The organism is Rhizorhapis sp. SPR117 (genome assembly GCF_021742065.1).
The window spans coordinates 1-57671 of the sequence record NZ_JAKKIE010000020.1; the positions used below are offsets into that span (position 1 = coordinate 1).

Here is a 57671-nt window from a genome sequence, read left to right on the forward strand (position 1 = left end):
CTCGACCGCCATACCCACAGCACAGGCTTCAGCCACAACCCATGAACCTACCGGCATCAGCCGGTCTGTCATTCAGTTTGCCGAACGTTAAAAGTGATTTTTTTCGTGGTCCGGGCGGTTTGATGTCGATGGGCATTGCCGGGGCGCGGTTGCACGGTTAATAGCCATCGCTTCTTATCTCGCGCACCGGCGAAGGATCGGGGCGAAGAACCAGGAAGCGACATGACGCAGGGCAAGCCGCTGGTCGGTATCATAATGGGCAGCCGTTCCGACTGGGAAACGATGTCGAATGCCGCCGACATATTGACGGCACTGGACGTGCCGCACGAATGCAAGGTCGTATCCGCGCATCGAACGCCCGAAAGGCTCTATGACTATGCCCGCAGTGCTGCGGCGCGTGGGCTGAAGGTCATTATCGCCGGGGCGGGTGGTGCTGCCCATTTGCCGGGCATGACAGCGTCGATGACGCGTATTCCAGTATTAGGTGTGCCGATCGAATCCAAGGCGCTGAAGGGCATGGACAGCCTGCTTTCCATCGTCCAGATGCCCGGCGGGATTCCGGTGGGTACGCTTGCGATCGGCAAGCCAGGGGCAATCAATGCTGGCCTGCTTGCCGCCGCCATTCTGGCCAATCATGATGCAGACCTTGCTGAGCGGCTGGAAGTCTGGCGGGAAAAACAGACGACGGACGTGGCGGCGGAACCTGAATGACGGCGCTTCCTCCCGGTTCCACTATCGGCATATTGGGCGGCGGACAGCTTGGGCGGATGCTGGCTATGGCGGCGGCGCAGCTTGGCTATCGCGTGCATATCTATGCGCCCGAGGAAACCAGCATTGCGGCTGAAGTGGCGGCGGAATGGACCAGGGGCGATTATGACGATGTCGCCGCCTTACGCGCCTTTGCCGCAAAGGTTGATGTCGTTACCTATGAGTTTGAAAATATCCACCATGCGCCGCTGGTTGCGCTGAGCGAAGTTGCTACCGTGCGGCCATCGGTTCAGGCGCTGGAAATTGCGCAGGACCGGGAGGCGGAAAAAACCTTCATTGACGACCTGGGCGGCCGGACCGCACCCTGGGCCAGCGTTGGCGACCGGGCGGAGCTGGATGCGGCACTTGCCAAAATCGGTACGCCTGCAATCCTCAAGACCCGTCGGCTGGGCTATGATGGCAAGGGACAGGCGCGGATCATGACCAGAGCCGATGCCGATGCCGCATGGGCGACTATAGCCGGACAACCTGCGATACTGGAAGGCTTCGTATCATTCGAGCGCGAGTTTTCAGTGTTGCTGGCCCGCTCTGCCGATGGCGTAATGCAGTTCTGGGACTGCCCGGACAACGTGCATGACCACGGGATTTTGGCGTTGTCCACCGTGCCCGCTGGCCCCATCGTTGCCAAACAGGCCGAAGAGGCAAAGGCGCTTGCGCGCAAGGTGGCCGATTCGCTTGATTATGTGGGTGTGCTGACGCTCGAATTCTTTGCAGGCAAGGATGGTCCCGTCTTTAATGAAATGGCGCCGCGCGTGCATAATAGTGGCCACTGGACCATTGAAGGCGCCATCACGAGCCAGTTTGAAAATCACATTCGTGCCATCTGTGGCCTGCCGCTTGGTGATACCCGGCTTGCCGCCGGCAAGGTCGAAATGCGCAACCTGATCGGCGATGGTGCAGAAAATGTGGAAAATATTCTCGCCGACCCTTCAAATCATCTTCATCTTTATGGCAAGGAAGAAGGCAGGCCCGGACGAAAGATGGGCCATGTGACCCGATTATTCCTGTAATCGCTAACGACCCAAGGAAAGGACGCAAGGAGCTGCAATGCCGATGAACCGCCCCGAAATCGTCCTCATTCTCGCCAGAGCCGACAATGGCGTTATTGGAAATGCCGGTAAAATCCCGTGGCACCTGCCTGCGGATCTGCGCCGGTTCAAGACCCTGACTCAAGGAAAACCGATGATCATGGGTCGCAAGACGTTCGACAGCCTGCCCGGCTTGCTGGATGGTCGTCGGCATATCGTGCTGACCCGCGATCCCGATTGGGATGAGGAAGGGGCGGAGGTTGTTCGGAGCGTCGATGAAGCCATATCCCACGCAAATGCGCCACATATATCGGTGATTGGCGGCGCGGAAATATACAAGCTGTTCCTGCCGCGTGCCGACAGGATCGAACTGACCCAGGTTCATGGGCAGCCCGTAGGGGATGCCGTTGTGGGAAGCTTCGATCCTGCCATCTGGCGGGAAGCGGAGCGAGAAAATCACTCCGCCGAAAATGGAAGGCCCGCCTTCAGCTTCATCACCCTTCGCCGTATGGATTGAACGACCATGCGGAACTTCCTATAGCGGCGCTTATGGAGCGGCTGGACAGCGGCTCGACAGTGCCGCCGCACCTGCGCGGCGCGATTGTCGCGCTTGGCAATTTCGATGGGTTTCACCTTGGTCACCAGGCGGTGTCCGGGCGCGCGATCGAATGGGCGCGCGCCGAGGGTCGGCCCGCGATCATTGCGACCTTTGACCCGCATCCGGCGCGACATTTTTCCCCCGACCTACCGGCCTTTCGCCTGACGACGCTGGATCAGCGTGAACGTCTGTTCGCAGAGGCGGGCGCGGACGCGATGTTCGTGTTTCATTTCGATGATGTGCTGGCCGGGATGACGGCTGAGGATTTCGTTGCGGAAGAGCTGGTGAAGGAAGTCGGTGCGGCGGGCGTCGTCACGGGCGACGATTTTACCTTTGGCAAGGGGCGGCAAGGTAATGTGGAGCGTCTGGCGCAATTGGGCGCGCTTCACAACCTGCGCACACAATCCATAGTGCCTGTCATGGGCAACGGGGAGGCGGTGTCGTCCAGCCGTATCCGCAAGGCGTTGCAGGCAGGCGATTGCAGCGAAGCAGCACGCCTGCTCACCCGCCCCTTCGCGATAGAGGGTATCGTCCAGCATGGTGACAAGGTGGGCAGCGAAATCGGTTATCCCACCGCCAATATCGACATGAGCAAATATCTGCGGCCGGCCTATGGCGTTTATGCCGTGCGCGGACGGCTGCCTGATGGCCGTGTACTGGATGGTGTGGCGAACCTTGGCATCCGCCCGATGTTTCAGCCGCCCAAAGAATTGCTGGAGCCATATTTTTTCGATTTTTCCGAAAACCTCTATGGGCAGATGGTCGAAATCCAGTTCATCGCCTTTCTGCGTCCCGAAGCAAAATTCGACACGATGAATGAGTTGACTGACCAGATTGCCCGTGATTGCGACGATGCGCGGCGAATCCTTGCAGCAACGCCGCACCTGCCCTAAGGCCGTGCGCTGATACGCCACGAACCCTCCCGTTTGTTTCGAGCGCAGGTTCGAGCGAAGCCGAGAACCGAAGTCGAGAAGCGTTCTCGACGGTCGCATCTCGACAGGCTCGATGCTGCTCGAACCGAACGGCTTTAGAATAAACAGGCCCAATGACCGACGCACCAAGCCAAAAAGACATGGATTACAAAGACACCGTCTTCCTGCCCAAAACCGATTTTCCAATGAAGGCAGGTCTTGCCGCGAAGGAACCGGCGATTGCGGAACGCTGGGCGAAGATCGGCATCTATGACCGGCTGCGCGAACAGCGCGCGGGGCGGGAGCGCTTCATTCTGCACGACGGCCCGCCCTATGCCAACGGCGACATCCATATGGGCCATGCGATGAACAAGGTGCTGAAAGACATCATCGTCCGCAGCCAGTCCCTGCTCGGCAAGGATGCGCCCTATGTTCCCGGCTGGGATTGCCATGGCCTTCCCATCGAATGGAAGATCGAGGAAGAATATCGCAAGAAAAAGCTGAACAAGGACGAGGTGCCAGCGCAGGAATTCCGCGCCCAGTGCCGCGCCTATGCCGACAAATGGGTCGGCGTGCAGATGGCGCAGTTTCAGCGGCTGGGCATCATGGGCGATTGGGCCGATCCGTACCTGACCATGAAGTATGAGGCCGAGGCGTCGATTGTCGCTGAACTGCTGAAATTCGCGGAGAGCGGGCAATTATATCGTGGCGCGAAGCCGGTGATGTGGTCGCCGGTGGAAAAGACCGCGCTGGCTGAGGCCGAGGTTGAATATGAGGACGTGACGTCGACGCAGATCGATGTGGCGTTCCTCATTGAGAAGGTCCCCAATGCACCTGAACTGGAGGGTGCATATGCGATGATCTGGACGACGACTCCGTGGACGATCCCTGTCAATCAGGGCATCGCTTATGGGGAGGAGATTGATTATCTTCTGGTCGAGTTTGATACTTTTGTATTCACCTCTGCGCGGCACGTGAGCGAACCTTATCCCGCTCACCCACAGCACATCGCAAATGCACTAGGAGGTAAGAAATGGCTCGTTGCTGCTGATCTCCTAGAGTCATTCAAGGATCGGCTCGATGATAGCCTGAGCGTTGGAACGGGAGGAAGCGTAGGACTCATTCTCAAGCAAACTTGGTCCGGCAAAGGCTCCCAACTCGCCGGAGCCATCGCCCGCCATCCCATGCACCATCTCGGCGGCTTCTTCGCCAAACCACGCCCCTTCATCGCTGCCGATCATGTCACCACTGAGGCCGGTACGGGCCTTGTTCATATGGCCCCGGACCATGGCGAGGAGGACTTCATCGCCTGCAAGGCCATTGGTATCAATCCGGTGTTCGCGGTTGAGGGTGATGGGAAATATCAGGCCGAATGGCTGTGGCTGGGCGGACAGGGATCGGTTATCAATCCCAAATTCAACGCGCCCGACGGCCCGATCTGCTCGGACTTGCGCGAGGCTGGTGCGCTGTTGGCCGCATCGGCGGATTTTCAGCACAGTTATCCCCATAGCTGGCGATCGAAGGCGCGGATCATTTACCGCTGCACGCCGCAATGGTTCATCCCCATGGATCGTCCAATCACCGATAGCGCCATTCCCCGCTGCGCCGAGGAAGAGAAGATCATGGCGGCGCAGGGCAATGGCGCGACGCTGCGCGAACTGGCCGTCGACGCCATCGAACATACGCGCTGGGTGCCCGAACGCTCGAAGAATCGGATACGCTCCATGGTGGAGGGCCGTCCCGACTGGGTGATCAGCCGCCAGCGCGCCTGGGGCGTGCCGATTGCGCTCTATGTGCATAAGCAGTCAGGCGAGTATCTGAATGACCCCGCCGTCAATGCGCGGATCGTCGAAGCGTTCAAACTGGGCGGCGCGGACGCGTGGTTCGGGGCGGATCATCAGGCGCTGCTGGGGCCGGGTTACGCGTTGGACGATTATGAGGTCGTGAACGACATTCTGGACGTCTGGTTCGATTCAGGCTCCACCCATAGCTTCGTGGTCGAGGCGCGCTATGGCGTGGGAACCCGCGCCAGCCTGTATCTGGAAGGGTCGGACCAGCATCGCGGCTGGTTCCAGTCCTCTCTGCTCGAAAGCTGCGGCACGCGGGGCCGTGCGCCCTATGACGCAGTGTTGACCCATGGCTTTGCATTGGACCAGCAGGGCAGGAAAATGTCCAAGAGCCTTGGCAATGTCGTCGATCCGCTGAAGATCATCGGCGAAAGCGGCGCGGACATTCTCCGCATGTGGGTCGCAAGCACCGATTATTTCGACGATGTGCGGATCGGCAAGGAAGTGCTGGCGGGATCGTCGGATGCCTACCGAAAGCTGCGTAACAGCTTTCGGTATATGCTAGGCGCGCTGAGCGATTTCGACGAAAGCGAAAAGGTGCCGGTGGCGGAGTTGCCGGAGCTGGAGCGCTATATCCTGCACCGGCTGGCCGAATTGGACGCGGAATTGCGCGCGGCGACCGATGGTTTCGCCTTCAACCGTTATATCCGTGCGTTGACGGGCTTTGCGCAGGACGACTTGTCGGCCTTCTTCTTCGACATACGCAAGGATTGCCTCTATTGCGATGCGCCGTCAGACCCCAAGCGGCGGGCGTACCGCACCGTGCTGGACACGCTGTTTCACGCACTGGCCCGTTACGCCGCACCAATTCTGTGCTTCACGGCGGAAGAGGTGTGGCAGAGCCGGTTTCCCAGCGAGGATGGATCGGTGCATTTTCTGGAATGGCCGGTGGTGGATGCCGGGTGGAAGGATGATGAGCTTTCGAGAAAATGGAGCCACCTACGTGAACTCAAAGATCATGTGAACGAGGCCATTGAACCCCTGCGGCGTGAAAAAATAATCCGTTCAAGCCTTGAGGCGGCGGTAGTGGTCCGAGTTAAAGATGCCCTGCTAGCAGAGCGGGCAGATTCTACAGATTTTGCCGAAATATGTATTACGGCATCGGTAGCTATTTCGGGCTTTGCTGACGACAACGTAGAGGATTCGAGGCAGATTTCTGTGACACCATCCACCAATCACAAATGCGGTCGTTGCTGGCGCCTCCTTCCCGAAGTGACCGAAGACGGCGCGCTGTGCGGGCGCTGTGAGGGTGTGTTGAAGGAATGATGACAACATCCTCGTCATTCCCGCCTTCGCGGGAATGACGAAAAACGGGTACGAGTTCAGGATGACGAAAGGCGGAGGGGGTAGAGAGCAAACATGACCATCGCGAAAAACCACCGGAAGCTGGGCATCATTGCCGCTGCGACGATTTTCATTCTCGACCAGATCACCAAATATGCCGTGATCTACCCGCTCGCTCTCCAGTCGCGGCAGACGATAGAGATATTGCCCTTTTTCAACCTGACTTTCGTGCGCAATTATGGGGTGTCCATGGGATTTCTCCGTGCGGATACTGAAATGATGCGCTGGGCGCTGGTGGGTCTGACGCTGGCGATCGCAGTTTTCGTGGCGGTCTGGATGTGGCGGGAAAAGGCGCGTGACGATGTCCTCGGGCTTGGCATGGTGCTGGGCGGGGCATTGGGCAATATCGTCGATCGGGTGCGTTTTGGTTATGTTATTGATTTCGCGGACTTGCATATCGGTAATTGGCGGCCCTTTTTGGTCTTCAATATTGCAGATGCGGCCATTACCATAGGTGTGTTGATCCTGCTTGCGCGTGCGCTCCTGCTGCGCGACAAGGGGGAGAAAGTGGAGAAAAGAAATGCGTAGATTTGTTGTGGGCTTCGGCCTTTGCGCCATGGCCCTGGGCCTTTCCGCCTGTGGTTCGGGCGGCGGTATTTTCAACCGCGACCGGCCCGATGAATTTGCTGTTTCGCGGGCGGCTCCACTGGTGATTCCGCCCGATTTCGCGCTAGTCCCGCCTCAGGCCGGCGCTGCCGGGAATGTGGCATCCAGAGACGCCGGTCGTCAGGCGCTTGAAGCCATGTTTGGTGGGGAGGCCGCTCGCAGCGCTGCTGAAAAAGGCATGCTGAAGGCTGCCGATACGAGCAATGACGATCCTGGTATCCGTTCCGATGTGGGCGATCCCGATACCCTGACCGTGGAAAAGGGCATAGCCACGCGCGATATTATCGCAGCGCCGGAAGGCGACGGACAATATGGGCGGGCAGTCACGCCGTAATAAGCCGCCAGCTATACATCACCGCAATTCCGCAGCGCCTTTGACCGGTAGGGCAGGCGCTGGCATAGGCGGGCCATCATGTTTTATCCGCTCCTCCGCCCGCTGTTGTTCCGTCTGGATGGTGAAACCGCGCATCGATTGACTGTCAAGGCCCTGGCACTGATGCCCGCCGGAAAGCCGTCTGCGGATGATCCGGTACTTGCCAGCACGGTAGCGGGCTTGCGTTTTCCCAATCCGGTCGGGCTTGCAGCCGGGTTCGACAAGGATGGCGAGGTTGCGCACAAGATGCACCGCCTGGGCTTTGGCTTTACCGAGCTAGGTACGCTGACCCCACTGCCGCAGTCTGGCAATCCCCGCCCCCGGCTTTTCCGTCTGGTGGAGGACCGGGCGGTCATTAATCGCATGGGGTTTAACAATGGCGGCCAGGTAGAGGCCAGTGCCCGCATCAGACGCCATGGCGGGCAGAGCGGGTTAACAGGCATTAATATTGGCGCGAACAAGGATGCTGCCGACCGTATCGCCGATTATGTGACGGGGGTGCGCAATATGGCGCCGCTCGCCGACTATCTGACCGTCAATATCAGTTCGCCCAATACGCCGGGCCTGCGCGCCTTGCAGGATAGAGGCGCGCTTGATGAACTTTTGAGTGCCGTCATGGCGGCGCGGGGAAAATCGGGACCGCCGATTTTCCTGAAGGTCGCGCCCGACCTGGAATCCGCCGATATTGACGACATTGCGCAACTTGCCGCTACGCATCGGGTCGATGCCTTGATCGTGTCCAACACGACGATCACACGACCGTCCCTTGCCTCTGCGCATGCCGGGGAAACAGGCGGCCTGTCGGGTGCGCCGTTGCATGATCTGGGGCTGCAAAGACTGCGGGATTTTCGCAAGGCCACCGGCGGGGCGATTCCGCTCATCGGTGTTGGGGGCATCGCCAGTGCGGAACAGGCCTATGCCCGAATCCGTGCGGGCGCATCACTGATTCAGCTATACAGCGCACTGATCTTTGAAGGCCCCGGTCTGCCACGGCGGATCAATTCGGGGCTAAAGGCACTGCTTTTCCGCGACGGATTTGCCCACATAGCCGATGCCGTAGGGACGGAGACCGACATATGAAAAAGCTTTTGCTATCCTTTTTGCTGTTCATTGCATTGCCGATCTCCTCTGCCTTTGCGGAAGGCGGCGTGGTTTCGTCGGCTGATCCGCGTGCCAGTGAGGCAGGGCAGGAAATTTTGCGCAAGGGCGGCAGCGCAACGGATGCGGCTATGGCGATGATGCTGGCGCTGACCATGGTCGAACCGCAATCGAGTGGCATTGGCGGGGGCGGCTTTCTGGTACACCATGACGCAAAAACCGGTCTGATCGACACGGTTGATGGCCGTGAAACCGCGCCTTCGGGGGCGCAGTCGGATCGTTTCCTGGGTCCTGATGGCAAACCCATGCCATTCATGCAGGCCGTGCCGGGGGGGCTTTCGGTTGGGGTGCCGGGCAATATGCGTCTGATGGCGATGGCGCACGACAAATGGGGAAGGCTACCGTGGGCCGACCTGTTTGGTCCTGCAATCCGCCTGGCCGAGAAAGGTTATACGGTCAATGAGGTCCTGAATGATCGATTGGAACGGGTTGCCTCAATCTGGAAGGACTTTCCTGAAGCGCGCGCGCTCTACTGGCGGGATGGCCAGCCAGCACCCATCGGCACAGTTATCAGGAATCCGGCGCTTGCGGCATTTTTGAAAACGCTTGCGAATGAAGGCCCGGAGGCTTTTTATACCGGCGCAAATGCGGACAAAGTCACCGCGACGCTTGCTGGTGCGCCCCGCAATGCAGCGGTGCTGACTGCACAAGATCTTGCCGCATATCAGGCGAAGGAGCGTCCTGCCATTTGCGGACGTTACCGCGTCTATACCGTTTGCGGTATGGGGCCACCCTCGTCCGGCGCGGTGACCGTCATCCAGATATTGACGATGCTGGAGCCTTTTGATCTGGCGAAGCTTGGCAAGGATAACCCCGAAAGCTGGCACCTGATTGCAGAGGCGATGCAGCTTGCCTATGCCGACCGGGAAAAATATCTTGCCGATCGCGACTTTGTCGATGTGCCGGTCGCGGGCATGATCGACCCCGCCTACCTTGCCAAAAGATCGAAACTGATTTCATCGACCAAGGCATTGAAGCACCACGACGCGGGTGTCCCGCCCGGTGCGCCCCGGCGTACCGCCGCTATCTCATCCGAAGTTCACGGCACTACCCATTTCATCGCAGTTGATGGCGATGGCAATATTGCGTCCATGACGTCAACGGTCGAAGGTCCGTTTGGCAGCCAGCTTATCGCCAATGGCTATGTTCTTAATAATGAACTGACCGATTTTACCTTCGCCCCGGAAAAAGACGGCGCGCCGGTTGCCAATCGGGTTGAAGGCGGCAAGCGGCCACTCTCGTCCATGTCTCCGACCATTGTTTATGATGCGTCGGGCAAGCCGATCTTCACAATCGGCGCCGCTGGGGGCAAGACCATCATCATGCAGGTGGCAAAGGCGCTGATCGCCCATCTCGATTGGGATCAGCCAGCGCGGGATGCGATTGGTATGCCGCTTATCTATTTCAACAAGGACGGTCTTGTTCTTGAAGAAGGTCCGTGGGTCAACATGATGAAACCGGCCCTGGAGCATATGGGGCATGTGGTGACCGTCCGTAAACTCGGGCTGAAGGCGAACGCCGCCGAATGGGTTGGCGACCATTGGGAAGGGGCCGCTGATCCGCGCAGCCCGGGGGTGGCGCTGGCGGAATAGCATCGGCATTTCTATTCCGGCTTGACTCCCCAACCCGCACACAGAACATGCCCGGACGCTACGGAATGCAAGCTACGGGGTGAAGAGGATACTATGCGCGAGTTCGAACATTTTCCGAATCTGGTGACCATGTTCTTTACTCGCGCCGCCGAAAAGGGCGAAGCGCCGTTCCTGTGGCACAAGAGCGGCGGCGCGTGGCGGGCGCGTAGCTGGATGGAAACGGCGCAGGAGGTGGCGGCGCTCGCGGCTGCCCTGCGCGCCAACGGCATTCGTCGGGGCGATACGGTCATGCTGGTGTCGGAAAACCGACCGGAATTCTGCATCGCCGACCTGGCCATCATGGCTGCGGGCGGCGTGACGGTGCCCACCTACACCACCAATACGACCCGTGACCATCAGCATATATTGGATGACAGCGCGGCAAAGGCAGTCATCGTCTCGACGGCCAAGCTGGCCCGCACGCTGATGCCCGCCGTGCTGCGGTCGCAGGCCAGTCTTGTCATATCCATGGAGCCGCTGCGCACGATGCAGGACAGCCATGTGCATGTCGCGGAGTGGGACGGGCTGATCGCCAGTCACCCCCGTGACGTTGCCGCCTGTGCGGCGCAGGCACAGCAGCTTCACCGCGACGATCTCGCTTGCCTGATCTATACCAGCGGTACAGGCGGCGCGCCGCGTGGCGTGATGCAGCATCATGGATCGATCTTGCATAATGTGGATGGATGCATCGCGATCATCGCCGAGGATTTTGGCTGGGATGATGAGGTGTTCCTGTCCTTTCTCCCACTGAGCCATGCCTATGAGCATTCTGGCGGCCAGTTCTTTCCCATCGGCCTTGGCGCGGAAATCTATTATGCCGAGGGCTTGGAAAAGCTGGCTTCCAATATTGAGGAAGTACGTCCGACGATCATGGTCGTCGTACCCCGCTTGTTCGAAGTATTGCGCACGCGGATGCTGAAAACTGTCGAAAAACAGGGAAAATTTCCGGCCTTTCTGTTGCGGCAAGCATTGCGGATCGGATGCAAGAGCTATTCCGAAACACTGTCTGTATGGGACAAGCCGATGCAGTTGCTGGTCAACCGGACCATTCGTCCAAAGATTCAGCAACGCTTCGGGGGACGGATAAAGGCGCTGGTGTCTGGTGGAGCGCCGCTCAATCCTGATGTCGGCATTTTCTTTCACTCATTGGGCCTGACCTTGTTGCAAGGTTACGGCCAGACCGAGGCGGGGCCGGTGATCAGCTGTAATCGCCCAAAAGCCGGCCTGAAAATGGACATGGTCGGTCCGCCGCTCAAGAATACGGAAGTTCGCATCGCGGACGATGGCGAAATATTGGTGCGCGGCGAATTGGTGATGAAGGGCTATTGGCGCAATGAACGGGAAACGGACCGGGTGCTTTGCGACGACTGGCTGCACACTGGCGACATTGGCATCATTGATGAAAAGGGTCGGATCAGGATTACCGACCGCAAGAAGGATCTGATCATCAATGACAAGGGCGACAATGTCGCGCCGCAAAAGGTCGAGGGCATGCTGACGCTTCAGCCGGAGATCGGACAGGCCATGGTGTCTGGCGACAAGCGCCCCTATCTGGTCGGTCTGATCGTGCCTGATCCGGAATGGGCGCGCGAATGGGCACTGGCCCATGATTGTGCACAGGACAATGCCGCATTAAAGGCTAATCCGCAATTCCAGGCCGCAATTCGCGCGGTCGTGGATGAAGTGAACAAGGATCTTTCTGTCACGGAAAAGGTCCGCCGTTTCATCTTTGCCGACGAACCCTTTTCCATCGAAAATGAAGAAATGACACCTTCGATGAAAATCCGTCGCCACGTCATTCGCGCACGTTATGGCGACCGGATGGACGCGCTCTATAAGGCTTGATCCGCTATTTGGCGGGCGGTGTATAGGGTACGAAGTCCCCTAATGCGCAGCTTCCGGTAATCATGCCGGCTTGCAGGTCCGCGACCCGCGCAATATCGCCGCGGCACAGTTGCGAACCCCAGACATTGGTGACCAGCGTCCCTCCGAAGGACAGCCCGCTGCAACTTCCGTTGACGCGATTGAGATAGACCGTCCGGCCTGCTTTATAGAGCAACAGATCGTCGCTGATGACCTGAAGATCGGCGCGTTGAGTGAGGCTGATGCAGCTTTGGGGTTTTCCGGCTACCTTGCCTTCCAGTGCCTTGTCGAGCGCACCCTGTTGTTTTGCGGTAAGGGCCGGGGGCTTCTCTTCCGCCATGCTGCCGGTGGCGCAGGCTGCAAGTAAAATAGGCAGGGCGATTAATACGGGTCGCATGATCGACTTCCTTATCCTGTTTTCCCGCGGATATGGGATAATAGCAGTATAATCTTTAAAACGCATCCTTCGCCGCGCGACGTGCGCCAAGGTCGGCGGCATCCTTGGCGCGCATGAAGGGGTTGGTTTCCAGTTCCAGCGCAATACTGGTCGGAACTGTCGCCTCGCCATTGGAACGGGCGACGTCGACTTCGATCATGCGATGCTTGATCGCTTCATTGTCCGGTTCGGCTACCAGAGCGAAGCGACCGTTGCTCTGCGTATATTCATGCGCGCAATAGACTCGTGTTTCAGGATCAAGGTGGGCAAGGCGCTGCATGTTGGTGAACATCTGTTCCGCCGTTCCTTCGAACAGGCGACCACAGCCCATGGCGAACAATGTATCGCCGATGAAGATCAGCGGTTCATCCGGCATGTGATAGGCGATGTGTCCCGCCGTATGCGCTGGCACTTCCAGCACATAGGCGGTGTGTTCGCCGATCATTACCGTGTCGCCTTCGCTCACCTTTCGGTCCAGCGTTTCTATCTTTGCTGCCTCGGCGGCGGGGCCGGTGATGAAGCAGCCGGTCGCCGCCTTGATCTGCGCATTGCCGCCGATGTGGTCGGGATGCCAGTGGGTGTTCCATATCTGCGTGATATTCCATCCCCGCTCCTGCGCCGCATCCAGCACCGGTTGCGCGACGGCGGGATCGATAACCACCGTCTCCCCGCTGCCGGCATCATGCATCAGCCAGATATAATTGTCATGAAGGACGGGTAAGCGCAGAATTTCAAGGCTCATCACCACTCTCCTGTGTTGGGCATGGATGCCCACGGCTCGGCGGGTTCCAGACGACCGTCCTGCAGCAGTTCGATCGAAATATTATCAGGCGTGCGGACAAAGGCCATATGTCCATCGCGCGGCGGCCGGTTGATGGTAACGCCTGCATCCATCAAAGTCTGGCACGTCTTATATATATTTTCGACCCTGTAGGCCAGATGGCCGAAATTGCGTCCCCCGGAATATTCCTGCGGGTCCCAATTATAGGTCAGTTCGACCTGAGCATCTTCATCCCCGGGGGCGGCAAGAAAGACCAGAGTGAATCGCCCCTGTTCGCTATTCATGCGTTTCTGTTCATCAAGCCCCAACAGCTTGAAAAATCGAACGGTTTCATCGATGTCGGTCACACGGATCATGGTATGCAGATATTTGGGCATGCTGGAAAACTCCGTTCGTCGTAAGTCAGGAACGGTTCATCTTGACCGTGGCAATCAGCGCCACAGTGAAAATAGGAACGCTTGCCGGAAAGGGAAAGTGCCATGAACGAGAAATGGGCGAACGGACAAGGCTGGACCATCTTGATGGCGAGCGGAATTATGGGCATCGCCGTCATCATCGGCGGCTATCTGCTCGGCGACGGCTTGCTTCGCGCACGGCAGGCCGATCGGTCGGTCACTGTCCGGGGTCTTGCGGAAAAAGATGTGACGGCCGACCTTGCGACCTGGACCCTGTCCTTTTCCAAGCAGGGATTTGACCTCAATGAGGTTCAGACAGCGGCGGATCGTGATGCCAATGAAATCCGGGCTTTCTTCAAATCCATGGGGTTCCCCGATGATGCGTTGAGCACGGCGGGCGTCAACGTAAACCAATGGTATGACAGCAATCGCGGGGTCAACAATGTGACGGTCCGGCAAAAGATTCAGCTTCGCACCAACGACATCGCCCGCGCGCGCAAGGCCTTCACGGCCCAGTTCGACCTCGTCCGGCGGGGCATCGCGCTGGAGGAAGGATCGGGCATGGTCTACAGCTTCACCAAGCTGAACGACATCAAGCCCGCCATGGTCGCCGATGCGACCAAGGACGCGCGCAACGCCGCCGAACAATTCGCCAAGGATAGCGGCACGGATGTGGGCGGCATCAAAAGCGCAACCCAGGGCTATTTCTCCATCGGCGCCCGCGACGGCGACGACATGGGCAGCGGTGCGGAGTCACCCTATAAGAAAGTGCGGGTGGTCACGACGGTGGATTTCTATCTGGAGTGACGGGTTAGTGCGCCAATGTAGCCGTTAACGATCGTGTGCGCCTATCGTGAAACCTGCCGTTTACCGAACTACTCGTGACCGGGTAGGAATCCGTGCAAAAATGGGTCAACCAAAAGTTGAATTTTAAGATTTCGACGCTATATGGAGGTTGTCTCATCTGCCCATGGCCGAAGGAGCTCGGTAGCCGTCCATCTTCGTGGTGGGCGGTTTCTGCGTTAAAAGGAGGCACCTTTCGCGCGTCGCCGTTCAAGATCTGTACTGCCCCAACTCTGAACATAATAGGCTGTGACGAGCGAGGTGACGTTTCTGCCCTCCTCTAAAATGAGCACGTATCGCTCCGGCTCCAGCCAATAATACTGGCGAATAGCCCCAGAACCCTCTTGATACCGCCATCGCGAGATTCCCGGCGCGGATCCATCCAACATGGCCGGGATCCATGGCATGCATCTCGCCCGATCATAATCCGGCAATCGGTCTCCCTGTGTCCCTTTGGAGATGATATGCCAGAAGCCCTCTTCTTTATCATCGTCAAGGCAGCGACCATCGCATGTCAGCAGTCGACCATCGACCAGAAGTCTTGGGTCCGCGTAGAAAATGCTGCGGAAACAAGCATAGAGGAGGTCTAAAACGCTATCTCATTCACCATTCGTGTCGATCTGATCTGGCAATGACATTAAGTGCGCGCCTGCCAGACAAAAACGTTGAACTTTTGATTCGACAGCGGAGATGAGACAGTTAGCTCACGCCCCCTGTGTTCCTTGATCTTCTCCGATACCAAGTGCTTGGCTGAGTTTCCAGAAAGCCCTCTGTTTTCGTAGACAACTGCTCCGAGAAGGAAGTCGCAAAGCTGCATTAGTTCGATCTCGTGTGACCGAACATGCTGAATTTTCGAAACCATCTGGCCGGTGAAGTCATATATATTATTGCACAGAACATTTTTGAGATGTGCAACCTTGAATTTGCTTCTCGTGTCCTTGATGTCGAGATAAATATCGTGACCATTGTCGGGTGATAATATTTTATTCAACATGGAAAAATACATTTTATAATAGAAGTCGTCGTGATTGCCTTGGTTGTATTTCTGGTGATCAAGCTGACTTTTGTTAGGAATGATGATGCACCTGAAGTTCAATCCATCTTGACGCCAGAACCAATCGACCAGCTCTGCATAGAATGCGGACCGTGAAGCCGACACCTTGGTCCATTTCAGTTCCCCGGCCGCCTTGTGCCGCCGCTTAATGTCGCGCAATTCAAGGGAAAGCTGTCGAACAGCTGACTTAGATACCCAGATTGCCCCCAAGCCCATAGTTGGACTTTCATCGTGCTCAAGGTGGCAGGATTCGTCACAGAAAATGCTGATGTCCACGATGGCCCTATACTAACCGTTCAGAGATTCACCCCTTAACGGGTGCCTGCGTCTTGAGGAAGGCGCGCGATCAGGATTTTTTCTGATACCCGACCGAAGTTTAGTCGGCGGCGCGGGCAGCTTTCCTCAGTCACGTGCCGCTTAGCCGCTTGTCCGCACCCGGCAACAAAGCCGCCGCGCCTATTTCGAAGTCGGAGCGGACGCCGCCGCTTGCGCGGTCAACTGTTCGAGATTAGCCGTCGCCGCCTTGCCCGCAGGCCTGTCGGGCGCCAGTTTTACTGCCCGTTCCCATGCCGCTTTGGCCGCATCATCCCTGCCGGTCAGTACGGCAATATTGCCTTCCTCCAGCGCGACGGAGGCGTCGTCGCTGGCCAGTTCCACCGCCTTGGCGATATGTGTCTGCGCCAGAGCGAGGTTGTCCATGCGCCGGGCAAGCGTTGCAGAGAGCAGCCATGCGAGCGGGTCCTTGGGCACTTGCGCCAGCGCCAGATCAATATCCTGCCGTGCGTCCGCAAGCCGGTCCTGCGCCACCAGTGCGCGGGCGCGGTCCAGATGGGCCTCTCCCTTTTCCAGACCGTCGGCAAGACCGTGGGCCAGTGCCGCATCGAAATATTTTTGCGCGTTGACGGGATTGCCGCCCGCCAGAGCGGCGTTACCTGCCTGCGCCCATAGCTGCGCACTGGCCGGATCGCCGGCGACGTCGGCTTCATCCGCGGCCTGTTGAAAGGCGGTCATCGCGGGCAACCACCGTTCCTGCTGCGCATAGGCAAAGCCAAGACATTGGCGGGCCAGATAGCCGCCGCTCGCCATGCGCCATTCCTCGGCACGCTGCGCACCGACAACGGGGTCATCCAGGGCAGCGTCGAGGCATGCGTCGAATTTCTGTTGCATCCCGCTGGGTCGCACGAAGTCGGACTTCAGCACTTTGCTGTCGATCGAAAGTTTTGGCGCCGGTGCAGATTTCGCCGCTTCCCGCCGTTTATGGTCCATCACCATTTCGGCTTCGGGATTGGCCTGGGCGGCGAGCGCAAGCGCGAGGGCAAGGATCATATCGACTCCGGCAGAGTGGCGACCGCATCGATCAATCGCGCAATATCCTGATCGCGTGACAAGCGGTGATCGCCGTCCTTTATCAATAATGTCTGCACGTCGGCTGAACGGAGCTGCTGCGCCAGCGTCAGCGCATTGTGCCACGGCACGACGGCATCGCGCTGACCATGGAGCAGACGCACGGGACAATCGACCGCGATGCTTGCGTGCAGCAGTCGGTTTGCTTCGCCCGACTGCCAGAACGCCTTTGTCGTCACATAGGGCTGATCGTCATAATCCGAAGGTGCCTCGATCCGCCCTTCGCGCAGGAGTTGCAGTTTTTGCTCCTGAGTAAAGCCCCAGTCGGTGAAATCGGGCGCAGCCGCGATGCCGACAAGTCCCGCCAGTCTACCCGGCCGTGCCAATGCGACAAGCAACGCCAGCCAACCCCCCATCGATGAGCCGACCAGAATGAATGGGCCTTCGATCAGGCTGTCGATCAGGAACAGCACATCGTCGCGCCAGATAGCCAGCGTTCCATCCTCGAACCGGCCATCGCTGACGCCGCAACCTGAATAGTCGAGTCGCAGCATCGCGCGATTGGCCGTCGCTGCCCACGCGTCCAGCGCAACCGCCTTGCCGCCTTGCATATCCGACATGTAGCCGGGCAAAAAGACGATGGTGGGACCGCGTCCCGTTCGATAGTGATAGGCGAGGCGAAGGCCATCGGAGCGAGGGAGATAGGAAGCATCGGTCATGGCCGGGCTTATGACAATAGATTGCCCCTGCGTCCAATGACACGTCAACGCCTTGACTTGGGCGCAATCGCCCGACAAGGCAGGCTGTTCTCAACACGCACAGCCGAAAGCCCAGTTAGATCACCATGACGCAGATGCTGAAAATCCGCCTTCCCGATGGTAGCGTGCGCGAAGTTGCGCCCGGCACTACCCCGGCGGACATCGCCGCGGCCATTGGTCCGGGCCTTGCCAAGGCGGCGCTTGCGGCAAAAGTGGATGGCGAATTGCGCGACCTTGATCGCCCGCTGGAGAGCGATGCCGACCTGGCGCTGGTGACGGCGCGGGATGAGGCCGATGCGCTGGAACTGGCGCGGCATGATTTCGCCCATGTGCTGGCAGAAGCGGTGCAGTCGCTGTTTCCCGGCACGCAAATCACCTTCGGTCCGGCGACAGAGGATGGTTTCTACTATGACTTCGCGCGCAGGGAACACCCCTTCACCGAGGAAGACCTGCCCGCCATCGAGGCGGAGATGCGGCGCATCATTCAGGCGAACAAGCCGCTACGCCGCGAAGTGTGGTCGCGCGAAGATCTGATCAAGCGTTGGCAGACGGAAGGCGAGACGTTCAAGGCGGAATGGGCCGCCGAATTGCCACAAGGCGACGAAATTACCGTCTATCGGTCGGGCGAGGACTGGCTGGATATGTGTCGGGGGCCGCATCTGCCCTCGACTGGAAAACTCGACCCGCAGGCGTTCAAGCTGACGCGCGTTTCGGGTGCCTATTGGCGTGGCGATCAGAAGAATGCGATGCTGTCCCGTATCTATGGCACGGGCTGGCTCAACAAGAAGCAGCTTGAGGCGCATCTTGTCCGGCTGGAAGAGGCTGCCAAGCGCGACCATCGCAAGCTTGGGCAGGAAATGGACCTGTTCCACCTGCAGGCGGAGGCGCATGGCAGCGTGTTCTGGCATCCCAAGGGCTATATCATCTGGCGCGAGCTGGAGGCTTATATGCGCCGCGCGATCGATGGTGCGGGCTACCGCGAGGTCAAAACGCCGCAGGTCATAGATGCGCGTCAGTGGGAACAGTCGGGGCACTGGGGCAAGTACCGCGAGAATATGTTCGTCATCCCCGATGAGGTGCCGAATGTCGATGATGAAGGCCCGGTGATTTCCGGCGAGGCCGACTGGATGGCGCTGAAGCCGATGAACTGTCCGGCGCATGTCCTCATTTTCCGGCAGGGCATCAAATCCTATCGCGACCTGCCCCTGCGGATTTATGAAAATGGCTGCTGCCATCGCAATGAGCCACATGGCGCGCTGCATGGCTTGATGCGCGTGCGCCAGTTTACGCAGGACGACGCGCATATCTTTTGCCGCGAGGACCAGATTGTTAACGAGGTCAGTAATTTCTGCGCGCTTGCCGACCGTATTTACAAGCAGTTGGGCTTCGAGGGCTATGCGATCAAGCTGGCGCTACGCCCCGAAAACCGGTTCGGTACGGACGAGATGTGGGACCAAGCTGAAAATGAACTTGGTGCTGCGGTCATGAAAGCCATGGCCCAAGGACATGCTCCGAGTTCTTTTGAAGAACTGCCCGGTGAAGGCGCTTTCTATGCGCCCAAGCTCGAATGGCACCTGACAGACGCGATCGGTCGGACCTGGCAGGTCGGCACGATTCAGTCGGACCGCGTGCTGCCCGAACGGCTCGATGCAACCTATGTGGCCGAGGATGGGCAGAAACATCGCCCGATCATGCTTCACCGCGCGATCTTTGGCTCTTATGAACGCTTCATCGGCATATTGATCGAACATTATGCCGGCAAGCTGCCGCTGTGGCTCGCGCCGGTGCAGGCGGTGGTGGCGACCATCGTATCGGATGCCGACGCCTATGCGTTGGATGTGGTTGAAAAGCTGAAAGCCGCGGGCATCCGCGTCGAGGCGGATCTGCGTAATGAAAAAATCAATTACAAGGTGCGCGAACATAGTCTTGCCAAGGTCCCCAACCTGCTTGTCGTGGGCAAGCGCGAGGCCGAAGAGGGCAAGGTGGCATTACGCACGCTGGGCGCAGAAGGCGGGCAATCAGTACTGACCCTCGAAGAAGTGGTCGCGCATCTTGCGCAAGAGGCTCTGCCGCCCGATATAAGGGGCAATGCAATGTGAAGAGTTGCCCAACGGCAACGGGTGCGGCATTTCCGTCATGGCGGAGATCCGGCCTCTTCCGTGCTAGCTAAAAACACTGTAATCGACCAGAATCAATAAAATCATCGCTGAAATTATCACAGGAGATACTGCTATACGTCCCCCAATGACCCGCCGCCCTCTGGCGCCGCCTCCCAAAAATGGCCCGCGTTTCAATGAATTCATTGCTTCGCCCAAGGTCCGCGTGATTGACGAGAATGGCGAAAATCTGGGCGTGATGTTGACGCAGGAAGCGATGGAGCAGGCTGCCGGAGTAGGGCTGGACCTGGTCGAAGTGTCCCCCAACGCCGATCCGCCCGTTGCGAAGTTTCTGGACGTCGGCAAATATAAGTACGAAGCCCAGAAAAAGGCGAATGCCGCGCGCAAGAGCCAGAGGACGCAGGAGATCAAAGAGATCAAGATGCGTCCGAACATTGACGACCATGATTATCAGACCAAGATGAAGAAGGTTCATGCCTTCATCGAGGAAGGCGACAAGGTGAAGATCACCCTGCGCTTTCGCGGTCGGGAATTGTCGCACCAGCAGCTTGGCATGGCCTTGCTGCAACGTGTCGCCGATGACACGCACGACGATGCCAAGGTCGAAGCCTATCCCCGCATGGAAGGTCGCCAGATGCTGATGGTGCTTTCGCCGAAATAAGGGTTTTGGGTGAGTGCCGAGGCAGTTCTGACATAAGAGTTCGTCATTCCCGCGCAGGCGGGAATCCACCTCTCAATGTCATATCAGGCAGATAGGGCTGGAGATGGATCCCCGCCTGCGCGGGGATGACGAGTAAAAGAGCGCCCGCTCATCACCCTGCACCACGCGGCTCAGCCCACCGCTTTCGTCCGGTACTGCCTTGGAAACAACTGCTTGAGCGCTTCCAGCTTGGGCCTGTCCCAGCGCAGGATATAGGGATAGCGGGGGTTCTTTTCCATGAAGTCCTGATGATAGCCCTCGGCCTGGTGAAAACCGCGATAGGGTTCGACCTTGGTGACGATCCTGTTCTTCCACAGCCCGGACTTCTCCAACTGCGTCAGATAGGCGCGCGCAGCCTTTGCCTGTGCAGGGTTCATCGGAAAAAGCGCACTGCGATATTGGGTACCGTGGTCAGGCCCTTGATAATTGAGTGTGGTGGGATCCGCGACGACCGAGAAGAATATCCGCATGAGGTCGCCATAGCTGACCACCTTCGGATCATAAGTAACGCGCACCGCCTCTGCAAAGCCGGTGCGGCCAGTGCTGACGCGGTCATAACCGCCGGGTTTTCCAGTCGCGCCGCTATAGCCGGACACGGCGCTATGCACGCCCTTTACATGTGAAAAGACGCCCTCCACACCCCAGAAGCAGCCACCGGCGAATATCGCGGTTTCCAGTTTTTGTGTGGATGGTGCATCAACACGCGGCTTTGGTGTCAGCACAGTTTCTTCGGCAGCAAAAGCCGATGGAATAGCCCACTCACTGTCCCGCCCAATCCACAGTCCGCCTGTGAGCAAAGCCCCTGCCGCGACGGAAAAAGTGAGTGCCCGCCAGTTCATGACATCCACGTCTGCGCTGCTTCGAGGGAAGGCGCCTCATTTTGCCGGGCAGCCGCATCGTCGTTGCCGCCAATCGTGAAGACAAGGACAGCGCCGAACAGAAAGCCGCCAAGAAAATTGCGGACAAAGCTGGATTTGAACAAAGTGGCCATTGCGGCGCCTTTCAGTCTGTTATTCAGTCTCTCATTCGTGGAGAACCCCATATGGGTTACAACGAGGCTTAAACAATAACGCCTGAAGCGCCGCTGAACGGTGATGCGGGGTCACATTCTCATAAATCAAGGACGGCCCAGCCGCTCCAGCAAGGCCTGCGCGGCGGCGGGAGCGCGGATCTTCGCGCCGTTGATCATGAAAACGAAGACATCCCGTGCGCGATCTTTCGCGGGTTCATCGGTCACATATTCCAGACCCTTTGGGCTTTTGCCCTGTGCCCATTGGTGGGCCATGCTGGTCCAGCGATCCAATGCTTCCGCGCCGTAGCCCATCGGCTCGTCCTCCCGCGCGTCCTGCAACCGGGCGTACACAAAATCGCCCGTGACGTCGGCAATCTGAGGATATTTTGTGGTATCGGCGAAAACGACGGCCACTCCAGCTTTTCGTGCCGAGTCGATGAAGGCCGGAGTAAGGAAACTTTCATGGCGCACTTCGACTGCGTGCCGAAGTGAAAGGCCGTTCAATTTTTCGGGTAGCAGGTTCAGGAACGCATCGAAATCGTCTGGGTTATAGGCTTTGGTCGGCATGAACTGCCAGAGAATCGGCCCCAGCTTCTCACCAAGTTCAGCGATGCCTTGCCCAAGAAACTTCGCCACTGCCTCTCCCGCTTCGGCAAGCACCCGACGGTTGGTGCAAACTCTCGACGCCTTGACTGCGAAGACGAAGCCGTCGGGCGCCGTTTTGGCCCATGCGGCGAAGCTTTCAGGTTTTTGCAGCCGGTAATAGGTGCCGTTGATCTCGATTGCGCTCAGATGCGTAGCGGCATATTCAAGCTCTCGCGCATGCGGAAGCCCCGGCGGATAGAATGTTCCGCGCCATGGCTCAAAGGTCCAGCCTCCAATCCCGGCGTAGATTTTGCCTGTATTTGCCATGATCAGAAACTTCGGCCATCGACTTCCCGAATGTTAAGCGCAGAGAGGTCCACCTCCTCGGCGCAGCGGAGATTGATGGCGGTTGTTGCCGAGCCATCCGGCATCTTTCCCTCTGCATAGACCTGCACGCCGCAGGTGGGGCAGAATCGGTGCTGGATGACGTGCTTATTGAAGGTGTAGGTCGAGACCTTGTCGGTACCCGCTTCGATCGTCACCTGATCAGCCGGGAAAAAAGCGAGCAAAAAGCCTTTTTTCGAGCAGTGCGAACAATTGCAGGACATTGCCTCGTCCGGCATGGCCGGAAAGGACAGGCGGACATTGCCGCAGTGGCAAGATGCTGTAACCGTCATGATGTCTTCTCCAGATCCGCTGCGCCTCCCGCTCGAAACGAAACTATCGTCGCTCGTATCCCTGGTGAGATCACTTCAGGGCGGAGCAGGCCTCCTGAATGCGGGTGCATGCCTTCTTTAGCACCTCTTCCGACGTTGCATAGCTGACACGGAAGGCGGGGCTGAGACCAAAGGCCGCACCGTGGACGGCCGCGACCTGTGCATCGTCGAGGAAATAATTGATCAAATCCTCGTCCGTGGCGATCTTGACACCCTTGGGCGTTGTCTTGCCGATCACGCCGCTGCAATCGGGATAGACGTAGAAAGCACCTTCAGGCACCGGGCAGACAAGACCGGGTGCATCGTTCAGCATGGCGACAACGATGTCGCGGCGGCGCTTGAAAGCGGCGTTGCGCTCTTCCAGAAAGTCCTGATTGCCGTTCAGTGCGGCAACCGCTGCTGCCTGACTGATCGAGCAGGGGTTGGAGGTCGATTGCGACTGCAGCTTGCTCATCGCCTTGATGATCCATTGCGGTCCGCCCGCGAAACCGATGCGCCAGCCGGTCATGGCAAAGGCTTTTGAACAACCGTTGACCGTCAGCGTGCGGTCGTAAAGGTCCGGGCAGACCTGCGCTATGGTGGAAAAGGGCGTGTCGGCATACCAGACATGCTCATACATATCGTCAGTCATCACCAAAACATGCGGATGGCGGAGCAAGACATCGCCAAGACCCTTCAACTCAGCGGCGCTGTAGGCTGCGCCGGAGGGGTTGGACGGGGAGTTCAGCATGACCCACTTGGTCTTTGGCGTGATCGCGGCGTCCAGTTGCTGCGGCGTGATCTTGTAATTCTGGTCGGCGCCCGCCTCGATAAAGACCGGCGTACCGCCTGCGAAATTGACGATATCAGGATAGCTTACCCAGTAAGGAGCGGGAATGATGACTTCATCGCCGACATCGACGGTTGCGACGAGGGCATTGAATAGCGTGTGCTTGCCACCGCTGTTCACGCTGATCTGGCTGCGTTCGTAGACAAGACCGTTATCGCGTTTGAACTTCGCGGCGATGGCTTGCTTCAATTCATCCGTGCCATCGACGGTGGTATATTTGGTCTGGCCCGCACGGATGGCGGCAATTGCGGCATCCTTGACGAAATCGGGCGTGTCGAAATCGGGTTCGCCTGCCGAAAGGCCAATAACGTCAACGCCTGCGCGCTTCAGCTCATTGACCCGGCCGGTCATGGCGAGGGTGGCGCTGGGCTGGATACGGCCAAGAGCGGCGGACGTTTGTGACATGGAAGCTTTCCCCATCTGGACTGGTCATCCGCGAGTCTGCGGACGGCTGGCTCCATAAACGGGTCAGGCGATACGTTCAACCAAAGTTGCAGCGACCAGACCGCGCGTGGCGTTGCCGATGAAGAAACCCTTCTCCAGATCGGCGCGCCGCACATCGGCTTCTATCGCCTCACCCATGTCTATCAGGCTTTGGCGCAGCACGCCGGGAAGCAGGCCGCGTGAAAGGGGCGGTGTGATCAGCTTGTCGCCGCGTTCCACAAAGAGTGAAGAAAAACAGCCTTCGGTCAGGAAACCGTCCGGGTCCATCAACAGCACTTCATAGGTGCCGCCCTGCCGCAGCGCGTCGCCGTAAAAGCGCCGGTCAGTGGTCTTGTGGCGTAAACGAAAATCGTCGGCGGGAACCGGACGACGCACCGCCGCCACGCGCATCACGGCTTCAGGCCAGGGCCGATGTCGGCGCATTTCAATCGCCATCGATCCGCGGTGCGATAGCAGCAGGCGTAGTCGGCTTTGGGAACGTAAACGGAAGGTTGCGGCCTGCAATTCGTTGCGCACTGCATGACGATCAAAAGAGAAACCGAGCTCCCGTGCGCTGTTCGTCATCCGCGACAGGTGATGTTCAAGCAGCCGTACACCCTCGACCGGATCGAAGGCCATTGTTTCAATCAGATCGAACCGCCCTTCCGCAGACGCCACACACCCTCCATGCCGTAAAATCATCCGTTGGGAACATTCCCGAGAAATTTACCTTTTTCAAGGCATTCGTCCCATTCCGCCTGCATCACGGAATCGGCGACTATGCCCGACCCAAGGCCGATACGCCCGGCGCCATGCTCTTCATTTACACAAATCGTCCGAATCGCAACATTGAAGACCGCATCGCCATCAGGAGAAATATGACCGATGGAGCCGGTATAAACTCCGCGCGGTCCGGCTTCGACTGCATGGATGATTTCCATGGCGCGCAGCTTGGGTGCGCCGGTAATCGATCCACAGGGGAATATGGTGCGCAGCACATCGACCGGTCCCAGGTCAGGCTGAAGGCGCGCGGTAACGGTGGAAGTCATCTGGTGGACAGTGGGGTAGGTCTCGATATGGAAAAGCGCCGGCACTTCCACGCTGCCCGCTTCCGATACCCGCGAAAGATCGTTGCGGAGCAGGTCGACGATCATAAGGTTTTCAGCGCGCTGTTTGGGGTCGTCCCGCAGACCGGCAATGGCCGCCATATCCGACAATGCGCCATCGCCGCGTGCCGTCGTGCCTTTCATTGGCCGTGCGGTCAGTGTTCCGTTTTCTATAATGAAGAAGAGTTCGGGTGAAAAAGAAAGCAACCATTGTGTGCCGGTATAGACGATGCCGCCATAGCCTGCCCCGGCACGATCACGGATCGCCGCATAAAGGCTGAGAGGGTTTTGGGGAAGCTCCACTGAGCAGGGAAATGTGAAGTTTACCTGATAGACGTCGCCAGCCTCGATCCAGGACTGGATGCATTCGAACGCCGCAGCATAGTCTTTCTGATCAATCAACGGCCGTGCAAGCGGCGGATTTGGGGACGGGGCTGGCAGAAAGCTGGGAATGGCGGTGACTGGGACATGTTGAACGCAGTCAAACAAGCCAAACCAGAGCAGGGGTTCGCCAGTAGCTTGGGCTAGCGAAGCCAGGCGCGGTTCCAACGCATATCCCGCCTCATAAGCCAGATAGCCCGCCGCGTGCAGGCCTTGCTTGCCAGCAGCAGCGACCTGGTCGAGGGCGGGCTGGACCTCTTCGGGCCGATGCGCGACTATCAGTTCCCGTGGATCGGCATAGAGGCGCGCCCCGGCTCCGCCCTGTGGACGGGCATCGTCGAACAGCAGGAACGGGACTGAAGTGGCAGGAAGCATTACGCCCCATACAGCTTGCTTATCACCTGCGTCCAGCCACATGCCGGGCGCTTGACAGTTGGGACGACTCACCCTAAAGGCGGCCCATCCCGACACGTTAAGTCGCGCGGCAGTGCGTTTTTTGCGCTGGCCGTCCTTTTTGCGTCCAGGGGTAGTTTACATCGCCAGAACAGAACTCGGTCTTCCGATTCACTTTTGGCCAGCGAAGCTTTGAGATGGGACGCCTGCCAGGCGACCTGTGGAGCAGGAGAATTTTTATATGGCACGTATTGCGGGCGTAAACATCCCGACCAACAAGCGCGTTATCATTGCGCTTACCTATATCCACGGTATCGGCCGCACCAAGGCTGTGAACATCGCCGACAAGCTGGGCATCGACCACAGCCGCCGTGTTCAGGACCTGTCCGACGCAGAAGTTCTGCAGATCCGTGAAACCATCGACGCCGATCTTACGGTTGAGGGCGATCTGCGTCGTCAGACCGCGATGAACATCAAGCGCCTGATGGATCTCGCCTGCTATCGCGGCCTGCGTCATCGCAAGGGCCTTCCTGTTCGCGGCCAGCGCACGCACACCAATGCGCGCACCCGCAAGGGCAAGGCAAAGGCGATTGCAGGCAAGAAGAAGTAAGCGCCGCTCCGGGCAATGCCCCGGTTCTGGCAGCTCTTTTCAATCTATAGGTAGGAATACAGGATAATGGCACGGGAACCCCAGCGCATCAAAAGGCGCGAGCGCAAGAACATCTCATCGGGTGTCGCGCATGTGAACGCGAGCTTCAATAACACGATGATTACCATCACCGATGCGCAGGGCAATGCGATCAGCTGGTCGTCTGCCGGTACGATGGGTTTCAAGGGATCGCGCAAATCGACACCTTATGCCGCGCAGGTTTGTGCGGAAGACGCCGGTCGCAAGGCTGCCGAACATGGTGTTCGTACCCTTGAAGTCGAAGTCAAGGGTCCCGGCTCGGGCCGCGAATCGGCGCTGCGCGCTCTGCAGGCCGTAGGCTTCACCATTACGTCAATTCGCGACGTCACGCCGATCCCGCACAATGGTGTTCGCCCGTCCAAGCGCCGCCGCGTTTAAACTTCGGCTTTATCGGGGGCGGCAGACGTGCCGTCTCATCATCTGCACTGGCCGGGGTTATCGTCCCACACGATGGACCCCCGCCCAAATCCCAGGGGAAATACATGACTGTCAACATGAAGAACTGGCAGGAATTGAAGAAGCCGAGCAGCCTGGAAATCAAGTCTGGCGGCGATGCCAAGCGTAAGGCGACCTTTGTTGCCGAACCGCTTGAGCGCGGCTTTGGCCTGACGCTTGGCAATGCGCTGCGTCGGGTTCTGCTGTCCTCGCTGCAAGGTGCGGCTGTGACCTCGATCAAGATCGAGAACGTGCTGCACGAATTTTCCTCGCTCGCCGGTGTGCGCGAGGATATCACGGACATCGTTCTGAACGTCAAGCAGATCGCGCTGCATATGGAAGGCGAAGGCCCCAAGCGGCTGCAGCTTTCCGCGACCGGCCCGGCCGAAGTGAAGGCGGGCGACATTGCCGTCTCAGGTGACATCGAAGTGATGAACCCTGGCCTTGTCATCTGCCATCTGGACGAAGGCGCGACGCTCAACATGGAACTGACCGCCGACATCGGCAAAGGCTATGTTCCCGCTGTCGCCAACCGCCCGGCGGATGCCCCCATCGGCCTTATCCCGATCGATTCACTGTTTTCGCCGATCAAGCAGGTCGCTTACAAGGTTGAAAATACGCGCGTCGGTCAGGAACTGGACTACGACAAGCTGGCGCTGACCATCGAAACCGATGGCACTGTGACGCCGGAGGATGCGATCGCCTATGCCGCGCGCATCCTGCAGGATCAATTGCAGCTTTTCGTCCATTTCGAGGAAGCGCTGGCTGCCGCTACGCCATCGGTCGGCGTTGCCGCCAGTGCGCAGGGCGAAGCCGAAAGCGATGCCAACCAGATCAACCGCTATCTTCTCAAGAAGGTGGACGAACTGGAGCTGTCGGTTCGCAGCGCAAACTGTCTCAAGAACGACAATATCATCTATATTGGCGATCTGGTGCAGAAGACCGAAGCGGAGATGTTGCGTACCCCGAATTTCGGTCGCAAGTCGCTGAACGAAATCAAGGAAGTATTGTCGTCCATGGGCCTGCGTCTTGGCATGGACATCCCCGGCTGGCCGCCTGAAAACATTGAGGAAATGGCCAAGAAGCTGGAGCAGGAACTGCTCGGTTAATCGGCTTTGGCCCGTCGTCCCAGGTGTTTCGATTTTGCTCGACACGAATGAGGGCGCAGTTGCTTTGAAAAGGTTTTGGGCGGTGGCCTTTTTCTACACCGCCTGGTCCTGGGTACCTCATACGGCCCTTGAACAAACGGAGTAAAAACATGCGTCATAGAGTCGGCGGCCGCAAGCTGCAGCGTACATCATCCCATCGCGCGGCATTGTTCCGTAACATGGCGGCATCGCTCATCAAGCATGAGCAAATCATGACCACCACGCCCAAGGCAAAGGAGCTTCGCCCCTATGTCGAAAAGCTGATCACGCTGGCGAAGAAGGGCGGCCTTGCCAATCGTCGTCTGGCCCATTCGCGACTGCTGGACGACACGCAGCTCAAGAAGCTGTTTGAGGTGCTCGCCGAACGTTACAAGGACCGCAATGGCGGCTATACCCGCATCATCAAGGCCGGTATCCGCGCATCGGACGCAGCGCCGATGGCAGTGATCGAACTGGTCGACCGCGACGTCACGGCCAAGGGTCAGGACTCCGGTCCGGTCCAGGGCGCCGACGAAGAGGAAATGGAAGCGGCCTGAGCCGTTTTTCGGAAAGGCTGAGTGTTTCAGCCTTCTAAGCTCATGCTTCACAAACAGGCCGCGGCTTTCTAAGCTGGCGGCCTGTTTCACTATGTTCTGGATATTCCGCTTCATGAAAAAATCGACCTTTGCGCTGCCGCTGGCGGCGCTGGCGCTTGTGCCGGGGGCAAGCGTCGCCAATTCCAATGAGGCGGACCCGCTAAATTATCCGCAGGCCAGACGGCTTGATCTGGTTGAGGAGCAGTTCGGGGTGGCGGTCGCCGACCCCTATCGCTGGCTGGAAAATGATGTTCGTCAGGACAAAGAGGTGCATGAGTGGGTCAATGCTGAAAATGCGGTGACGCAATCCTATCTGGCCACTTTGCCGGGACGCGAGATATTGCAGAAACGCATGGCCGCTCTGTTCGACCACGACCGCTACGGCACACCCCGCAAAGCCGGGACACGCTATTTCTATACCTATAATAGCGGTCTGCAGAACCAGTCACCGCTTTTTGTGCGGGAAGGATTGAGCGGCGAGCAGCAGCTGTTGCTCGATCCCAATGGGTTTTCGGCCGACGGTGCAACGGCGCTGGCGGAATGGGAGCCTTCGCGCGATGGCAGCCTTCTGCTTTATGCGGTGCAGGATGGTGGCACGGACTGGCGCACCTTGCATGTCGTTGATGTCGAAAAGGGACAAGTTCTCCCTGACGCAATTCGCTGGGTCAAATTTTCCGGGCTGGCTTGGGATGGCGAGGGGAAGGGATTTTTCTATTCGCGGTTCGATGCTCCTGCGGATGGCAAGACTACCTCAATCAAAAAGTCTATTATCATCGCCTGGGCACATCGCAGGACAGCGACAGGTTGGTTTATGCAACGCCCGGACACCCACAAATGGGACATAATGCGCAAGTCAGCGATGACGGCAAATGGTTGTTAATCACATCCTCGCAAGGGACCGACGAACGCTATGAGCTGACCATCGCTGACCTTTCCGATCCCGCACGCAAGCCATGGAAGCTGGTCAGGGGTCTGAATCATGAGTGGCGGCTGATCGGCAACGTTGGCGCACGGCTCTATTTTGTGACGGACAAGGACGCATCGCGCCTGCGGGTTGTCACGCTGGATGCCGAGAATCCTCGTGCCCCGCCCGTGGAGGTCTTACCGGAACGGGCCGAAACACTTGTCGGCGGATCGATGGTGGGAGACAAGATCATCCTGGCCTATCTGCATGACGCAAAAACCGTTGCGGAGATGATCCATCTCGATGGCACTCCTGCGGGCGATGTGCCGATCCCCGGCATCGGCACTGCTGCAGGTTTTGGCGGCAAAGGCGGCGACCCTGAAACTTTCTTTGCCTTTTCCGGCTTCACCACGCCTACGACCATTTACCGGTTTGACACCGCCACGGGCGAAACGAGCGTCTTTGCGCAGCCCCAGGTTGACTTCGATCCCGCCGAGTATGTGACGCAGCAGATATTCTATCCCTCAAAGGACGGAACACAGGTGCCGATGTTCCTGATCCGCCGTGCCGATGTGGTACAGAGCGGCAAACCCGCGCCAACCCTGCTCTATGCCTATGGCGGATTCAACATATCGCTGACGCCGGGATTCTCCGCGACACGACTGGCGTGGCTGGAACAGGGTGGCGCGGTCGCCATCGCCAATCTGCGCGGGGGCGGCGAATATGGGAAGGCATGGCATGATGCCGGTCGGCTATTGAACAAACAGAACGTGTTCGATGATTTCATTGCGGCGGGCGAATATCTGAAGGCGCAGGGCATTACTGGTGAACATCAGCTGGCGATTGAGGGGCGCTCCAACGGTGGATTGCTGGTCGGCGCGGTCGTTAATCAGAGGCCGGATCTGTTCGCCGCTGCCCTACCCGCAGTGGGGGTGATGGATATGCTGCGTTTCGACCGTTTTACGGCTGGCCGTTATTGGGTCGATGATTATGGCTATCCATCGAAAGAGGCCGATTTCCGTAATCTGTTGGGCTATTCACCCTACCATAATGTCCGTGATGGCGTGGACTATCCCGCAATCATGGTGGTCACGGCGGACACCGACGATCGCGTGGTGCCGGGACATAGTTTCAAATATGCCGCTGCCCTGCAACATGCGGATATCGGGAGCAAACCGCATATCATTCGCATCGAAACGCGGGCGGGCCATGGATCAGGCAAGCCGACAGACAAAGTCATTGAAGAATATGCCGACATGTACGCATTTATCGCCAAATGGACCGGCCTGAAGATTAAAAATATCTCCAGATAGTCGCACCAAGCCGACCTGTAACGATGAAGGGAGGGGGGGTCAGTTCCGGGCGGCGCGGGCCTTGGCTATGGCGGCTTTCAGGGCATCATAGCCAACTGCGCCCGACAATACCTGATCGCCTACTACCCACGTTGGCGTGCCGGTCGCCTGCAATGATTGTGCAAGGCGCAGGTTGTTTGCGATTTCAGCGCTAATATCGCCTGCCGACATGCCGCTCGCCAGTGCGGCGGGGTCAAGGCCGACTTTCTTTGCGGCGGCCGCGATGCTTTCCTTTGATGGACGACCGGCGGCATAAAGTGCCCGGTGGAAGCGGCCATATTGGCCTTGCTTGGCGGCGTACAGGCTGGCCTTGGCTGCTTCGCCGCTTTCATCGCTGAGGATCGGCAACTCGCGGTAAACGACTTTCAGACCTTTATCCTGCGCGAGCAGCCGGTCAATGTCGGGCAGGCTGGCCCGGCAATAGCCGCAGGCATAGTCGAAAAATTCGACGAGGACGACATCACCATCCTTTGCTCCATCAAATCCGCCCGCGAACGGCTTTTCCAATTCGGCCCGGTTGCGATCTACGATTGAGGACATGCGCTTTGCCTGCAGTCGGTCAATGGCCTCCGGAATGATTTCGGGATGTTCAAGAATATAGTTGCGAACGATCATCTCCACCTGCGCGCGGTCCATCGCGCCAGTAGGCGTAGGCGATTGGGCAGCGGATAGATCGCTTGCTCCGCCTTGCAGCATCAGGGCGGCTACACCAGCGGCAGCAAGGAAGATGGTTGCGCCAAATGTCATCTGAAATGTCCTGTTCTGGTAAAACGGCAGGCTGCCGGTCGAAGAAAATAATGCCGAGCCGAGCAATTTGAACGCCGCCCATCGGGGTGCCGTGCGCGATTGTACGGTGGCGGCATCGGCTGCCCGAACAGATTCCTGCAGAGGACTGGATTCCGATATGGGCGGTATCTCTGCCTTCGCTGCCAACATACTGATGGGCCGCTCGACAGGTTGCTCGGGTTCATCAGCAAACAGGGGCAATGCGCCCTGCGCGCCGACCCAGCTGGAGCGAACGGGAGCGGGCAGCGCTTCACGTACATCCATGCCGTCAACCGCGACGCCTTCTTCCTTCAAGAGACGCATGAGTTCGGAAGGAACGGGCGGCGCTGGACTGTCTGCGCTTGCAGGCGTCGCGCGCGATGCCTTGGCTGCGGCTTTTTTCGTCGCTGCCTGCATGTGGCGGTCGGTAATCTGCGCACGTGCCCGGGCAAGCGCAGCTCGGATACTCTCCGCACGGTGGGCGATAGCCCGCCCGGCCCGTTGAGCTACAGCAGCGCCTTTCCTGCCAATCGTTGTGGCTATCGGCCCCGATCGCGCCTGAGCGGCATTGGCCGCACGGCGCGTAGCCGCAATGGTGGCACGGCCCGCGCGGACCGATCCAGCGCGGAGCTTTTCTGCCTTCTGCGGATAATTCTGCGCCTCCACCCATTTTCGTGTCAGGGCGATTCGAGCTGGCATATCGATCCGTTCGCCAAGGTCATGGGCGCGTCCCGGCAGGGTTTTGGCAAATGCGCCCCCTTTGACAAGCAACGGCCAGACCAGTTTGACAAAAGTTGCTGCTGCGGCTTTTCCGGTCTTTGTTGCGCGCTGCAATGTGCCGGATGCGTCGTCCCGGCCTTTCGGCGTGTGAAATTGTCCTCGGTTGTCCCCCATTGCGGCGCCTATCGTTTCTTTTTGCTGTCAACGGCAAAGCGCGTGACCATCGCTATATCCTGCGCCCGCAGCCAGTCGGGCGTGCCTTGCTTTATTCCGGCCATAGCGGCTTCGGCGCTGAGCAGGGCCAATGCAGGCTTTCCGGTCATCTGATAACGTTCCGCCGTGGCCAGTGCCGCTCGCGCCGTATCGCCCTGCCGCTCATAAACAACACCAAGCTGATACCAGGCGAAAGGGTTGTCCTTGTCCTTGTTAACGGCTGATTTGAGAACTTTTGCGGCTTCCGGCAGATAGCTGTTGTCGTCGGTCGCGACCAGCGCGTGACCGAGCAAGGCGGCAATTAATGGCTGGCTGCCCGTTTCTGCGACGGCACGGCGGAGCGGTGGAATGGCCTCTGCCGGATGTCCCGATTCCAGTAATATCTGCCCTTCCAGTTCCAGGAAATAAGGGTCGTCCGGCGCCATGGCGAGAAGGCCATTCACCTCGGCTGCCGCTTTGTCGGGATAGGCGGATTTGTGCCAGGCATAAGCGCGCGCATAGCGCGCGGGAATGCTCTTGTCCGTTTCCGGGTAAAGGCGAAGCGTTTGGGTGGGATCCGAAACAAAGCCCACCAGCTTTGCCTTTACCCGTTCAAAGCGCGCCTCCAATTTCGGGTCTATGGGTTTGTCCCACGCCGGGTCCTTGCGATATACTTCACCCAGCACGGCCATACGCTCGCCGGATAGCGGGTGGGTACGGGCATAGCTGTCGGTCTGGGGAATGGCGAGGCGGAATTCCTGATTCTGCAGCTTCTTGAAAAAGGCAAGGCTGCCCCGTCCGGTAACCCCTGCCCTGGACAAATAGCGCGCACCGGCAAGATCGGCGGAACTTTCCTGATTGCGTGAAAAAGACAGATATTTGCCCATCGCGGCCTGTTGACCAGCGGCCATGATACCCATGCCCGCTTCGGCACCACCCGCAGCCATGGCCGCCGCGCCGAGCAGGAGGCTGAGCAGGGTGATGCCTGTTGCGGCCTTTATGCCTTCACTTGACCGTATGATATGGCCGCCCTCGATATGGCCCAGTTCATGTGCAATGACGCCCTGCAACTGGTTCACATCATCGGCTTTTGCGACAAGGCCGCTGTGTATCCAGACGATCTGACCGCCAGCGACGAAGGCGTTGATCTCCGGGTCATTAATCAACAGTACCTGAACATTATGAGGATCAAGCCCGGCCGCCTTAACAAGAGGTGCGGAAATCTCATTGAACAGCGCCTCTGTTTCCGCATCCCGCAGAATTTGCTGTGCCACAGCAGGCTGCACAATCAGCAGCATGGACAGGAGCAGAAGGGCAAGGCCGCGAAGCATGTGCCTCCTATCGGCTATAAACCGCAGCCGATCAACGGAAAGGGACGGTATCATCGACGCTTCATGGCGCAACGGGGCTGAACCGGGGATGAAATGCATGACCCTCCGCCCCGAGCAAGGGGAAGCAGGGCCATGCCAGAAGGTCCGTCAGTTACCGAAGGTGCGTTGCCACCAGCCACGGCGAAGTGCGCCATCCTCGTCGGTTTCACCGTCATCACTATTATTATTGGAGTCATTGGCTGGCGTCTGCGCCGTAGTTGGCGATGATTCCGGTTGCGCAGTGCTGTCGGCAGCGACCTCTTCCGCCACAGTATCGATAGCAGGTTCAGCCTTTTTCCCTCGCGTACGCTTGGGCTTCTCAGTTACCGGCTCAACGGCAGGTGCGGCGTCGACCTGTGTGGTTTCCGGTTCGGTCTTTGGCGCAGCTTTGCGGCGGGTGCGCTTGGGCTTTTCCGCAACCGGCGCTTCGACGGCTTCAGCTTCGACCGGAGTTTCAGCAGTCGGCATTTCAGGAGCGGCGGTCGTTTCGGCCACTGCAGCTTCCTGCGCATCGTCTTTGCGCGCGCGTGGGCGACGGCGTGTCTTCTTGGGCGCGGCCTCTTCCGCTACTTCAGAGGACGATTCAGGAGTTGCCTCTGCGGGGACATGGGCAGCAGCGGATGGTTCGACCTCCGTTTCCACTCCTGCGCCTTCCGTGCCCGCTTCGCTGACAGCATCGACAGCTTCTCCTCCACGGCGGCGGCGGCCGCCGCGGCGGCCACGGCGACTGCGACGAGGATTGGCTTCTTCGTCTTCGGACGCATCAATTCCGATGGCGCCATCTTCCTGGGTCTGTGCTGTGCCGGCATCCTCTGCCATTTCCGCGCTGACAGCATGGGCCTGACCTTCGGTGGTTTCGCCATCGGTTTGTTCGGGCCGTTCATCGCGGCGGCCACGGCGGCCACGACGACGACGACGGCGACGGCTGCCACCTTCGCCTTCCTCACGCTCTTTACGCTCGGCAGTCGTTTCGTTGGCTATCTCCGCCTCGATCTCTTCGTCCACTTCCTCGTCGAGGATGTCCTCTTCCTCTTCCTCAACGATGGGAGCAAAAGTAACGATGTTCGCAGGGCGCGGACCGCTGGCCTCAACAGACATGCGGGCGCCTTCGGTTTCGCCATCAGGCAGGATGACGATCTTGACGCCATAGCGCGTTTCGATCTCATCGATTTCGGCGCGCTTATTGTTCAGAACGTAAAAAGCGGCTTCCTGGCTGGCGCGCAGGGTCACGATGATGCCGCGACCGCGTGCGGCCTCTTCCTCCAGCAAACGAAGTGCGGAAAGGCCCGCCGAGGAGGCGGTACGGACAAGGCCCGTGCCCTCGCAATGCGGACATTCGCGCGTCGATGCCTCCAGTACGCCGGTGCGCAGGCGCTGGCGGCTCATTTCCATCAGGCCGAAGCCAGAAATGCGACCTACCTGAATACGCGCGCGGTCGTCCCTCAACGCATCCTTCATTGCCTTTTCGACTTTGCGGATGTTGGAGTTGTGCTCCATGTCGATAAAGTCGATAACGACCAGACCCGCCATGTCGCGCAATTTCAATTGGCGCGCAATTTCGCGGGCGGCTTCCAGATTGGTCGCAACAGCGGTCTGTTCGATGCCATGTTCGCGCGTCGACCGCCCAGAGTTGATGTCGATCGAAACCAGGGCTTCGGTGGGGTTGATGACCAGATAGCCACCCGATTTCAATTGCACCACTGGATGATACATGGCGGCAAGCTGATCCTCGACGCCATGCCGCTGGAACAGCGAAACCGCATCGGCATATTGCTGCACCCGGCGCGCATGGCTGGGCATCAACAGCTTCATGAAATCCTTGGCGGCGCGGTAGCCGTCCTCGCCCTCGATCAGCACCTCCTCAATGTCGCGATTATATATGTCGCGAATGGCGCGCTTGATGAGATCGCTGTCATTGTGGATGAGTTCGGGCGCCGATGCCTTCAGCGTCTTTTCGCGAATCTCGTCCCACAGGCGCGCGAGATAATCGAAGTCGCGCTTGATTTCCGGCTTCGTGCGCTGCAACCCGGCGGTGCGGACGATACAGCCCATTGTGCTGGGCAGCTTCATTTCCGCAATAATGGACTTCAACCGCTTGCGGTCGGCCACATTGCTGATCTTGCGCGAAATGCCGCCGCCATGGCTGGTGTTGGGCATCAGTACGCAATAGCGACCGGCCAGGCTCAGATATGTTGTGAGCGCCGCACCCTTGTTGCCGCGTTCTTCCTTGACGACCTGCACCAGCAGCACCTGCCGCCGACGAATGACGTCCTGGATCTTGTACCGACGGCGCAGCGCCATGCGTTTGCGGCGTAGATCGTCCGCAGCACCATCGCCGTTGCGGGCTTTGGCAGGAGGGGCGGACTCTTCGTTCCCGTCATGGTCGTCCTCGCCCTCTTCGTCATCAAGAGCGGCGGGCGGAGCCATGTCTTCCAGTTCGCCTTCGCCGTCCGCATCCTCCTCCTCGGCTCGAAGTGCGGCTTCCTCTGCGGCATGCTCGGCCTCTTCGGCGAGCAATGCCTCCCGATCTTCGCGCGGAATCTGATAATAGTCGGGGTGGATTTCCGAAAAAGCCAGGAAGCCATGGCGATTGCCGCCATAGTCCACGAACGCCGCCTGAAGCGACGGTTCAACTCGCGTGACCTTGGCTAGATAGATATTCCCTTTGAGCTGTTTGTGCTCGGCGGATTCGAAATCAAATTCCTCGATCCGGTTTCCCTTGACGACGGCAACCCGGGTTTCTTCCCGGTGGCGCGCGTCGATCAGCATACGCATTGTCATGTATTATACTCCAGGCATGGCGGCCCGCGGCCAGGCGGCGGGGGGCCATGCGATATGAAAAAAGCAAACGCGGCGCTGTGCGCCGGTCGTTCGCAGGGGTGTGAAGAGTGGAATGTGCCTCTACTGCATAGGCATGGCCGGCAATTTTGCCCGGCCGCGACAGTCGCATCCATACGCCAAGACCCATAGATGGGTTTTGGAGTCGGGAAGAAAAATGCCTCATGCAGCGTCAACCTGTCTGATCGCCATCAATTATGGCGATTCGCGAAACCCGATATTGACCAGAAAAATCAATGCGGGACCCTTTACCGCTAGCACCGGAAGTGGGAACGAGCAATGTCTCCTATAAATTTATTGCGCCACGACGGAACAAAGCATCCTTAATGGTGCGTTTACGATTTCGCTTTATGGGGGGCGAGCGGCTTTTTGCTCAATGCCGCCTTCGGCGCGATGACAGAGGCAAAAGGCACAATTTATGAAATTTGGCTGGACCTGGGCACGCACGGCACGCAAATATGCACCCATGTTCCTGTTTTTTATATTGGCCGCCACGATGTTCGCTGCCCCGGCTGAGGCGGGCACCATCAATGCCGTCCAGGTGAATGGCGACACGGTCACTGTTCGCTTTGATGAAAGCGTCAGCGGCGCTTCCGCCTTTCTGTTGGATGCACCACGGCGCATCGCCCTTGACATCAAGGGCGCGCAGCCGGGTGCTGGCGGCGTGGCACGCGGTGTCGTCTCCGCAATTCGTCAGGGCCAGTTCGACCCAAGCACGGCACGGGTCGTTTTCGATCTTTCGCGCCCCGCGATCATATCGGGTGGCCAGTTTGCTGCGGACGGCAAGACGCTGACATTATCGCTTCGCAATGCGGATGCTCGTGATTTTAGCGCCGCAGCCGCCCGCGGGCGGAGTGCGTTTGACCCGCCGGCTGCAAACGCCGCGCGCACGCCCAGCAGGACGCACGGCATCACGGTCGCCATTCCGCAGCCTGCAAAGGGCGTTGACCTGCCCCGGGTGGCTGGCCCCGCCGACGACAGCCGGCCGCTGGTCGTGATCGATGCAGGCCATGGCGGGCATGACCCTGGTGCGCTCAACAAGGAACTCGGCACGCGCGAAAAGGACATCACCTTGGCGGTCGCCCGGGCGATTCGTCGTGAACTGTTGAAATCCGGGCGCGTGCGCGTGGCCCTGACCCGTAACGACGACCGGTTTCTGGTGCTGGAAGAGCGTTATGGCATTGCACGCAGGATGAAGGCGGACCTGTTCATTTCCGTTCATGCGGATGCGGCCGAAAATGAGGATGCGCACGGCGCGACCATATACACGCTTTCCGAAGTCGCGTCGGACCGCGAGGCGGCCAGACTGGCCGCGCGCGAGAACAAATCCGACATTATCAACGGCGTCAATCTGGGCGACCAGAGCAGCGATGTGTCCTCGATCCTGATTGACCTGACACAACGTGAGACGATGAACATATCATCCAGCTTCGCCAAATTGTTACAGCGGGAGGCTGCTCCGCTGGTTGATTTTCGTTCCGCCTATCATCGTTTCGCTTCGCTGATCGTGCTCAAGGCGCCCGACACGCCGTCGATTCTGTTCGAAACCGGCTATATCACCAATGCCGATGACGTGCGGTTCCTGACATCGCCGGAAGGACAGTCGAAAATCGCGCAAGGCGTGGCAAGGGCTATTGAGATCCATTTTGCGCGCAAGCTGGTCCAAAACTAGACCTGAAGCCTCGGCCTGACGCCAGATCAAATGCTTCCGCCTTCATTCGTTTTGCGGCCAGCACCATATCCCGGCTGGCAATCGCCGTAAAAATTGCTAGAGCCGGTCCGTGATGGTTGAGGCCGAAGAGACAAATTTGCGGTTCAGGCTGCAGCGCAATGCTGGCGGGATCGCGGCTTTTTTCCGCAAGATGTGGCATAAATGGTGGTTCAAGCTGCTTGCCGTGTCGCTCGGCGCTGCGCTGTTGGGTCTGTTTCTCATTTGGTTCATATTCGCGCGTAACCTGCCCGATGCCAGATCCTTACTGGAATATGAGCCGCCATTGCCTACCATCGTGCGATCCGTGAATGGCGAACCGGTGCAAAGCTATGCCCGGGAACGGCGCGTTCAATTGCAATATGCCGATTATCCACCGCAGCTGATCCGTGCCTATATGGCTGCGGAGGATAAGACCTTTTTCCAGCATCATGGGCTTGATTATCCCGGCATCATCGGCGCGATGATCACCAATCTGACCCGTAGCGGCCGCCCCGTCGGCGCGTCGACGATCACCCAACAGGTCGCCAAGAACCTGCTGCTGACCAATGAAGTCAGTTATGTGCGCAAGGTGAAGGAGGCGCTGCTCGCCTACCGGATCGAATCGGTCATGACCAAGCAGCAGATATTGGAGCTGTATCTCAACCAGATATTCCTGGGCCGCAACGCCTATGGTGTTCAGGCCGCCGCCCGCGCCTATTTCGACAAGGATGTAGGGGACCTGAAGCTGCACGAAATGGCCTATCTGGCCATATTACCCAAAGGACCGGCCAATTACCGTCCGGAAAAGCACATGGATCGTGCGCTGGAGCGCCGGAACTGGGTGCTCAATGAAATGCGGAAGAATGGCTGGATCGACAGGGCGCAGTATGAAGCCGCCATCGCCGAGCCGCTGGGTACCGTCGCGCAGCAAAGCGCAGCGCGTTTCGAACGGGTTGGCGGCTATTACATCGAGGAAGTTCGCCGTCGTCTGATCGAACTTTATGGGGAAACCGCCAAGGACGGGCCGCATAGCGTCTATGCGGGCGGGCTGTGGGTGCGTACGCCACTTGATCCCCATATGCAGGGGTTGACGCGCAAGGCCTTGCGTGACGGCTTGATCCGTTATGACCAGGGCAAGGGCTGGTCCGGTCCTGTCAATTCCATCAAAATGGATGACCAATGGGCACGTCGGCTCGCTTCCACCTTCATTGGCATCGACTATGCTGATTGGAAGATCGCAGTGGTGCTGAGCAAATCGGGCAGCAACGCCACCATCGGATTTGTCAACGGTTCGACCGGCACATTGCCGCAAGGCCTTGCCAGTATGGCCTACAGCAAGACCGGGGGCACGGCCTTTGATGCGCTTCGTCCTGGCAATCTGATAGCCGTCAAGCCGCAGGGCAGTGGCTGGGCACTGCGTAATATTCCGGGTGTGTCCGGCGGTATGGTCATCGAAAACCCCCATAATGGACGTATTTACGCCATGCAGGGAGGATTTGATTCGCGCCTGAGCGCCTTCAACCGCGCTACCCAGGCTGAACGACAGCCGGGATCGACGATCAAACCATTTGTTTATGCCGCCGCACTCGACAACGGCATGACGCCGGCTTCCATCATCGTCGATGGCCCGTTCTGCGTCTTTCAGTCTGTTCGGCTGGGGCAGAAATGCTTCCGCAATTTCTCCGGCAGCAGCGCTGGACCGCAAACCATGCGCTGGGCCGTTGAACAGTCGCGCAACCTGATGACCGTGCGTACTGCATCGCAAACCGGCATGGACAAGGTGGTTAAGACCATCAAGACCATGGGGATCGGCGATTATACTCCCTATCTGTCATATGCGCTGGGCGCTGGCGAAACCACGGTCGAAAAGCTGGTTAATGCTTATGCGATGCTGGCAAATCATGGCCGTGAGCTGAAGCCCAAGGTGATCGACTTTGTTCAAGACCGCAGAGGCAAAGTCATCTGGCCTGAAAACTGGCGGCCTTGCGATGGCTGCAACATGGCTGAATGGGATGGCAAGCTCATGCCACGCTTTGCCCAATCGGGACGTCAGCTGATGGACCCGATGACGGCTTACCAGGTTATCCACATTGCCGAAGGCGTTATCACACGCGGCACCGCGCAACGGCTGAGCGACATGAAAAGGCCGCTGTTCGGCAAGACCGGCACCACCAACGGCCCGACAAATGTCTGGTTCATAGGCGGGTCACCCGATCTGATTGCGGGTGTCTATCTTGGCTATGATCAGCCCCGCAGTCTGGGCGGTTATGCGCAGGGTGGCAGGATAGCGGCTCCGATCTGGCGAGAGGCGATGGAGCCGGTGCTTGACAAAATACCCAGGCGGCCCTTTGTCGCGCCCGCCGGCATTCGCATGGTACGGATCGATCGCCGCAGTGGCCGTCGCGTCTACGGTGAATGGCCGACGAACGATGCCAGGCCGGCGGTGATCTGGGAAGCGTTCAAACCTGAAACCGAGCCGCGCCGTACCATTCGCAAGGAAGAAATTGTCATCGGCGACGGTGACGAAAACGCTGATTCGAACGCCGCAGCCGGGCGCAAGCAGAATGACAACGACTTCCTGCAGCGCGAAGGCGGCATTTACTGACACGCGTTCAGCTATGCACCGCTTTGCCAATGCCGCACGATGCCTATATCGGGCAAAACTGTTGCCCATGACTGGAGATTGAAAATGCGCGCCGAAGCGCAGACACATATTGACCGCATCGAAGCAGCTCTTGAGTTGCTCCGCCGCTTTCTCGACTGGGACCGGGCGCTGCGTCGCCTGGACGAACTGAATGCGCGCGTCGAAGACCCGACTTTGTGGGACGACCCCAAAAAGGCGCAGGAGGTGATGCGCGAACGCACCCGGCTGGATCAGGCGATCGGCGCGACCCGCGCGATCCAGCAGGAAATGGATGACACAGTCGAACTGATGGAAATGGCAGAGGCAGAGGGTGATAATGCCCTGGTCGATGAGGGGGTGGCGCAACTCGCCGCGCTTGCCGCACGCGCCGATGAGGACAAGGTGAAGGCCCTGCTGGCTGGAGAGGCCGATGCCAACGACACCTATCTTGAAATTCATGCGGGCGCAGGCGGCACGGAAAGCCAGGATTGGGCCGAAATGCTGCAACGCATGTATATGCGCTGGGCGGAACGGCGCGGCATGAAAGTAGAAGTGGTCGATTATCATGCCGGCGAACAGGCGGGGATCAAGTCGGCGACCCTGCTTTTGAAGGGCGAAAACGCCTATGGCTATGCCAAGACCGAAAGCGGCGTACATCGGCTGGTGCGGATATCGCCCTATGACAGTTCAGCGCGGCGGCACACCAGCTTTTCGTCCGTCTGGGTTTATCCGGTGATCGACGATAACATCGATATAGAGATCAACGAGAGCGATCTGAAAATTGATACTTATCGCGCATCGGGTGCGGGTGGCCAGCATATCAATACCACCGATTCGGCAGTGCGTATTACCCATGTGCCGACCGGCATCATCGTTGCCTGTCAAAATCAGCGGTCGCAGCACAAGAACAAGGCCGAAGCGATGAGTATGCTCAAAGCCCGTATGTACGAAGCTGAGTTGCAGCGGCGCGAGGCGGAGGCGAGTGCGACCCACGCGTCGAAATCCGATATTGGCTGGGGGCACCAGATCCGTTCCTACGTACTGCAACCCTATCAAATGGTGAAGGATCTGCGGACGGGTATTGTGTCCACGGCACCCGACGACGTGCTGGATGGCGCACTTGATCCGTTCATGGCCGCCGCGCTGTCACAACGTGTGACGGGTGAGACGGTCGTTGTGGAGGATGTTGACTGATGCGCCTGTCGGCATTGGCGTTTCTGGCCTTTGCCACGTTGCCCACAGCGGCTTGCGACCAGTTGATGCCCAGTTCCGACAAAGGGCGACCGCAAACTGCCCGGGACTTTCCTCGTGCCGATCGGCCGATAGCCAATATCGTATCGACCCGCTGGTCCGATGAGGACAGCCGGGATCGCCTGAACGAGGCGGATGACATTATGGACGGCGCCGGAATAAAGCCCGGAATGACGGTCGCCGATATTGGCGCGGGCGAAGGCTATTATACCGTGCGTCTGGCACGACGGGTCGGCCCCACCGGACGTGTGCTGGCGCAGGACATATTACCAGAAGTGCGCGACAGTCTGGCCCTGCGCGTCGCGCGGGAAAATCTGGATAATGTCAGTGTAAAACTGGGCGCTGCGGACGATCCGATGCTGCCCGCTCGCAGCTTCGACCGAGTATTCCTCGTCCACATGTACCATGAAATTGCTGAGCCTTATGCCTTTCTCTGGCGACTCTACCCGGCACTGAAATTATCCGGGCAGGTGATCGTGGTTGATGCCGACCGACCTACTGCGGAGCACGGAACCCCGACTCGCCTGTTGAAATGTGAGTTTGAGGCGGTGGGATACCGCCTTGCCGAAATCACGCCAAACCTTTCCGCCGGTGGCTATTTCGCGCGTTTCAACATTAGCGGAAACAGGCCCGATCCTGATAAAATCATACCGTGCAGCCTCAAACACCATAATCGAGCCGGACGATGATCGAGTGAGGAAATCATGAGCGCGCTTATACTGCATGGTTATTGGCGGTCGGGCACAAGCTATCGCACGCGGATTGCTCTGGGACTGAAGGGTTTGTCCTATCAGCAGAAAGCGCTCGACTTGCGTAGGGGGGAGCAGCATAGCCCCGATTATCTGAAGCTGAACCCGCAAGGCCTTGTCCCCACCCTGGAGACGGAGGACGGCATACTGATGCAAAGCGTTGCAATCCTGGAATGGTTGGAGGAAAAATACCCAGATCCGCCTTTGCTGCCACGTGTCGCGGCGGATCGCGCGGTCGTTCGGGCGATGTGCGGGATCATTGCGTGTGACATTCATCCCATCAACAACCTGCGCATATTGAAAGCGCTTCGACATGATCTGGGCGCGTCGCAGGATCAGGTCAATACATGGATAGCGCGTTGGATCAGCGAAGGATTTACGGCATTGGAGGCGATGGTGGCCCGGTATGGAAAAGGCTTTGCCTTTGGCGACGCGCCGACTTTGGCCGATTGCCATCTGGTGCCGCAGGTTTATTCGGCGGAACGGTTCAATGTAGACCTGTCGCCATTTCCTACCATCAGGGCAGCTGTAGAAAAGGCACGCATACTTCAAGCCTTTGAACAGGCAGATCCAAAATATCAACCGGATGCCTACTGAATGACCGGGCTATTAACTAACTGATCCGGGAGATATATGGAAAGCGGCCATCCAGCTGGCGGCGCAGCAACGTAAGGCGCGGGACGATGCCAAGTTTATTCTTGAGCTGATGCGGTGTCACGCCGACGAAGTGCTTGAGTTCGCGGATAAAATGCGACTGATCGTAAAAGATGTCGCCGATGACATCGTGCCAGTCCTCGTCCGTGCCGGCAATCGATGATGCGATGCGTAGCGCCCGATATTTCCGCGCCAGTAATTTGGGGGGAGCGCCATATAGCCGGTTCGTCAGTCGGGCGACCTGACGCGCGGACAGGCCCGTCGCTTCTAGCAGTGCTTCCACACGCGGTGAGCTCTCGTTGGCGAGCCAGGCGTCAGCGGCTTTTACAAAATCCTGAAAGGAGCTGTTGATCGGACGAAAACATGTCCGCAGGAAAATCCAAAGCTGTTCCACGGCCTCTTCGTGATTGTCGATCCCCTGCAATGCTTTCAGTGCTTGGGTATATTCCGGGCCAATCGTCGCACCGTCATATAATGAGTCCGCATGGTTGCATGCATCCTGGTTCGTCAAAGCATACCACCCCAATGGTAACAGGGCGACCCCCACTACCTGCAGTGGCCCATCCACATCGAAATGAATGGCCGACATGGTGGGCCCAAGTATACATACCGGAGGCGTTTCCATCTGGCGGCCGTCATGGAAGGTGTAATAGCCCCGGCCGGACAGCATGAACCGCAACTGTGCAAAGTCCGCCCTCGTGATATCAGAGACATAAGGCAAGTTAGCAGTGAAGAGGTAGATCGAAGCCACCAGATCACTCAGGTCCAAAGGCGGTTCATAATAGCGAAGAGCTACCATGCCGTCCTTGTTTCCGTCTGGGAAATCATGCTGCATGGTGTTGCTTCTCCATTGCGGAGGGGCAACAGGCAACATGCATCCTTATGTGGGACACGGCGCTATTCACCCGTGCCGACAAAAACTTTTCCCCCATTGCGCAACCCCGAATTCCTGATCACCTTATAAAATTCTGACGAGTTTTTCCATTATTGCTATTAAAAGAATGGCCCGACCGGAAAAACCGGCCGAGCCATCAAGGAAAAGGTCTCTCTGTCGTCAGACCAAGAGCCCTTCGGGTCGCAAATTTGTCCTACGCTGATTCGGCAGGAAAATTATTGGACAGAATCGACATTTTCGTCGATTTTTTGATGCATAACGGCAACACCGCACCCCAAATTGTCCCAATTACGAGATTTGGGCCGCCACCGGTTAGGTCAATCCGTTCAGTGGCAATTCAAGTAGCGCGGATTATTATCGCCGCATGACACAGGATATTTACAAAAGATGGTTCACGGCGGCGCAATTTCCGCGTTTTGCCGTTGCAGGGTTGGCAGCTCTCCTCGCGCTGGGCGGATGTTCCGCCTATGACGATGGTTATGGGTATGGCGGCGTATCTATGGGTTATGGCGCCGGTTCATATTATGATCCGGGCTATGGCGGATATTATGGCTGGTATGACGGTTTTTACTATCCTGGGACCGGCTATTATGTCTTTGACCGGCAGGGGCATCGCCACCGTTGGCGGGACAATCACCGGCGATACTGGGAAGGCCGCCGCACGCATCGTCGCGACGATTACCGCGACGAGCGACGGAGCCGGCACCAGTACAGGAGCGGGAATATACAACGCGATCGAAGTGGCGAGCGGCATGTGAATCGCAGGCAGGACCGCGTCGAACGGCCAGTCCGAAAGCAGGAAAATGTTGCCGGACCAGTGCGGACACGCCGGGAAGCCGCCATACAAAGTCGGCGATCACAGGCGCGAGAACAGCCACAGGCGCGAGAACAGCGGACGGAAACAAGGGGGCAGCGGCGTGAATCGCGGTCTCACCGATCCTTGGACGACAATTCACGACGCGACCGCCGTTAGATCCTGATCCTGGCGGTCAGGGCGTCATTCGTCGGCATAAATGGCAATGACCCGTTCGCCTGTGCTGCCCGTTCTTGCGCGATACATGCCCGGTGTGTTGAACGACCAGACGAGGTCGCCGCCCGGGCCGGTAACGATGACGCCGCCGACGCCGCCCATCCCACCCAGCTCCGCGATCACGGCATCTGCTGCTTGTTGCAGACTTTCACCCTTCATACGCACACGCGCGCAGATTTCATGGGCGACACCGATGCGGATGAAATATTCGCCCGCTCCGGTGGCAGAGACGGCACAGGCACGGTCATCGGCATAGGTGCCTGCGCCTATGACAGGCGAATCGCCAATTCGGCCCCAGCGCTTGCCCGTAAGGCCGCCCGTCGATGTCGCGGCGGCGACATGTCCTTCATGATCCAGTGCAACCGCGCCCACGGTGCCGTATTTCATATCTATGTCGAAATAGCGGCTCTTGTGCTGCCGGAATTCCTGCCATTGCCGTTTGCGTTCGGGCGTTTCAAACCAGGAAGGATCGACCTGTTCGATCCCTTTTTCAATGGCGAACCGTTCGGCGCCCTTGCGATTGAGAAACACGTGCGGACTGTCTTCCATCACATGACGGGCCAGCACTACGGGATTTTTCGTCCTTGAAATGCCGGTCACCGCACCTGCGTTCCGGTCTCGACCATCCATGATGGCTGCATCGAGTTCTATCGTTCCATCATAGGTATAGACTGCGCCGCGTCCGGCGTTGAAATGGGGATTGTCTTCCAGCACCTTTACGCTTGCCGTCACCGCATCCAGTGCAGAGCCGCCGAGTTTCAGCAAAGCCGATCCGGCATCCAGTGCCCGGCCCAGCGCAGCCCTGACTCCGCTGTCCTGCGGTTGAGTCATCTGATCACGCGTCATGCTTCCCGCACCGCCATGGATGAGGAGCCGCCATTGCAAAGCCTCTTCGATTGTCGGGTTCTTTTCTGTTGCTGGAATGACCATCGCACATTCTCCAACGCAAGATCTTGTTCAGACGCAATCTGTACCGCTGTTTCCATTAGCGTGCCACGGGGCCGCATGGCCCTCGCATGTCTGGCACAGGCGCGCTATAGGAACCACGGAACGAAGCAACGGAGTCCGTCCCCATGTCTGTACGCCCCTGGCGCGACATAGAAAGGCGTAAATCGCGCCAGATCATGATCGGGAATGTGCCGGTGGGTGGCGATGCCCCCGTGACAGTCCAGACCATGACCAACACGCTGACGTCCGACGTCAAGGCAACGATCGACCAGATTCGCCGCTGCGAGGAGGCAGGTGTAGACATCATCCGCGTGTCCTGCCCCGATGAGGAATCAACCGCTGGCTTGAAACAGATCGTGCGGGCGTCGCGGGTGCCGATCGTCGCCGACATTCATTTCCATTACAAACGGGCACTGGAAGCGGCCGATGCGGGTGCTGCCTGTTTGCGCATCAATCCCGGCAATATCGGCAGTGAAGCGCGTGTGAAGGAAGTGGTGGACGCCGCCAAGGCCAATGGCTGTGCCATCCGCATCGGCGTAAATGCGGGCAGCCTGGAACGCGACCTGCTCGAAAAATATGGCGAGCCTTGCCCAGAAGCATTGGTCGAAAGTGCGCTGGACCACATCAAGCTGCTGCAGGATCAGGATTTCCACGATTACAAGGTTGCGGTAAAGGCGAGCGATGTGTTCCTGGCGGTATCTGCCTATATGGGGCTGGCGGAAGCCGTCGATTGCCCGCTGCATCTGGGCATTACGGAGGCAGGGGGCTTGATCGGCGGCACCGTGAAAAGCGCCATCGGTATCGGTAACCTGCTGTGGGCCGGGATTGGTGACACAATCCGCGTTTCCCTGTCCGCCGAGCCGGAGGAGGAAGTGCGCGTCGGCTATGAAATTCTCAAATCGCTTGGCATTCGTTCCCGCGGCGTGCGCGTCGTTTCCTGCCCCAGTTGCGCGCGGCAGGGGTTCGACGTCATCCGCACGGTGCAGGCGCTTGAAGCGCGGTTGCAACACATCCATACGCCGCTTTCGCTTTCGGTATTGGGGTGTGTCGTCAATGGTCCGGGAGAGGCGCGCGAAACCGACATCGGGATTACCGGCGGCGGGGCGGGCAAGCACATGGTCTATCTGTCAGGCGTTACCGACCACCATGTGCAGGATGCCGATATGATCGAACATATTGTCAAACTGGTCGAAGCCAAGGCAGCAGAGATAGAGGCCGCGGAAGTCATAGTGGGACAGGTGGCCGCGGAATAACGAATCGTTCGCTCCGAGCGTGATGGTCCGGGTCTGACCGTTTGACAGCAGCCACCCTTGACGTGGACTCTCTGTCCGGCGCATTGTGACGCCAAGAACATTTCAAGCACATTTGCAGGGATAGACACATGGCCGGCCGGGCAGCGGCAAAACGCACACCAGAATGGCGGGAAATGCTGAAACGCAGCCTGTTGCGCAGCGGCGAGCTGATCGGATCGATCCTGCTGTTTTTCGCCACCATATTCCTTGCCTTTGCCTTGTTGAGCTATCAACCGACCGATCCGTCGATGAATACGGTGGCGGGCGGAGCCATCGCCAATATGATGGGTGCACCGGGTGCATGGATAGCCGATTTCATCCTGTGGCTTTTGGGTGTTCCGGGTGCGCTGCTTCTGCCGCTGATGCTTGTGCTGTCGCGGCGCATGTGGGGTGAATATGAAATGGACGGCTGGCGCGGACAGCTTGGCCGCTGTCTTGTCGGCATTTTCCTTATCGGTCTGGCGCTGTCGCTCTATCAGCCCGAGCCCATGATTGCCCTGCCCGCGGGTTGGGGGGGGGTCATCGGTCTTTTGAGTGCCAAGGCGATATTCATCTTGGCCGGCAGCGTGCCTGAACCCGGACCATGGTGGCTTTCTGCGGCGATCATGGCATTGGGCATCATAGCGGGCAGTATCCTCTGGTATCGTAGTCTGGCCTTGGAAAGGCCGCTTTTCCGTCTGGAGTGGCCAAAGCTGCCCCGCTTTAATCTGCCCGGCCGTAACGAAACCACGGGCGATATTCGTGCCGACTCTATTGAGGCGACACCGCGCCCTGCGGTTGCTCCCACCGCAAGGCCGACGATCAACATTCAGTCGCCTCAACCTGCTACGCGTCCCCAAAACCGCGATGTGCGGCAGGAGGATCTTTTTGGCAACGTCGTGCTTCCCTCGCCTGATTTGCTTGCACAGGCCCCAGCCAATAGCGGAGTAAAGATCGACAAGGCCAGCTTGGAGCGCAATGCACGGTTGCTGGAATCCGTGCTCGATGACTTTCATGTAAAGGGCCATATCACCGAGGTGCGCCCCGGTCCGGTCGTTACCATGTACGAACTGGAACCGGCATCCGGGATCAAGGCGAGCCGGGTTATCCAATTGGCCGAAGACATCGCCCGCAACATGTCGGCGCTGTCAGCCCGCGTCGCCACCATTCCGGGCCGTACCGTCATCGGTATCGAACTGCCCAACGTCAAGCGTGAGGCGGTGGTGCTGCATGAACTGATCTCTGGCGCGGTCTTCGCAGATCAGAATGCCCAGCTTCCCCTGATATTGGGCAAGAACATCAATGGCGACCCGGTCATCGCCGACCTTGCGCCCATGCCGCACCTTTTGATCGCGGGGACGACAGGTTCGGGCAAATCGGTTGGCCTCAACTGCATGATATTGTCGCTGCTCTACCGGTTGACGCCGGACCAGTGCAAAATGATCATGATTGACCCGAAGATGCTGGAGCTCAGCATTTACGACGATATTCCGCATCTCCTCGCGCCCGTCGTGACCGAACCTGCCAAAGCGATCCGCGCACTGAAATGGGCGGTCGAACAGATGGAAGATCGCTATCGCATGATGGCGTCGGTCGGTGTACGCAACCTGGCCAATTTCAATGAAAAGGTCGGCGCGGCCAAGGCAAAGGGCAAGCCGCTCGGTCGCAGGGTCCAGACCGGCTACGATCATGAAACCGGCCAGCCCATCTATGAGGAAGAACAGCTCGATTTTCACCCGCTGGCACAGATCGTGGTGATCATCGACGAACTGGCCGACCTGATGATGACGGCGGGCAAGGAGGTCGAATTCCTGATCCAGCGGCTGGCGCAAAAAGCGCGGGCGGCCGGCATTCACCTGATCATGGCGACGCAGCGCCCCTCAGTCGACGTCATTACCGGCGTCATCAAGGCCAACCTGCCGACCCGAATCAGTTTCCATGTGACGTCCAAGATCGACAGCCGCACCATATTGGGCGAACAGGGCGCAGAGCAGCTTTTGGGCAAGGGCGACATGCTCTACATGCCCGGCGGCAAACAGATTACGCGCGTCCACGGCCCATTCGTTTCGGATGATGAAGTCCGCGCGGTCGCCGATCATTGGCGCGCGCAGGGCCAACCCGACTATAACATGTCCGTGACCGAGGAGCCGGAGGATGGCGGCTTCGCGCTTGATGGCGTAGACTTGTCCGACGACAGCCCGGACGCGCAGAATTACCGCAAGGCATGCCAGCTCGTCTTTGAAAACCAGAAGGCCTCCACAAGTTGGCTGCAACGGCAATTGCGTATCGGCTACAACAGTGCGGCACGCCTGATCGAGCGGATGGAAAATGAAGGTCTTGTCGGCGCCCCCAATCATGTCGGCCGCCGCGAAGTGCTGATGGATGAGAACGGTCAGCCGAAATAGCAGTCGGGTTCATGACTCATATGAATGGCGGTGAACTGATCAATTCAGTTCGCATTCAATAGTCCCCGGTCATATATCAGTATCAAACAACCGGAGATTCCGTCATGGTTCGATATACCCTTGCCTTGCTTGCAGCGCCCATTGTGTTGGCTGTCGCTCCAATGCAGATGGCGGCCGCGCAGCAGGTGTCGGATGATCTGCATCGGGTCAATGCCTATATCCGTGCGGTGAAAAGCATGACCGCTGCCTTTACCCAGACGGACCGCAATGGGCAGGTATTGTCGGGCACACTGACATTGAAACAGCCCGGTAAAATTCGTTTTCAATATCAGGACGACGTACCGCTGCTGATTATCGGCGATGGGCATGCGCTGACCATGATCGATTATGAAGTCCGCCAGGTGCAGCGTTGGCCGATTGGCAATTCACCACTGGGCGCGCTGCTCGACCCTGACCGGGATTTGTCCAAATATGGGAAGATCATCCCGTCCGGGGACCCCGAAATATTGATGGTGGAAGCGCGCGATCCCAAGCGCCCGGAATACGGGATCATCACCATGATCTTCAAACGGAACGCGCAGGCGCCGGCTGGTCTGGAACTCTATGGCTGGGTCGCGCTCGATTCGCAAAACAACCGCACCAGCATCCGCCTGTCGGGACAGCGTTATGGCGTAGCGGTGGCGGATTCGGTTTTCAGGTGGCGGGATCCCCGTCCGAAAGGCAGGCCGGGTCGCTAGACCGAACAGTTTTTACGACAGATGCGGATCGGAATGATCCTGTTCATCTGTCGCTCATATCCGCAGCATTAGAAAAAATGGGTGACGGCGGAACGCCGCGGGATTTCCCCCTGTTGCCCGTGTGTATCGTCCGTCGCCGCACCGCGTGAAAACGCAATAGAGACCCCCGTTCCACGCCCCCGGAGCGGGGGTCTTTCATGTGCCGCCAGTGGCCGCCGCCACACTCTTGCCCCGGCTTGATTTCGGTCCTAGGGAAGTCGGCATGTCCCAAACTATCAAGATCGCCTCCTGGAATATCAATAGCGTTCGTGCCAGAATCGATATCGTCCAACGCTTTATTCAGGAAGAATTGCCAGACATATTATGTCTGCAGGAAACCAAGGTCGTGGACCAGATTTTCCCCGACGGCATGTTTCGTCAGCTGGGCTATAATCACCTGATTTTGCATGGTCAGCCCATGCACCATGGGGTCGCCATCATCAGCCGCATCCCCATCCGCGAAGATGACCGCTTCGATTGGCAGGATAATGGCGAAGCACGGCACGTAGGTGTGCAAATGGAAAACGGAATCAGGCTGGAAAACGTTTATGTGCCTGCGGGCGGCGACATTCCCGACCGCATGGAGAATCCCAAATTTGGTCAAAAGCTGGATTTCCTGGAACGGATGATCGCCTGGTCCGGTCAGCTTGCCACACCCACCATCCTTGTCGGCGATTTCAACATCGCACCATTGGAATGTGATGTGTGGAGCCACAAGCAGCTATTGAACACTGTCAGCCATACACCGCTGGAATGCGAAACGCTGGCCCGCCTGCAGCATGCGCACAGCTGGGTCGATCTGGGACGTAAATTCGTCCCGGCACCCGAACGGTTATATACCTGGTGGAGTTATCGCGCCCGCGATTGGGCGGAATCCGACAGGGGCCGTCGCCTGGATCATATGTGGGCAAGTCCTGCCATCGCCGACGCCGCCATTGCACATCGGGTGGCCGAACCCTGTCGGGGATGGAACAAACCGTCGGATCATGCTCCACTCATCACGGAATTCCAGTTCTGATGAACCCGCGCCTGGCCGCCCGCGCCATCGATGCATTGCACCGGGGTTGGCCAGTCACCGTTTCGGCGGAGGGGAGCGGCTATGCGCTGCTGGCGATTGAAAGCGCAAGCGACGATGCGCTGGCGCAATTCGATGCGGCGGGCACGGCTGACATTCTGGTTTCCGCCAGTCGCGCAGAAACCCTGAAACTGACCAATCAACTTGCCGCCGCGAATCCCGACCAAGGGGTGCTGATCGAACGCACATCGTGGTTGGACCTGCCGCTCGCCATGGCGCTGGCGGATCCGGTGCAGGATCTTGGCTCACCATTGAAGGGGCCGTTCCGCGCCAAATTGCTGGATGCACCCGATGCCGCAGCGGCGGCATTGAAGCTGGCCCGACTGGCCGGAATATTGCCCGCCTTTTTCCTGCGCGCAGAGGATGTAGCAACCGAAGTGACGGTCGATGCCGTGGATATCGAAGCCTATGACGATGCGGCGCGGCTTGCCATTGCAACGCGGGCGCGATTACCTGTGGGGGTTAGTGAAAATACCGAAATCATCGCCTTTCGCAGTCCGGAGGAACCGCAGGAGCATGTCGCTCTCATCATCGGCAAACGCGATGCCAGCGTGCCGGTTGTCCGCCTGCACAGCGAATGTCTGACCGGCGATGTACTGGGATCGCTGAAATGCGATTGCGGCCCGCAACTACATCAGGCGCTGCACCAGATCGCGGAGGCCAAATGGGGCGTGTTGTTGTACCTGCGGCAGGAAGGTCGCGGCATTGGTCTTGTCAACAAGCTGCGTGCCTATGCATTGCAGGATCAGGGTTTCGATACGGTGGACGCCAATGTGAGGCTGGGTTTCGCCATTGATGCCCGCGATTTCTCGGTCGCGGCGCGGATGCTGGACCTGTTGCATATCAAGGATGTGCGCCTGCTCACGAACAACCCGAAAAAGGTCGAGGGGCTGGAACAGGCGGGGATCAAGGTTGTCGAACGCTTGCCGCTTGCCATTACCGCAAACCCGCACAATGCCCATTATCTGACCACTAAGCGGGATCGGACCGGTCATAAGTTATGACGCTCATTCGGGTTGACGGCGCGCAAGGACGATTGAGTTTTGGAGCGATCGACATCCCTTGTGTGATCGGTCGGTCAGGCAGCTGTCCGGCGAACGCCAAGCGGGAGGGCGATGGCTGCACGCCGCTGGGGCGCTGGCCTGTGCGGGGGGCGTTGTTGCGGCCCGGACGCCTGATACTCGACCAGCGCCTGTCGATTCCATGGCGCTGGACGCGGTCCGAGGACGGCTGGTCCGATGGGGCGGGGGACCCGGCCTATAACCGGCCAGTCCGCTTGCCCCGCAACTGGTCCGCCGAACATTTGCAGCGTGACGATGCGGCCTATGATGTCATCATCGTCCTGGGCCATAATGATAATCCGCCCATTCCGGGCGCGGGAAGTGCAATTTTCTTTCACATCTGGGTCGATGCCCGTCCTACGGAGGGCTGTGTTGCCATTGCACCGCAGGAAATGCGACGTATCTTGCCTCTGCTTGGTCCGAAAACAGTGATGGAAATCGTCGGTTAACATCGGCCCCAACCACGCCCATCGTCCTCGCCCCCTTGCTGCGTTGCGACAAAGTCGCTATGGGCGCGGGCTTGTAAACCTCTCACATGGCAGTTTTTTCGCATGAGCCTTCGTAATGTGGCCATCATCGCGCACGTCGATCATGGCAAGACCACTCTGGTTGACCAGCTTTTCCGCCAATCCGGCACCTTCCGCGACAATCAGCGCGTCGAAGAGCGCGCCATGGATTCGAACGACCTGGAGAAAGAGCGGGGCATTACCATTCTGGCAAAGCCCACGTCGATCGATTGGGAAGGCACGCGCATCAATATCGTGGATACGCCGGGTCACGCTGATTTCGGCGGTGAAGTTGAGCGCATCTTGTCGATGGTCGACGGTGTTATCCTGCTGGTTGACAGTAGCGAAGGCGCGATGCCGCAAACCAAGTTCGTGACCGGCAAGGCGCTCGCTTTGGGCCTGCGCCCAATCGTGGTCGTCAACAAGGTCGATCGCCCCGACGAGCGCATTCAGGAAGTGCTGGACGAAGTATTCGACCTGTTCGTCAGCCTGGAAGCCACTGACGAACAGCTCGACTTCCCTGTGCTCTATGCATCGGGTCGCAACGGCTATGCCAGCGAGGATCCGCAGGCGCGTTCAGGCACGCTGACACCGATGTTCCAGAAGATCGTCGATCATGTGCCGCCGCCTGCACTCGACCTCGATGCGCCCTTCACCTTTCTGGTCACGCTGCTTGACCGCGACAACTTCCTTGGTCGTATCCTGACTGGGCGCGTCACTTCAGGTACGCTCAAGATCAACCAGCCGATTCATGCACTCGACATGGATGGCAAGGTGATCGAAACCGGCCGCGCGTCGAAGATATTATCCTTCCGCGGTCTGGACCGCGTGCCGGTTGAAGAAGCACGCGCAGGCGACATTATCAGCCTTGCCGGGCTTTCAGTCGCCACCGTCTCCAACACCATTTGTGATACCTCGGTCACGGTGCCGATCCAGGCGCAGCCGATTGATCCGCCAACGCTGTCGATGCGCTTTGCCGTCAATGATTCACCCATGGCGGGCCGCGAAGGCAGCAAGGTGACGAGCCGCATGATCCGCGACCGTCTGGAACGTGAGGCCGAATCCAACGTCGCGATCAAGGTGACCGAGAGCGATGACAAGGATAGTTTCGAAGTCGCCGGTCGAGGCGAACTTCAGCTTGGCGTGCTTATCGAAACGATGCGCCGCGAAGGCTTCGAGCTGGGGATCAGCCGTCCGCGCGTGCTGTTCGGCACGGATGAAACAGGTGGCCGCACCGAACCCTATGAAACGGTCGTCATTGACGTGGACGATGAATTTACAGGAACGGTCGTCGACAAGATGAACCAGCGCAAGGCGGAAATGACTGACATGCGTCCATCCGGTGGTGGCAAGACTCGCATCACCTTTTCCGCGCCCTCGCGTGGGTTGATCGGCTATCATGGCGAATTTCTGTCCGACACGCGCGGCACCGGCATCATGAACCGCCTGTTCGAGAAATATGGTCCCCACAAGGGCAAGATAGAGGGCCGCAAGAACGGCGTCCTCATCTCCAACGGCGCGGGCGAAGCCAATGCCTATGCGCTTGGCCCGCTCGAAGAGCGCGGCGTCCTGATGGTCGGCGTGGGCGAAGTGCTGTATGAAGGCATGATCATCGGTGAAAATGCGAAGCCCGACGATCTGGAGGTCAACCCGATGAAGTCGAAGGCGCTGACCAACTTTCGCGCCAGTGGCAAGGATGATGCCGTCCGCCTGACCCCGCCATGGAAAATGACGCTGGAACAGGCCATCGCCTATATCGACGATGATGAATTGGTGGAGGTCACGCCCAAGACGATCCGCCTGCGCAAGCGTTATCTCGACCCGAACGAGCGCAAGAGGGCGAGCCGGGCCAAGGCGGCTTGATTTATCGCGTCATCCCGGCTTTAGGACGGGATGACGCTATTAAAGAGATGCTGACATGACCGACACGCCCCCCGATCATCTTTCCACCAACCCGCGCTCCCCGCATTTCGACATGGAGGTGCTGCAACGTGGCATTGGCATCCGGTTCAAGGACCGGGTGCGCAATGATGTCGAGGAATATTGCATTTCCGAAGGCTGGATTCGGGTGGCGGCAGGCAAGACGCGAGATCGTCACGGCCAGCCGCTGACGATAAAGCTTTCCGGCCCGGTTGAAGCCTGGTTCGAGAATGCGGCGGCTGAGAGTGGACCGGCGAGCGAGGAATAAGTTCGTCGTTCCTGCGAAGGCGGAACCCATTTCCGAACCCATCAATTTAACGCTTCGGCAGGAGTTGGATCCCCGCCTTCGCGGGGATGACGAGAGATCATAGCGGCGCGCAGGCCTCCTCCAGCCACGTCCGCGCCGTGCCTTCAAGCTGCGGACCGACGACCTCCAGCACGCTCGCATGATAACCATTCAGCCAGTCGCGCTCCGCATCCGTCAACATGGCGACATGCACCAAATTCCGGTCCAGCGGTGCAAAGGTGAGGGTTTCGAAACCCATCATCTCCTGTTCCGCGCCCGCAATGCCCCGCCTTTCGACCAGCACCAGGTTTTCGATGCGGATGCCATATTCGCCCGTCTTGTAGTATCCTGGTTCATTGGACAGGATCATGCCGGGTTGCAGCGGTTCGTCGCCACCGCCAAAGCTGGCGATGCGTTGCGGTCCTTCATGCACCGACAGGAAACTGCCGACGCCATGTCCGGTGCCATGGGCATAATCCAGCCCCGCCGCCCAAAGATACTGTCGCGCCAGCACGTCCAGTTGCGATCCGCGTGTTCCAACCGGAAACTGCGCGCTGGCAAGTGCAATATGCCCCTTGAGGACCAGTGTGAATCGTTCGCGCATTTCATCGCTGGGCGTGCCGATGGCAAGGGTGCGGGTGACATCGGTCGTGCCGTCACGATACTGTCCACCTGAATCGACCAGATAGAGCGTTCCCGGTTCGATTGGGCGATTGGTCTTGTCCTCAACCCGGTAATGGACGACCGCGCCATTGGGGCCAGCGCCGCTGATCGTGTCAAAGGACAGGTCGACAAGGCAGCCAGTATCCTCACGAAAGGCGCGCAACCGGTTCGCCGCCGACATTTCGGTCAGTTCGCCCTTGGGTGCTTCGACCGAAAGCCAATGCAGGAACCGCGAAAGGGCCGCGCCATCGCGGGCTTGCGCGGCCTTGTGCCCGGCTATTTCAACATCGTTCTTGATCGCTTTGGGAAGAACCGCAGGATCGCGTAGTTCCAGCACGGTCGCACCGCCCTTTTCCAATCGATCGAATATGGCGGCGACGGCGCGTTCGGGATCGGCGACAATGCGCTTGCCGGAAAATTCTTCCAGATCGCCGGCAAAGCTTGTCTGGTCGTGCACGCGCACCGCATTGCCCAGATGTTGCAGCACATCGTCGACCAGTTTTTCCGGTGCAACATACAGGTCCGCCGTCGCATCGGCATGAACGATGGCATAGGCCAGAGCGACGGGCGTGCGCTCCACATCCTGTCCCCGAATATTCAGCGTCCAGGCGAGCGAATCGAGTGCCGACAGCACCGCCGCATCGGCCTTTTGGGAAACCAGCCAATCGGCAATTTCCTGCCGCTTGTCGGCCGCGCTGCGTCCTGCGTATCTTTCGGGGTGAACAATCAGCTTGGCGCGGCTGGGTTCGGGCTTGTCGGGCCAGACCGCGTCGACGGGATTGCGCTCCACCGCCACCAATTCGGCACCCTTGCCGGCCAGCGCATCGGTCGCCTGCTGCACCCATTTTTTCGTGTGCAGCCAGGGATCATATCCGATCCGC

At 58.6% G+C, this 57671-nt stretch carries 51 protein-coding genes and 1 pseudogene (1 of these 52 running past the window's edge); 33 read left to right on the plus strand and 19 right to left on the minus strand.

Annotated elements, in window-relative coordinates:
• The first annotated feature begins 222 nt into the window (after positions 1–222).
• The 10 genes from purE (at position 223) to L3X40_RS09515 (ending at position 12109) form a co-directional block, all read left to right on the plus strand.
• Positions 223–711, plus strand: coding sequence for a 5-(carboxyamino)imidazole ribonucleotide mutase (gene purE / locus L3X40_RS09470; RefSeq protein WP_237365402.1), 489 nt, complete (start codon positions 223–225; stop codon positions 709–711).
• Complete coding sequence (locus L3X40_RS09475; RefSeq protein WP_237365403.1) at positions 708–1778, plus strand: 5-(carboxyamino)imidazole ribonucleotide synthase; 1071 nt, start codon at positions 708–710, stop codon at positions 1776–1778. Before purE ends, L3X40_RS09475 begins: the two co-directional genes overlap by 4 nt.
• A 43-nt stretch (positions 1779–1821) precedes the next feature.
• The gene (locus L3X40_RS09480) at positions 1822–2313 is read left to right on the plus strand and encodes a dihydrofolate reductase (RefSeq protein ID WP_237365453.1); all 492 of its coding nucleotides are present in this window, start codon (positions 1822–1824) and stop codon (positions 2311–2313) included.
• Between the two features lie 32 nt (positions 2314–2345).
• Entirely contained in the window at positions 2346–3287 is a 942-nt protein-coding gene (locus L3X40_RS09485) for a bifunctional riboflavin kinase/FAD synthetase (RefSeq protein ID WP_237365404.1), read from the plus strand.
• Positions 3288–3439: 152 nt separating this feature from the next.
• Positions 3440–6418 carry an isoleucine--tRNA ligase gene (gene ileS, locus L3X40_RS09490; protein WP_237365405.1) on the plus strand — a complete coding sequence of 993 codons (2979 nt, stop codon included), beginning with the start codon at positions 3440–3442 and terminating at the stop codon, positions 6416–6418.
• A 93-nt stretch (positions 6419–6511) separates the two neighbouring features.
• Positions 6512–7024, plus strand: coding sequence for a signal peptidase II (lspA, locus tag L3X40_RS09495; protein WP_237365406.1), 513 nt, complete (start codon positions 6512–6514; stop codon positions 7022–7024).
• On the plus strand, positions 7017–7436 hold the full coding sequence (locus L3X40_RS09500; RefSeq protein ID WP_237365407.1) for a DUF3035 domain-containing protein: 420 nt from the start codon (positions 7017–7019) through the stop codon (positions 7434–7436). The genes lspA and L3X40_RS09500 overlap by 8 nt, the downstream gene beginning before the upstream one ends.
• A gap of 78 nt (positions 7437–7514) precedes the next feature.
• Positions 7515–8555, plus strand: a complete 1041-nt coding sequence (locus tag L3X40_RS09505; protein ID WP_237365408.1) for a quinone-dependent dihydroorotate dehydrogenase — start codon at positions 7515–7517, stop codon at positions 8553–8555.
• Complete coding sequence (ggt, locus tag L3X40_RS09510) at positions 8552–10225, plus strand: gamma-glutamyltransferase (protein WP_237365409.1); 1674 nt, start codon at positions 8552–8554, stop codon at positions 10223–10225. Before L3X40_RS09505 ends, ggt begins: the two co-directional genes overlap by 4 nt.
• Before the next feature lie 93 nt (positions 10226–10318).
• A complete protein-coding gene (locus L3X40_RS09515; RefSeq protein WP_237365410.1) occupies positions 10319–12109 on the plus strand; it encodes an AMP-dependent synthetase/ligase in 1791 nt (596 codons plus the stop codon).
• A 4-nt stretch (positions 12110–12113) separates the two neighbouring features.
• Here L3X40_RS09515 and L3X40_RS09520 read toward each other — a convergent pair whose 3' ends face one another.
• The 3 genes from L3X40_RS09520 to L3X40_RS09530 are packed head-to-tail and all read right to left on the minus strand — an operon-like array spanning position 12114 to position 13721.
• A complete protein-coding gene (locus tag L3X40_RS09520) occupies positions 12114–12524 on the minus strand; it encodes a hypothetical protein (RefSeq protein WP_237365411.1) in 411 nt (136 codons plus the stop codon).
• Between the two features lie 55 nt (positions 12525–12579).
• Positions 12580–13305 carry a hydroxyacylglutathione hydrolase gene (gloB, locus tag L3X40_RS09525; RefSeq protein ID WP_237365412.1) on the minus strand — a complete coding sequence of 242 codons (726 nt, stop codon included), beginning with the start codon at positions 13303–13305 and terminating at the stop codon, positions 12580–12582.
• Positions 13305–13721 carry a VOC family protein gene (locus L3X40_RS09530; RefSeq protein WP_237365413.1) on the minus strand — a complete coding sequence of 139 codons (417 nt, stop codon included), beginning with the start codon at positions 13719–13721 and terminating at the stop codon, positions 13305–13307. The genes gloB and L3X40_RS09530 overlap by 1 nt, the downstream gene beginning before the upstream one ends.
• Before the next feature lie 102 nt (positions 13722–13823).
• On the opposite strand from L3X40_RS09530, the gene L3X40_RS09535 reads away from it, so the two are divergent.
• Complete coding sequence (locus L3X40_RS09535; RefSeq protein WP_237365414.1) at positions 13824–14546, plus strand: SIMPL domain-containing protein; 723 nt, start codon at positions 13824–13826, stop codon at positions 14544–14546.
• A 500-nt stretch (positions 14547–15046) separates the two neighbouring features.
• Positions 15047–15172 carry a hypothetical protein gene (locus L3X40_RS22320; RefSeq protein WP_272907938.1) on the plus strand — a complete coding sequence of 42 codons (126 nt, stop codon included), beginning with the start codon at positions 15047–15049 and terminating at the stop codon, positions 15170–15172.
• 47 nt (positions 15173–15219) lie between these two features.
• Here L3X40_RS22320 and L3X40_RS09540 read toward each other — a convergent pair whose 3' ends face one another.
• The 3 genes from L3X40_RS09540 to L3X40_RS09550 all read right to left on the minus strand — a co-directional run bounded on the left by L3X40_RS09540 (position 15220) and on the right by L3X40_RS09550 (position 17699).
• Positions 15220–15912 carry a DUF3800 domain-containing protein gene (locus tag L3X40_RS09540; RefSeq protein ID WP_237365415.1) on the minus strand — a complete coding sequence of 231 codons (693 nt, stop codon included), beginning with the start codon at positions 15910–15912 and terminating at the stop codon, positions 15220–15222.
• Between the two features lie 180 nt (positions 15913–16092).
• The gene (locus L3X40_RS09545) at positions 16093–16962 is read right to left on the minus strand and encodes a tetratricopeptide repeat protein (protein WP_237365416.1); all 870 of its coding nucleotides are present in this window, start codon (positions 16960–16962) and stop codon (positions 16093–16095) included.
• Positions 16959–17699, minus strand: a complete 741-nt coding sequence (locus L3X40_RS09550; protein ID WP_237365417.1) for an alpha/beta fold hydrolase — start codon at positions 17697–17699, stop codon at positions 16959–16961. Before L3X40_RS09550 ends, L3X40_RS09545 begins: the two co-directional genes overlap by 4 nt.
• 125 nt (positions 17700–17824) lie before the next feature.
• On the opposite strand from L3X40_RS09550, the gene thrS reads away from it, so the two are divergent.
• The gene (gene thrS, locus L3X40_RS09555; RefSeq protein ID WP_237365418.1) at positions 17825–19837 is read left to right on the plus strand and encodes a threonine--tRNA ligase; all 2013 of its coding nucleotides are present in this window, start codon (positions 17825–17827) and stop codon (positions 19835–19837) included.
• Positions 19838–19982: 145 nt separating this feature from the next.
• Positions 19983–20516, plus strand: coding sequence for a translation initiation factor IF-3 (infC, locus tag L3X40_RS09560; RefSeq protein WP_237365419.1), 534 nt, complete (start codon positions 19983–19985; stop codon positions 20514–20516).
• A 170-nt stretch (positions 20517–20686) separates the two neighbouring features.
• On the opposite strand, the gene msrA is transcribed toward infC, so the two are convergent.
• The 7 genes from msrA to pabB all read right to left on the minus strand — a co-directional run bounded on the left by msrA (position 20687) and on the right by pabB (position 25982).
• A complete protein-coding gene (msrA, locus tag L3X40_RS09565; RefSeq protein ID WP_237365420.1) occupies positions 20687–21394 on the minus strand; it encodes a peptide-methionine (S)-S-oxide reductase MsrA in 708 nt (235 codons plus the stop codon).
• Entirely contained in the window at positions 21391–21546 is a 156-nt protein-coding gene (locus L3X40_RS09570; protein WP_237365421.1) for a hypothetical protein, read from the minus strand. Before L3X40_RS09570 ends, msrA begins: the two co-directional genes overlap by 4 nt.
• 126 nt (positions 21547–21672) lie before the next feature.
• Positions 21673–22479 carry a DUF72 domain-containing protein gene (locus L3X40_RS09575; RefSeq protein ID WP_237365422.1) on the minus strand — a complete coding sequence of 269 codons (807 nt, stop codon included), beginning with the start codon at positions 22477–22479 and terminating at the stop codon, positions 21673–21675.
• Between the two features lie 2 nt (positions 22480–22481).
• Positions 22482–22829, minus strand: coding sequence for a GFA family protein (locus L3X40_RS09580; RefSeq protein WP_237365423.1), 348 nt, complete (start codon positions 22827–22829; stop codon positions 22482–22484).
• 70 nt (positions 22830–22899) lie between these two features.
• The gene (locus L3X40_RS09585) at positions 22900–24102 is read right to left on the minus strand and encodes a pyridoxal phosphate-dependent aminotransferase (protein ID WP_237365424.1); all 1203 of its coding nucleotides are present in this window, start codon (positions 24100–24102) and stop codon (positions 22900–22902) included.
• Between the two features lie 63 nt (positions 24103–24165).
• Positions 24166–24798 (minus strand): aminotransferase class IV, encoded by a 633-nt coding sequence (locus tag L3X40_RS09590; RefSeq protein ID WP_237365425.1) that lies wholly within the window; start codon positions 24796–24798, stop codon positions 24166–24168.
• A 20-nt stretch (positions 24799–24818) separates the two neighbouring features.
• A complete protein-coding gene (pabB, locus tag L3X40_RS09595) occupies positions 24819–25982 on the minus strand; it encodes an aminodeoxychorismate synthase component I (RefSeq protein WP_237365426.1) in 1164 nt (387 codons plus the stop codon).
• 259 nt (positions 25983–26241) lie between these two features.
• On the opposite strand from pabB, the gene rpsM reads away from it, so the two are divergent.
• From rpsM to L3X40_RS09620, 5 genes and pseudogenes are all read left to right on the plus strand, one after another.
• Positions 26242–26610, plus strand: coding sequence for a 30S ribosomal protein S13 (gene rpsM / locus L3X40_RS09600; protein ID WP_237365427.1), 369 nt, complete (start codon positions 26242–26244; stop codon positions 26608–26610).
• Positions 26611–26676: 66 nt separating this feature from the next.
• The gene (gene rpsK, locus L3X40_RS09605) at positions 26677–27066 is read left to right on the plus strand and encodes a 30S ribosomal protein S11 (protein ID WP_237365428.1); all 390 of its coding nucleotides are present in this window, start codon (positions 26677–26679) and stop codon (positions 27064–27066) included.
• Between the two features lie 104 nt (positions 27067–27170).
• Positions 27171–28232 carry a DNA-directed RNA polymerase subunit alpha gene (locus L3X40_RS09610; protein WP_237365429.1) on the plus strand — a complete coding sequence of 354 codons (1062 nt, stop codon included), beginning with the start codon at positions 27171–27173 and terminating at the stop codon, positions 28230–28232.
• Positions 28233–28381: 149 nt separating this feature from the next.
• The gene (rplQ, locus tag L3X40_RS09615) at positions 28382–28807 is read left to right on the plus strand and encodes a 50S ribosomal protein L17 (RefSeq protein WP_237365430.1); all 426 of its coding nucleotides are present in this window, start codon (positions 28382–28384) and stop codon (positions 28805–28807) included.
• Positions 28808–28898: 91 nt separating this feature from the next.
• Positions 28899–31063: pseudogene (locus L3X40_RS09620) on the plus strand (prolyl oligopeptidase family serine peptidase).
• Between the two features lie 39 nt (positions 31064–31102).
• Here the strand turns inward: L3X40_RS09620 and L3X40_RS22495 are convergent.
• The 3 genes from L3X40_RS22495 to L3X40_RS09635 all read right to left on the minus strand — a co-directional run bounded on the left by L3X40_RS22495 (position 31103) and on the right by L3X40_RS09635 (position 36930).
• Positions 31103–31849, minus strand: a complete 747-nt coding sequence (locus tag L3X40_RS22495; protein WP_445177175.1) for a DsbA family protein — start codon at positions 31847–31849, stop codon at positions 31103–31105.
• 920 nt (positions 31850–32769) lie between these two features.
• Positions 32770–34110 (minus strand): M48 family metalloprotease, encoded by a 1341-nt coding sequence (locus L3X40_RS09630; RefSeq protein ID WP_237365432.1) that lies wholly within the window; start codon positions 34108–34110, stop codon positions 32770–32772.
• A gap of 147 nt (positions 34111–34257) precedes the next feature.
• The gene (locus L3X40_RS09635) at positions 34258–36930 is read right to left on the minus strand and encodes an Rne/Rng family ribonuclease (RefSeq protein WP_237365433.1); all 2673 of its coding nucleotides are present in this window, start codon (positions 36928–36930) and stop codon (positions 34258–34260) included.
• A 475-nt stretch (positions 36931–37405) separates the two neighbouring features.
• On the opposite strand from L3X40_RS09635, the gene L3X40_RS09640 reads away from it, so the two are divergent.
• The 5 genes from L3X40_RS09640 to maiA all read left to right on the plus strand — a co-directional run bounded on the left by L3X40_RS09640 (position 37406) and on the right by maiA (position 43897).
• Entirely contained in the window at positions 37406–38659 is a 1254-nt protein-coding gene (locus L3X40_RS09640) for an N-acetylmuramoyl-L-alanine amidase (protein ID WP_445177171.1), read from the plus strand.
• 112 nt (positions 38660–38771) lie between these two features.
• Entirely contained in the window at positions 38772–41282 is a 2511-nt protein-coding gene (locus L3X40_RS09645) for a penicillin-binding protein 1A (RefSeq protein ID WP_237365455.1), read from the plus strand.
• Between the two features lie 84 nt (positions 41283–41366).
• Positions 41367–42494 carry a peptide chain release factor 2 gene (prfB, locus tag L3X40_RS09650; RefSeq protein ID WP_237365434.1) on the plus strand — a complete coding sequence of 376 codons (1128 nt, stop codon included), beginning with the start codon at positions 41367–41369 and terminating at the stop codon, positions 42492–42494.
• Positions 42494–43240, plus strand: coding sequence for a class I SAM-dependent methyltransferase (locus tag L3X40_RS09655; protein ID WP_445177172.1), 747 nt, complete (start codon positions 42494–42496; stop codon positions 43238–43240). The genes prfB and L3X40_RS09655 overlap by 1 nt, the downstream gene beginning before the upstream one ends.
• 15 nt (positions 43241–43255) lie before the next feature.
• Positions 43256–43897 carry a maleylacetoacetate isomerase gene (gene maiA / locus L3X40_RS09660; RefSeq protein WP_237365435.1) on the plus strand — a complete coding sequence of 214 codons (642 nt, stop codon included), beginning with the start codon at positions 43256–43258 and terminating at the stop codon, positions 43895–43897.
• Between the two features lie 16 nt (positions 43898–43913).
• Here the strand turns inward: maiA and L3X40_RS09665 are convergent, their stop codons facing one another.
• Positions 43914–44789 carry a helix-turn-helix domain-containing protein gene (locus tag L3X40_RS09665; protein ID WP_237365436.1) on the minus strand — a complete coding sequence of 292 codons (876 nt, stop codon included), beginning with the start codon at positions 44787–44789 and terminating at the stop codon, positions 43914–43916.
• Positions 44790–45316: 527 nt separating this feature from the next.
• On the opposite strand from L3X40_RS09665, the gene L3X40_RS09670 reads away from it, so the two are divergent.
• Complete coding sequence (locus L3X40_RS09670) at positions 45317–45607, plus strand: hypothetical protein (RefSeq protein ID WP_445177173.1); 291 nt, start codon at positions 45317–45319, stop codon at positions 45605–45607.
• Between the two features lie 239 nt (positions 45608–45846).
• Here the strand turns inward: L3X40_RS09670 and L3X40_RS09675 are convergent, their stop codons facing one another.
• Entirely contained in the window at positions 45847–46809 is a 963-nt protein-coding gene (locus L3X40_RS09675; RefSeq protein ID WP_237365437.1) for an isoaspartyl peptidase/L-asparaginase family protein, read from the minus strand.
• A 143-nt stretch (positions 46810–46952) separates the two neighbouring features.
• Between L3X40_RS09675 and ispG the strand changes: the two genes are divergently transcribed.
• The 8 genes from ispG to L3X40_RS09715 all read left to right on the plus strand — a co-directional run bounded on the left by ispG (position 46953) and on the right by L3X40_RS09715 (position 56109).
• Positions 46953–48080, plus strand: a complete 1128-nt coding sequence (gene ispG, locus L3X40_RS09680; RefSeq protein WP_237365438.1) for a flavodoxin-dependent (E)-4-hydroxy-3-methylbut-2-enyl-diphosphate synthase — start codon at positions 46953–46955, stop codon at positions 48078–48080.
• 128 nt (positions 48081–48208) lie between these two features.
• Positions 48209–50503, plus strand: a complete 2295-nt coding sequence (locus tag L3X40_RS09685; RefSeq protein WP_237365439.1) for an FtsK/SpoIIIE family DNA translocase — start codon at positions 48209–48211, stop codon at positions 50501–50503.
• 104 nt (positions 50504–50607) lie between these two features.
• Positions 50608–51240, plus strand: coding sequence for a LolA family protein (locus tag L3X40_RS09690; protein ID WP_237365440.1), 633 nt, complete (start codon positions 50608–50610; stop codon positions 51238–51240).
• 262 nt (positions 51241–51502) lie between these two features.
• Positions 51503–52297, plus strand: a complete 795-nt coding sequence (locus tag L3X40_RS09695) for an exodeoxyribonuclease III (protein WP_237365441.1) — start codon at positions 51503–51505, stop codon at positions 52295–52297.
• Positions 52297–53358 carry a GTP cyclohydrolase II gene (ribA, locus tag L3X40_RS09700; protein WP_237365442.1) on the plus strand — a complete coding sequence of 354 codons (1062 nt, stop codon included), beginning with the start codon at positions 52297–52299 and terminating at the stop codon, positions 53356–53358. Before L3X40_RS09695 ends, ribA begins: the two co-directional genes overlap by 1 nt.
• Positions 53355–53864 (plus strand): L,D-transpeptidase family protein, encoded by a 510-nt coding sequence (locus L3X40_RS09705; protein WP_237365443.1) that lies wholly within the window; start codon positions 53355–53357, stop codon positions 53862–53864. Before ribA ends, L3X40_RS09705 begins: the two co-directional genes overlap by 4 nt.
• A 102-nt stretch (positions 53865–53966) precedes the next feature.
• Positions 53967–55784 (plus strand): translational GTPase TypA, encoded by a 1818-nt coding sequence (typA, locus tag L3X40_RS09710; RefSeq protein WP_237365444.1) that lies wholly within the window; start codon positions 53967–53969, stop codon positions 55782–55784.
• Positions 55785–55839: 55 nt separating this feature from the next.
• On the plus strand, positions 55840–56109 hold the full coding sequence (locus L3X40_RS09715; protein ID WP_237365445.1) for a DUF3297 family protein: 270 nt from the start codon (positions 55840–55842) through the stop codon (positions 56107–56109).
• A 97-nt stretch (positions 56110–56206) separates the two neighbouring features.
• Here the strand turns inward: L3X40_RS09715 and L3X40_RS09720 are convergent, their stop codons facing one another.
• Positions 56207–57671, minus strand: partial view of an aminopeptidase P family protein gene (locus L3X40_RS09720; RefSeq protein WP_237365446.1) — the 3' portion only. It continues 317 nt past the right edge of the window; the window shows 1465 of its 1782 coding nt (coding positions 318–1782); the start codon falls outside the window, past its right edge; the stop codon is at positions 56207–56209.

Excerpts from the sequence above, each read along its gene's own strand:
- L3X40_RS22495 (WP_445177175.1), bottom strand. The coding sequence starts at position 31,849 with ATGACATTTGGCGCAACCATCTTCCTTGCTGCCGCTGGTGTAGCCGCC.
- L3X40_RS09705 (WP_237365443.1), top strand. The coding sequence starts at position 53,355 with ATGACGCTCATTCGGGTTGACGGCGCGCAAGGACGATTGAGTTTTGGA.
- ggt (WP_237365409.1), top strand. The coding sequence starts at position 8,552 with ATGAAAAAGCTTTTGCTATCCTTTTTGCTGTTCATTGCATTGCCGATC.
- L3X40_RS09690 (WP_237365440.1), top strand. The coding sequence starts at position 50,608 with ATGGTTCGATATACCCTTGCCTTGCTTGCAGCGCCCATTGTGTTGGCT.
- L3X40_RS09645 (WP_237365455.1), top strand. The coding sequence starts at position 38,772 with ATGGTTGAGGCCGAAGAGACAAATTTGCGGTTCAGGCTGCAGCGCAAT.
- ileS (WP_237365405.1), top strand. The coding sequence starts at position 3,440 with ATGACCGACGCACCAAGCCAAAAAGACATGGATTACAAAGACACCGTC.
- L3X40_RS09535 (WP_237365414.1), top strand. The coding sequence starts at position 13,824 with ATGAACGAGAAATGGGCGAACGGACAAGGCTGGACCATCTTGATGGCG.
- typA (WP_237365444.1), top strand. The coding sequence starts at position 53,967 with ATGAGCCTTCGTAATGTGGCCATCATCGCGCACGTCGATCATGGCAAG.
- L3X40_RS09515 (WP_237365410.1), top strand. The coding sequence starts at position 10,319 with ATGCGCGAGTTCGAACATTTTCCGAATCTGGTGACCATGTTCTTTACT.
- thrS (WP_237365418.1), top strand. The coding sequence starts at position 17,825 with ATGACGCAGATGCTGAAAATCCGCCTTCCCGATGGTAGCGTGCGCGAA.
- L3X40_RS09485 (WP_237365404.1), top strand. The coding sequence starts at position 2,346 with ATGGAGCGGCTGGACAGCGGCTCGACAGTGCCGCCGCACCTGCGCGGC.
- pabB (WP_237365426.1), bottom strand. The coding sequence starts at position 25,982 with ATGCTTCCTGCCACTTCAGTCCCGTTCCTGCTGTTCGACGATGCCCGT.
- L3X40_RS09670 (WP_445177173.1), top strand. The coding sequence starts at position 45,317 with ATGACGATGGTTATGGGTATGGCGGCGTATCTATGGGTTATGGCGCCG.
- rpsM (WP_237365427.1), top strand. The coding sequence starts at position 26,242 with ATGGCACGTATTGCGGGCGTAAACATCCCGACCAACAAGCGCGTTATC.
- prfB (WP_237365434.1), top strand. The coding sequence starts at position 41,367 with ATGCGCGCCGAAGCGCAGACACATATTGACCGCATCGAAGCAGCTCTT.
- L3X40_RS09640 (WP_445177171.1), top strand. The coding sequence starts at position 37,406 with ATGAAATTTGGCTGGACCTGGGCACGCACGGCACGCAAATATGCACCC.
- L3X40_RS22320 (WP_272907938.1), top strand. The coding sequence starts at position 15,047 with ATGCCAGAAGCCCTCTTCTTTATCATCGTCAAGGCAGCGACCATCGCA.
- L3X40_RS09530 (WP_237365413.1), bottom strand. The coding sequence starts at position 13,721 with ATGCCCAAATATCTGCATACCATGATCCGTGTGACCGACATCGATGAA.
- L3X40_RS09585 (WP_237365424.1), bottom strand. The coding sequence starts at position 24,102 with ATGTCACAAACGTCCGCCGCTCTTGGCCGTATCCAGCCCAGCGCCACC.
- L3X40_RS09550 (WP_237365417.1), bottom strand. The coding sequence starts at position 17,699 with ATGACCGATGCTTCCTATCTCCCTCGCTCCGATGGCCTTCGCCTCGCC.
- lspA (WP_237365406.1), top strand. The coding sequence starts at position 6,512 with ATGACCATCGCGAAAAACCACCGGAAGCTGGGCATCATTGCCGCTGCG.
- ribA (WP_237365442.1), top strand. The coding sequence starts at position 52,297 with ATGAACCCGCGCCTGGCCGCCCGCGCCATCGATGCATTGCACCGGGGT.
- L3X40_RS09520 (WP_237365411.1), bottom strand. The coding sequence starts at position 12,524 with ATGCGACCCGTATTAATCGCCCTGCCTATTTTACTTGCAGCCTGCGCC.
- infC (WP_237365419.1), top strand. The coding sequence starts at position 19,983 with ATGACCCGCCGCCCTCTGGCGCCGCCTCCCAAAAATGGCCCGCGTTTC.
- maiA (WP_237365435.1), top strand. The coding sequence starts at position 43,256 with ATGAGCGCGCTTATACTGCATGGTTATTGGCGGTCGGGCACAAGCTAT.
- L3X40_RS09545 (WP_237365416.1), bottom strand. The coding sequence starts at position 16,962 with ATGATCCTTGCCCTCGCGCTTGCGCTCGCCGCCCAGGCCAATCCCGAA.
- L3X40_RS09480 (WP_237365453.1), top strand. The coding sequence starts at position 1,822 with ATGAACCGCCCCGAAATCGTCCTCATTCTCGCCAGAGCCGACAATGGC.
- purE (WP_237365402.1), top strand. The coding sequence starts at position 223 with ATGACGCAGGGCAAGCCGCTGGTCGGTATCATAATGGGCAGCCGTTCC.
- L3X40_RS09580 (WP_237365423.1), bottom strand. The coding sequence starts at position 22,829 with ATGACGGTTACAGCATCTTGCCACTGCGGCAATGTCCGCCTGTCCTTT.
- L3X40_RS09685 (WP_237365439.1), top strand. The coding sequence starts at position 48,209 with ATGGCCGGCCGGGCAGCGGCAAAACGCACACCAGAATGGCGGGAAATG.
- L3X40_RS09630 (WP_237365432.1), bottom strand. The coding sequence starts at position 34,110 with ATGCTTCGCGGCCTTGCCCTTCTGCTCCTGTCCATGCTGCTGATTGTG.
- L3X40_RS09475 (WP_237365403.1), top strand. The coding sequence starts at position 708 with ATGACGGCGCTTCCTCCCGGTTCCACTATCGGCATATTGGGCGGCGGA.
- rpsK (WP_237365428.1), top strand. The coding sequence starts at position 26,677 with ATGGCACGGGAACCCCAGCGCATCAAAAGGCGCGAGCGCAAGAACATC.
- L3X40_RS09575 (WP_237365422.1), bottom strand. The coding sequence starts at position 22,479 with ATGGCAAATACAGGCAAAATCTACGCCGGGATTGGAGGCTGGACCTTT.
- gloB (WP_237365412.1), bottom strand. The coding sequence starts at position 13,305 with ATGAGCCTTGAAATTCTGCGCTTACCCGTCCTTCATGACAATTATATC.
- L3X40_RS09655 (WP_445177172.1), top strand. The coding sequence starts at position 42,494 with ATGCGCCTGTCGGCATTGGCGTTTCTGGCCTTTGCCACGTTGCCCACA.
- msrA (WP_237365420.1), bottom strand. The coding sequence starts at position 21,394 with ATGAACTGGCGGGCACTCACTTTTTCCGTCGCGGCAGGGGCTTTGCTC.
- L3X40_RS09570 (WP_237365421.1), bottom strand. The coding sequence starts at position 21,546 with ATGGCCACTTTGTTCAAATCCAGCTTTGTCCGCAATTTTCTTGGCGGC.
- L3X40_RS09505 (WP_237365408.1), top strand. The coding sequence starts at position 7,515 with ATGTTTTATCCGCTCCTCCGCCCGCTGTTGTTCCGTCTGGATGGTGAA.
- ispG (WP_237365438.1), top strand. The coding sequence starts at position 46,953 with ATGTCTGTACGCCCCTGGCGCGACATAGAAAGGCGTAAATCGCGCCAG.
- L3X40_RS09610 (WP_237365429.1), top strand. The coding sequence starts at position 27,171 with ATGACTGTCAACATGAAGAACTGGCAGGAATTGAAGAAGCCGAGCAGC.
- L3X40_RS09665 (WP_237365436.1), bottom strand. The coding sequence starts at position 44,789 with ATGCAGCATGATTTCCCAGACGGAAACAAGGACGGCATGGTAGCTCTT.
- L3X40_RS09715 (WP_237365445.1), top strand. The coding sequence starts at position 55,840 with ATGACCGACACGCCCCCCGATCATCTTTCCACCAACCCGCGCTCCCCG.
- L3X40_RS09635 (WP_237365433.1), bottom strand. The coding sequence starts at position 36,930 with ATGACAATGCGTATGCTGATCGACGCGCGCCACCGGGAAGAAACCCGG.
- L3X40_RS09500 (WP_237365407.1), top strand. The coding sequence starts at position 7,017 with ATGCGTAGATTTGTTGTGGGCTTCGGCCTTTGCGCCATGGCCCTGGGC.
- L3X40_RS09695 (WP_237365441.1), top strand. The coding sequence starts at position 51,503 with ATGTCCCAAACTATCAAGATCGCCTCCTGGAATATCAATAGCGTTCGT.
- rplQ (WP_237365430.1), top strand. The coding sequence starts at position 28,382 with ATGCGTCATAGAGTCGGCGGCCGCAAGCTGCAGCGTACATCATCCCAT.
- L3X40_RS09675 (WP_237365437.1), bottom strand. The coding sequence starts at position 46,809 with ATGGTCATTCCAGCAACAGAAAAGAACCCGACAATCGAAGAGGCTTTG.